Here is a 45,768-nt window from a genome sequence, read left to right on the forward strand (position 1 = left end):
CCCCAGCACCAACCAGGCACCAAAACCCCGGGGAGTCATCTCTTCGTCTTGCTGATGTTTCAAACTCTAGCAGGCCCGAACCCCGCCGTTTTCAGGGGGGTCACCTCACGGTCACCCGCGCTGAACCGGCCCGCGGTCGATCCTGCTTTGAAGTTCTCCACCGCCCGCAGCCTTTCGGCCCCGGACTCCGTCACCGCCCGGTCCGTTTCGTTTCCGGCCCGTTCCGCGCTGACGGAGAGAAACTTACAGGCCCCGGAAAACATCGTTGAAACCGCCCCCCCACCTGATGCTGAAACTGCAGGTCACGTCGGGCGATCACGGCATCACCCGGATGGAGGCTTGCGAATGGCCCGTCGGATGAGCCCGCCGGGGCGCCCCACCTTCGGGTGATCACCGAGCGTTCCGCGATCGATCGCGCCCGCGCGCCGGTAGCGTCGATCGTCGACCAAGAGGGCCGACCGACAGGACGGGGGTAAGCGGTGGACTCGACACCGATCTACACGGAGTTGCAGGAACAACTCATCGACCCGGAGGAGAACAACTGGAGTCTGAGCGCTCCCCCCGAGTTCGCCGCGGCGCTGGCCGAGAACGCCGAGCCCGCCGCGACCGAAGCCGAACCGGCGAAGCACCACAACTCCAAAGGCCGCGGCAAGAAGCGCAGGCACCGCGCCGACGACTGAGTCCGCGGCGAGCTCGCACACGCGCGCCCGCGCGAGAACGGACCGCGCGAACGAGCACGGGCCGGGAACGAACACTGGGAACAAGAAGAACCGCATCGCGGAAGACCCACGATGCGGTTCTTTGCGTCTTGCCGTCGGTTCGGCCTGCGAACCGGTCATGACGCCCGGCCGCTGCGGTACCGGGACCAGGAGCGGAAGTCAGTCCACCGCGGACGAGAATTGCGGCAACGACACCGCCGGGACCGCCGCGGTCTGCCCGTCGTCCTGCTGATCCTCGTCCCGCTGCCCGCGCTCATCGCGCTGCGGCAGGGAGGCAGCGGGGGATTCGACGACCTCGGTTTCCGGTTCCTCGGCTCCCGGCTCGGCGTCCTGCTGCTTGCTGAGCCGATCCTTGGTGCGTTGCGCGGCGCCCCGGATCTCTTCGGTGAGCGCGCGGTTCGCCTGGCGGGCCGCGCGTTCTTCGCGTTCGTGGCGTTTGCTCGGTGCGGCGCGTTCTTGTTCCCGCTCCTTGCCGGGCACCGTCGCCCGCTCGATGTAGCGAGCCAACAGCGTCCGCAACCGCCGCGCATGTTGCTCGCTCAGGTCGATTTCGTAGGTCACGCCGTCCAGCGCGAAAGTGACGGTCTGCTGGGCTGGCGACCCGTCAATGTCGTCGACGAGTTCGACCTGAATCCGCTCGGCCATGATCACCTGTCTCGGGAACGTGCCCCGTCTCGATCCGCGACACCTGCAGGCGAGACACCTGCGACCCTGACCAACGTTGTAGCACGCAGCATCGCTGTTGTCTCGCGGTCAACGATAGAACAGCACCACCGGCGGTTGAGAACCGCCGTGCGGGGGCACGTGGTCCTCGAGCCGTTCGACTCCCAGGAGCCGACAGCCACCCGGAGGACGGGCCGACGGGCGAACCACCCGAGGCCACGGTAGCCGATCGCCGCGAAATCGAGAAAGTAATATGCAGCACAAGCAGCCGAGTAGCGGATCCAGGTAGCGCAGCCGCGCACCCGGGACCGGGGTGGCACATTTTCGCAACAATCGTTTATTGTTCCCCCGCTCTTCGTCGTAAGCTCTTGCGCGAAGGCCAGGAAAAACGAACCGGGAATCGAGGGTTTACCAGTGGCGCAGAAGGTCACAGTGCAGCTCGTCGACGACGTCGACGGGTCGGAAGCGGAGTCGACGGTCGAGTTCAGCCTGGACGGCGTCGACTACACCATTGACCTGTCCGCCGACAACGCCGCCCAACTGCGGGACTCGCTGGCGTCGTACGTCTCCCACGCGCGCCGCACCGGCGGCCGGAAGCGGACGGGCGGCAAGGCGGGCAAGTCCCCCTCCGCCGCACCCACCGCGGCGGATCGGGAGCGCAACCAGGCCATTCGGGAATGGGCGCGGACGCAGGGGATGCAGGTGTCGGATCGGGGCCGGATTCCCTCGGAGATCGTGGAAGCCTACGACAAGGCCAAGTGAGGCACCCGGGATGTTGCGAGGGCCGCGGCGGACCGGAACATTTCGCCGCTAGCCGCGCGCGAACCTCGCAACATTCCGCCCGCTGCCGCGAACTCGCACCCGGGTTCTCGGCGGCCGCCGGGAATGGCCGAAACGAGCGGCTCGGCAGATCTCCCCGCAACCGGGTCCCGGCCGGGTTGGCCACGTAACATGCCGGGCATCCCGGAAAGGAGAGGCGAGCAGCGGTGGACTACGTGGTGACGGCCGAACTGGAACCGCCGGCGGCGGTCAAGGAACTCGACGCCTTGCAGCAGCAAGGTGTCGTCGCGCTGCTGGATCGCAGACTCGCGCTGGTGGAGGGCGTCACCGGTCCGGAAGAGACCGACATCGACGTGCTCGACTTCCGGATCTCCACCCAGCCGGACCGGGCGAACGTGGTGCTGGTGCTGGACGCCCCCTCGCTGGCCGCGGCGGAATGGGCGGGCGCGACGGTGCTCGACGAGCTGCTCGGCGAGATCGAGCAGCTGTCGTCGTGGACGGTGGCCGACTCGTCGGTGCGCATCACCGAGGACGAGTTCAACCAGAGCCTCGCAGGGGCCGACGAACTCACCGCGCCGGACAGCGCCTCCAGCGAGCTGCAGGCCGCGGTCGAGGAGGCGCTGGAGTCCTCCTCGGCGGAACCCGCTTGGGAGACCGAGCGCTGGCGGGACACCTTGCTGGAATGCGCCGGTCGGCTGCGCGCGTTCGGGGCCGAGGCGTTCACCCCGGAAAGCACCGGCGCTGCGGAAGACGCGGCCGCGGGAAAGGCCGAGCTGGCCGCGGGCGCGCTGATCCACGCGGTCCGAGTGGTCACCGACGAGATCTTCTACGACGAGCTGTCGCTGGCGATCAACAACGCCACCGTGGACGAAGCCGCCGGCCTGCTGGTGCTCGAAGAACTGCCGCCCTGCTACGACCAGCGTTACGACTCGACCTTCGCGCGCGCGTTCCTGCTCTCGTCCGCCGCGGTGTCCGAGCGGCTGGCCGCGACCGAATGGGTGCCGCCGCGCTGCGTCGCCGAGGCGCTGGCGCTGCGGCTGATCGTGCACGAGGCGCAAGTGCTGCTGGAAGCCGCGGAACTGCTGGAGTGGGCCGACAGCGCACCGATCTTCGCGAAGTTCACCGCGGCCGCGTTCACCAGCACCGCGCACGAAGAGCTCTACGACGTCGACGTGCAGCTCGACGACAGCGCCGAGGAGACGTTGACCGCGGACGTCGAAGCCGGGCTGCGCGAGCGCGGCCTGTCGTTCGACAAGTGGTTCAGCCCCGCGGCGGGCACCGGCGCGCTGCACCCCTACTTGCACTTCCTCTGAAACGCGAACCGCCCGCCGGACGCGGTGTTCCGGCGGGCGGTTCGCGGTCGGCTCAGCTCTGCTGGCGCACGGCGTGCGGTGGCACGGTGCAACCGATGAGGCTGGCGTCGTCGATGGTCTGCGGCTGGTACTTGCTGTTCGGCAGCGCGTCCAGCATCACGTTCGTCGGGTCGTCCACCGGATCGGCGCGGCCGAACAGGAACGACCACTCGTGCTCGTCGGAGCCGAAGTAGGTCACCGTCTCGAACACCGACCGGAACCGGTTGTAGGACCGGATCAGCGTCTCGTTGCGCCAGATCGTGGGGCAGCCCGCCTGGAACGCGACGACGCCGCCCGGTGCGAGCACGGTTTGGCAGCGTTGCAGGAATTCCAGGCCGTAGAGCCGGTTGTGCTGCCCGTCGGCGTCCTCGGCCTGCTCGTCCGGCAGATCCACCACGACGAGATCGTAGCCCTCCGGCGGGGCCTGGTCCAGAAAGCTCCAGCCGTCGGCGTAGTGCAGGGTGATCGGACCTTCGCCGCGTTCGAGCGCGGGCAGGTCCTGCGCGCGGTAGCCGTAGGGCAGGTGCTCGGCGCAGCGGCGGACGCACTCCTGGTCGATGTCCACGTGGTCGACCCGGGTGGCGCCCGCGGCGACCGCGAGCTCGCTGACCACGCCTTCGCTGGAACCGATGATCAGCACCTGGTCCAGCTTGCCTGCCAGCAGGAATCCGGGGACCACCATCGCCTCGTGGTAGACCAGCTGCGAGAACTCGGTGCTCTGCCGGTCGTCGTCGCAGAACAGCGAGGCGCCCTGCCCGGTGCGGCCGATCAGCACGTGCTGGTAGGCGGTGTCGCCCTCCCACAGCACTTCGTCGACCCGCCAGAGCCTGCGCATGTCGGCACCCAGGGGTTCGCTGACCCAGCGTTGCCCGTCGAGTTCGATCAACGGTGCTCCTCCTCGAAGATGTCGCCCGCGTTGGGGGATGTCGCCCGGTGGGGCGGAGAACGCGCCCGGCGGGACGAGTGTGGCAGAGCGCGCCGCGCAGGTGGGGTGTTCGGCCGCGGCGCGCCAGGATGTCGCGCGCGCCCGGCCCGGACCGCTGCGCGTGCCGGGCGCCGGCGCGCCGCATCGTATGTCCATTGTGGAGCGTTGCTCGCCGGCCCACGCTGCGGCGGGCCGGCGAGCACCGGTCACGACGCCAGTTCTTCCGGGTAGTCGCGGCCCCGGCGGATCGTGCGGGTGTTCACCGACTCCGGCCGCAGCGCCTCGGCGAGCAGTTCCACCGCGCGTTCGGGTTGCGCGGTGTGCCCGCAGGTGAACACGTCGATGAAGATCGAGCCCTCTTCGGGATAGGTGTGCAGCGAGGCATGGGATTCCGACAGCAATGCCAGCACCGTGACGCCTTGCGGTTCGAACCGTTTGGCGATCACTTCGCACACCGTGGCCTGCGAGCGGCTCAACGCACTGTGCAGCGTGTCCCTGAGGAACTGCTCGTCGTCGAGTAGCTGCTCGGCCACGCCTTCGAGCTCGGCGAGGACGTGCTGCCCGGTGAACAGACCGACGGGCTGCAGGGTTCCGGCATCAATCGACATCTATCGACCTCCCAACATTTCACAGATTTCGCCTGGTGAACGTGTTTCGGTAGCTACCGCTGCGGCCGGGCGGGGCCGCAGCGGTCAGGGTCGCTCGTGCCCGTCGATGCAATAAGTGGGCAGCGGCGGGAAACCGTTGAACCCGACCGAGGCGTAGCTGGCCGTGTAAGCGCCTGCGCTGAGCAGGTCCACGACATCACCGTCGCGCAGCGTGCGCGGCAGCTCGTAGTCCGCGCGCTGGTACAGCACGTCGTCGCCGTCGCAGGTCGGTCCGGCCAGCACGACCGGGCCGGCCGGGTCGCCGTCGCGGGCGGTGCGCAGCCGGTAGGTGATGGCTTCGCCCTCGGTCTCGGCGAGCCCGTTGTAGCGGCCGACGTCCAGGTAGACCCAGCGCCGATCGCTGCCGGTCTCCGCGGCGACCAGCACGACTTCGCTGCGCAGCACGCCGGCGTCACCGACCAGGAAGCGGCCGGGTTCGATCAGCAGTTCCGGGCGCTGCGCGCCGAATTCGCGGTCCAGCGCCTGTTCGATGCGCTCGGCGTAGTCGGCCAGCGGCGGAGCGGATTCGGTGTATTCGGCGGGAAGTCCGCCGCCGAGGTTGACCATCCGCAGCGCGACACCGCGCTGCGCGGCGCCGTCGAAGACTTCGCGGGCGGCGCGGATGCCGTGCTCCCACGCGGCCGCGTCGTGCTGCTGCGATCCGATGTGGAACGACACCCCGCAGGGGTCGAGGCCGAGTTCGGCGGCGCGGGCAAGCAGCCGCACCGCGGTTTCCGGCGGGCAACCGAACTTGCGGCCGAACGGGGTGCGAGATCCCTCGTTGTCCACGAACACGCGGCAGAACACCTGCGAGCCCGGCGCGGCTTCGGCGATCTTGGCGAGGTCGGCGTCGCTGTCGGTGGCGAACAGCCGCACGCCCTGCTCGTAGGCGCGGGCGATGTCGGCCCGCTTCTTGATGGTGTTGCCGTACGAGATCGATTCCGCGGCGGCGCCGTGCGCCAGGCACAGGTCGATCTCACCGGGGCTGGCCACGTCGAACGAGCTGCCCTGCTCGACCAGCGAGGAGACGACTTCGGCAGTGGGATTGGCCTTGACCGCGTAGCAGATCCGCGCGTCCGGCAGCGCCTCGCGCAGCTGCGCGTGGCGTTCGCGCACGACCGCCAGGTCCAGCACCAGGCACGGGGTCGGGAGTACCGCGCGGTCCAGGTGTCCCCGGATCCGTTCAGCTGAACGTGCCGCGCTTCCGGCGACGGTCTCGTCGCTCGGGCGGTCCGTCACACCGGTGGTGGCGGACAGGTCGGTCAATCCCGTTACCTCCGTGTTCCGCGTGGCCTCGCGTGGTTTCCGGGTCCGGTCGACGCAGCGGGGCGCTGCGTGCCGACCAAGCAGAGTACCGGTCCGAGCTGCGGATTACGAACCGTTCGGGTGACTTCCCCCGGTCGTCGGAGTGGATTGTGACCACTCCCACGACTCACCCGCGGCTCGCGGCGGCGTCTTCGGCCGCGAGCCCGAGCGCGAGGTGGAAGTCCACTCGGGTCGAGAAGTTCCCGAGGTCCCTGCCGGTGATCCGCTCCACCCGCCCGATCCGGTACCGCAGCGTGTTCACGTGGATGTGCAAGCTCCCGGCGCAACGCGACCAGGAGCCGCCGCATTCCAAGAACATCCGCAGCGTCCGGACGAGATCGGCGGCGTGCGCCGCGTCGTAGGCGAACAGCGGCCCGAGCACCCGCTCCCGGTAGGACGTTCGCAGCTCGGCGGGCACCGCGGCCAGCAGCGCGCGGTGCGTGGCGAGTTCGTCCGCGGGCACCACCGAGTTGCTCGGGGCGCGTTCGGCGAGCTGCAGCGCGTAGCCGGCTTCCTCCACTGCGGCGCGGAGGTTGCCCGGGTCGCGGACGTCGCTGATGCCCGCTTGCGCGCGCAGTGCGGGTTCGGCGTGCGCGAGCAGCTCGCGGAAGCGGTCCGGGAGTTCGGCCAGCCGCCGCTCGTCGGCGGCGAACACCGCGGCGGCGCCGTCGCGCAGCGGGGCGGTGACCGAGGCGAGTCCGGTGGCGGCGGCGAACTCGCGCAGCACGGCGATCGCGTCGGCCGAGTCCGGCTCGACCACCGGGTCCTGCCCGGTGGACAGCAGCACCACGCGTGCCGGCTCGCCTGCCGGGAGGCCGACGGTTTCCAGTCGCGCCACGACTTCCGCCGCGCTGGAGGTGCCGTCCAGCAAGCGGCGCAGCGCGGACTCCACCGACTGGCCCGCGATCTGCCGGGCCTGGTCGACCCGGGTGCGCACCAGCGCCGCGACGGTGGCGAGCTCGGCGGCCGCGGATGCGGCGGAGCGCACCACGACGAACCAGTGCGCGATCCGCGGGCCGCTCCCCTCGCCGACCGTGCGCACGGCGAACTGCTGCGTCGTGCGGCCGGTCAGGTAGTCGCGCACCAGCTCGTCCCGCTGCGGCAGCGGGGCCGAGCCCGCGACGATCCGGCCGGTGGCCGACAGCGCCCAGCAGTCCGCGCCGAGTTCCGCGGCGGCCCGGTCGAAGACCTGCTCGAGGTCGGCTCCGGCGGCCACGGCCGCGACCCAGTCCCGGCCGGGGGCGCGGTTCGCGGCCATCACCCGCTCGGACAGCGTGCCGAAGCTCAGCGCGAGCGGGACCTCCACCAGCGGCACGCCGCGCCTGCGGCAAGCCTCGACCAGGTCGGGCGGGGTGCTGCCGAGGCGAGCGGTGCCTGCGGCGAGCGCGGCCACGCCCGCATCGGCGATGGCGGCGGCGAAGCGCTCGGAGTCGTCCGGGCCGGTGCGCCACATCATGCCGGTGAGCACGAGTTCTCCGCCTGCGAGGTAGCGGCGCGGGTCCAGCAGGTCGGTGATGTAGACGCCGCGCAGCACCGGGTCGCCGGCCTCCGCGAGCGGGGACAGGCCGAGCTCCGGGTCGGCGAGCAGATCGCTGAGCAGCACCCCGACACTGTGCACCCGCGGCTCGCGCCAGGTGAACGGATCGGCCCTGAGCCGCTGAGCGAACCGCTCTCGCGCGGACGCCGACACGCCCGGGCGCCACCCGCTCGGCGCAAGCGCATCCGGAGTGAACGACCCGTTCGACCAACCTAGTGGGGCGAACGGGACTCTCACTCACTTCCGCAGCCCCAAGGCCGACACGCCCGGGCGCCACCCGGCCCGCGCAAGCCGTCCGCAGTGAACGACCCGCTCGACCGACCCAGTGGGCCGAACGGGAGCTGCACTCGCTTCCGGGGGCGGGGTGTTCGTAGGAAGGTACGAAGATCGGCGGGTTCGGGCGTCCCCTTTTCGGAGTTTTCACCGCTGGTCAACGCGTCGGCACCGGTTGTGTACTGGGGCTCGGAGAGACGGCCGATGCGGGAGGCGAACGTGGAATTCCTCCGTCCCGACTCGTGGCGCGAAGCCCTGCGGCTCAGGGCCGAGCGACCGGCGGCGACCGTGCTGGCGGGCGGCACGGACGTGATGGTCGAGGTGAACTTCGGGCACCGCTGCCCGGACGCGCTGCTGGACCTGACCGGCATCGGCGAGCTCGCCGACTGGTCGGAGTCGGCGGGGCGGCTGCGGATCGGCGCGGGCCTGCCCTACACCCGGCTGATCGACGAGCTCGGCGACCGGCTGCCGGGGCTGGCGATGGCCGCCCGCACCGTCGGTTCGCCGCAGATCCGCAACCGCGGCACGCTCGGCGGCAACCTCGGGTCGGGCTCACCGGCCGGGGACGGCCATCCACCGCTGCTGACCTCGGACGCGCTGGTCGAGGTGGAGTCGGTGCGCGGCAGTCGCACGATCCCGATCACGGAGTTCTTCACCGGCGTCAAGCGCACCGCGCTGGCCGAGGACGAGCTGATCGCCGCCGTGCACGTCTCCCCCGCTTCCGGCCCGCAGCAGTTCGCGAAGGTGGGCACCCGCAACGCGATGGTGATCGCGGTGTGCACGTTCGCGGTCTCGCTGCACCCAGAGTCGCAGCGGGTGGGCACCGGCGTCGGGTCGGCCGGGCCGACGCCGTTCCGCGCGACCGAGGCCGAGGACTTCCTCGCCGCGGAGCTGGACTGGGACGCCGGTGAACTCCCCGAGCGGACCGCGCAGCGCTTCGGCGAGCTCGTGTCCGCGGCGACCCGGCCGATCGATGACGTGCGCGGCACCGCCGACTACCGCAGGCACGCGGTCGGCGTGCTGGCGCGGCGCACGCTGCGCAGGGTTTGGCAGGACTACCGCACCGGGAGGTCGCAATGCGCCTGAAGCTCACCGTGAACGGCCGCCCGCACACGGCCGACGATGTGTGGGAAGGCGAAAGCCTGCTCTACGTGCTGCGCGAACGGCTGGGCCTCGCGGGCTCGAAGAACGCTTGCGAGCAGGGCGAATGCGGTTCGTGCACGGTGAGCCTGGACGGCGTCACCGCGTGCGCCTGCCTGGTCGCGGCCGGTCAGGCCCACGGCCGCGAGGTCCGCACGGTGGAAGGGCTCGCCGACGGCGAGCGGCTCGGCGAGGTGCAGCAGGCGTTCCTCGATGCCGGTGCCGTGCAGTGCGGGTTCTGCACGCCGGGGTTGCTGGTGCAGGCCGATGATCTGCTGTCGCACCGGGCTGCGCCGTCGGATGCGGAGATCCGGGAGGCGCTGGCGGGCAATCTCTGCCGCTGCACCGGCTACGAGAAGATCATGGATGCGGTGCGGCTGGCCGCCGAGCGGAAGGCCGCCCATGGCTGAGCGACCGCAACGACTGGTGCTGCACGGCGCAGCGGTGGCCACTGTGGACGGTCCGGAGCACGCGGAAGGGCACGTGGTGCTCGACGGCGACCGGATCGCCGCGGTCGGGCCGGGCGGCCCGGAACCCGGCGGCCGGCGGATGGACGTCAGCGGTTGCCTGATCACTCCGGGTCTGATCAACACCCACCACCACCTCTACCAGTGGGCGACCCGCGGGTACGCGGCGGATTCCACGCTGTTCGAGTGGCTGACCCGGCTGTACCCGGTGTGGGCCGGGCTGGACGAGGAGATCGTGCACGCGGCCGCCTCGGCAGGGCTGGCGCAGCTGGCGCTGTCCGGTGCGACAACGGTCGCCGACCACCACTACGTGTTCCCGGACGACGGCGGCGACGTGTTCGGCGCGGTGGTCTCGGCCGCCCGGCGGATCGGACTGCGGCTGCACGCGGTCCGCGGCTCGATGGACCGCGGCGAGTCCCACGGCGGCCTGCCGCCGGATTCCCTGGTCGAGGACATCGACAACGCGCTCGCCGGGACGGACGAGGCGATCGCCCGGTTCCACGATCCGGCTCCGGACGCGCAGATCCGGGTGGCGGCGGGGCCGTGCTCGCCGTTCACGGTGAGCACCGAGCTGATGCGCCGCAGCGCCGAGCTGGCGCGATCGCGCGGCGTGCGGCTGCACACCCACCTCGCGGAAACCGTCGATGAGCAGCGGCAATGCCTCGCCGAATTCGGCCGCACGCCCGCGGAGCACGCCGACGAGCTCGGCTGGATCGGGCCGGACGTGTGGCTCGCGCACACCGTGCACCTCGCCGACGAGGCTGTCGCGCGACTGGCCGAGACACGCACCGGCTCGGCGCACTGCCCGAGCTCGAACGGCCGCCTCGGCGCCGGTGTCGCACCGTTGCGCGCCATGCTCGACGCCGGGGTCCACGTGGGGCTGGGCGTGGACGGTGTCGCCTCCAACGAAGCAGGCGGTCTCGGCGAGGAGATGCGGCAAGCGCTGCTCACCGCCCGCGCGCAGCACGGGCCGCGCGCCCTGTCGGTCCGCGAGGCGCTGTGGACGGCGACGCTCGGTGGGGCGCATTGCCTTGGCAGGCAACAGGAAATCGGCTCGCTCACGCCGGGCAAGCTCGCCGACGTGGCGGTGTGGGAACTCGACGACCTGGGACACGCGGGCATCGCCGACCCGGTCGCCGCGCTGGTGCTCGGCCCGCTGCCAAGACTGCGGTTGCTGGTGCGCGGCGGACGGATCGTCGTGCGGGACGGACACCTGCTCCCGGTGTCCGAAGTGGACCTGACCCGGGAACTGCGCGGCGCCGCCGACCGGATCCGGGCGAACGCACAGGAGGTAGCCCGATGAGCGGCCCGACCCGCAGCCCGCAACACCTCGACACCGGGATCACCGGCGGAGTCGGGGAATCGCCGATCCGCCCGGACGGCACGCTGAAGGTGCGCGGCGAGTACGCCTACTCCTCCGACCTGTGGGCCGAGGACATGCTGTGGGGCGCCACGCTGCGCAGTCCGCACCCGCACGCCCGGATCCGCTCGGTCCACATCGGACCTGCGTTGCGGGTTCCCGGCGTGCACGCGGTGCTGACCGCCGAAGACGTGCCGGGCCCGAACCGGTACGGGCTGAAGGAGCAGGACCAGCCGGTGCTGGCCGAGGACGTCGTGCGGTACAAGGGCGAGGCCGTCGCGCTGGTCGCCGCCGACCACCCGGAGACGGCGCGCCGCGCGCTGGAGCGCATCGAGGTGGACTACGAGGTGCTCGACCCGGTCCTCGACGCCGAGCTGGTCGCGCACGACGACTCGCTGCCGAAGCTGCACGAGCACGGCAACGTGGTGCGCCACCAGGTGATCCGCAAGGGCGACCCGGCCGCGACCGCCGAGGTCGTGGTCTCCGGCGTCTACACCGTCGGGATGCAGGACCAGGCGTTCCTCGGTCCGGAGTCCGGGCTGGCGCTGCCCGCCGAGGACGGCGGGGTGGACCTGTACCTGGCCACGCAGGACCTGCACTCCGACCGCAAGCAGACCGCGGCCGCGCTGGACCTGCCGGAGGAGAAGGTGCGCATGACGTTGTCCGGCGTCGGCGGCGCGTTCGGCGGCAGGGAGGACCTGTCGATCCAGGTGCACGTGTGCCTGCTCGCCCTGCACACCGGGAAACCGGTGAAGATGGTCTACAACCGGGAGGAGTCGTTCCACGGCCACGTGCACCGGCACCCGGCGAAGATGTACTACGAGCACGGCGCCACCCGGGACGGGACGCTGGTCTACGTCAAGGCCCGGCAGTACTTCGACGGCGGCGCCTACGCGTCGAAAACCCCCGTGGTGGTGGGGAACGCGAGCACGCTCGGCGTCGGGCCGTATCGAGTGCCCAATGTGGACATCGAGTCCTGGGGCCTCTACACCAACAACCCGCCGTGCGGTGCGATGCGCGGGCTCGGCGCGGTGCAGCCCACTTTCGCCTACGAGTCCCAAATGGACAGACTGGCCGATGAGCTGGGCGTGGACCCTGCTGATCTGCGCATCCGCAACGCGATCGCGCAGGGCGACCAGATCCCGACCGGGCAGCGGCTGGACTACCCGGCGCCGGTGGCCGAGCTGCTGCAACGGCTCAAGACGATCCCGCTGCCCGAGCGGCCGCAGCACCGCGACATCCGCGACCTGCCGGGCGGGGTGTCCAACACGACGCACGGCGAAGGCGTGGTGCGCGGGATCGGTTACGGCGTCACGATCAAGAACATCTGCTACTCCGAAGGCGCCGACGACTACTCCACCGCGCGGGTGCGGCTCGCGGTCGTCGGCGGCGAGCCGCTCGCCGAGGTGCACACCGCGGCCGCCGAGGTCGGTCAGGGCCTGGTGACGGTGCAGCAGCAGATCGCGCGGACCGAGCTCGGCGTCGAACGGGTCGTGATCCACCCGAACGACACCTCCGTCGGCGCCGCCGGGTCGAGCTCGGCGTCGCGGCAGACCTACGTCACCGGCGGGGCCGTGCAGACCTCCTGCGCAGCGGTGCGGGGGCTCGTGCTGCAACGGGCGGCCGAACAGCACGGTCTCGAACCGGGCTCGCTGTCGCTGGCGGGCGGCAAGGTCGTCTCCGAACGGGCCGGGGTGCTCGCCGACCTCGCCGACGTGCTCGGCGACGAGGTGATCGAGCTGACCCGCGAATACCACCACCGGCCGACGTTGCCGATGGACGCCGACGGGGTCAGCGAGCTGGTGCAGGTGCAGCACGCCTTCTCGGCGCACCGCGCGATCGTCGACGTGGACACCGAACTCGGGCTGGTCAAGGTCGTGCGGCTGGACTGCGTGCAGGACGTCGGCAAGGCGGTGCACCCCGAAGCGATCATCGGGCAGGTCCAGGGCGGCTCCGCGCAGGGCCTCGGGCTCGCGGTGATGGAGGAGGTGCAGGTCAGCGGCGGGGAGATGCGCAACGCGTCGTTCACCGACTACCTGATCCCGACGATCCTTGACATGCCGCCGATGGAGATCGACATCATCGAGCGCGGCGACCCGCACGCGCCCTACGGCGTGCGCGGCGTGGGCGAGCCGCCGACGATCTCGACCACGCCGGCCGTGGTCGCCGCGATCCGCGCGGCCACCGGCCATCGGCTCACCCACGTGCCGGTGGCACCGCACCACCTCATCTGAGCGCGGGTCTTCGAACTTGGTCGCTCGGCGGAACCGCAGGCACCGCCGACCGGCCTGCGCAGGTGACGGAAGCGGCTGAGGCCGCTTGAGAAGAGCCAACACCAGAACCGGGACCGGCACTGAGCCGCCGACCCACTTCGCGCGCCCGTGCGCGTTTCACGAGAAACCGGGAGAGATCTGTGTCCACCGAAACCGATTCCGCGGCGAGCACCGACACCGGCTGGACGGCCGAAGCCGTGCGGATGGCCACCGGCAGCGTCGACGAAGGCGGCGGCCCGTTCGGCGCGCTGGTGCTGCGCGGCGGCCGGCGGATCGCGAGCGGCACCAACCTGGTCACCGCCGACCTGGACCCGACCGCGCACGGCGAGGTGACCGCGATCCGCCGCGCCTGCCGCGCGCTGGGCACCTTCAGCCTCGCCGGGTGCGTGCTGGTCAGCTCGTGCGAACCGTGCCCGATGTGCCTGGCCGCGGCGTTGTGGGCGCGGCTGGACCGGGTGCTCTACGCCGCCGACCGCGAGGACGCTGCGCACGCCGGGTTCGACGACCGCGCGTTCCACGACCTGTTCCGCGACCCGGGCAAGCCGTGGCCCACCGAGGTCCGCCAGATCGCCTTGGACGAGCGCAACGCGCCGTTCGACCGGTGGCTGGCCAAGCCCGACCGGGTCGAGTACTGACGCCTGCCGCGGATCCGCGCAGGCCGCCGACAGGTTCGACAAGCGGCGATCAGCCGGTGATCGGCGCCGCAGCTGCGCGAACCACCTTCCGCACGCTGCCACCGAGGTAGCAACTCCCGAACCCGAGCCCGGAACCACCGGGCCGCGCCGTCCTGCGCGAAAAACCCGAAGTCGCGAACGGAGGCTCAATGCTGCGCCAGAAGTCCGCCCCGATCGACCGCTACTTCCGCATCACCGAGCGCGGTTCCACCGTCGGCCGCGAGTTCCGCGGGGGCCTGACCACGTTCGTCGCGATGTCCTACATCGTGCTGCTCAACCCGCTGATCCTCGGCTCGGCCGCGGACCGCACCGGCGCGACGCTGAACACCACCCAGCTCACCACGGCCACCGCGTTGTGCGCGGGCGTGATGACCGTGCTGATGGGCGTGGTCGGCAACGCGCCGCTGGCGATGGCCGCCGGGCTCGGCGTCATCCCGGTGGTGGCGTTCACCATCGCGCCCGCGATGACCTGGCCGGAGGCGTTCGGGCTGGTGGTGCTCGCGGGCGCGGCGATCGTCGTGCTGGCCGTCAGCGGCCTGCGGGAGCGGATCATCCTGGCCATCCCGCCGCCGCTGAAGACCGCGCTCACCGTCGGCATCGGCCTCTACATCGCGCTGGTCGGACTGGTCAGCGCGGGGATCGTCACCCGCAAACCGGACTCGGCCGGAACCACCGTGCCGGTGCAGCTCGGCAGCGGCCCGGACGCGCACCTGGTGGGCTGGCCGAGCGCGCTGTTCTGCCTGACGCTGCTGCTGATGATCGTGCTGGTGGCCCGTCGGGTGCCCGGCGCGATCCTGCTGGCCATCGCAGTCGGCACGGTGGCCTCGATGCTGGTGCAGGCGGTGTTCGAGGTGCCCGCCGAGCAGTGGGGAGTGATCATCCCCGAGGTTCCCGGCTCGCTGGTGTCCGCGCCCGATCTCGGCACGTTCGGGCGAGTCGACCTGTTCGGCGGTTTCACCTCCGCCGGGGCGGTGGCCGGTGCGGCGTTCCTGTTCACCCTGGTGCTGTCCGGGTTCTTCGACGCGATGGGCACGATCACCAGCGTGAGCCGGGAAGCGGGACTGACCACCGGCGCCGACGGCTCGGTTCCCGCGATGGGGCGAATCCTGCTGGTCGACGGGTTCGGCGCGGTGGCGGGCGGAGTCACCGGCAGCGCACCCAACACCGTGTTCCTGGAATCGGCCGCCGGTGTCGGGGAAGGCGCCCGGACCGGGCTGGCCAGCGTGCTCACCGGACTGCTGTTCGTGGCCACGACCCTGTTCACGCCGCTGGCCGGAGTCGTTCCCGCGCAGGCGGCGGCTCCGGCGCTGGTGCTGGTCGGCGGCATGATGATGGCGCAGTGCAGGCACATCCCGTGGGACGACGCGAGCTACGTGCTGCCGGTGTTCCTCACCATCGCGGTCATCCCGTTCACCTACTCGATCACCAACGGCATCGGTGCGGGCCTGATCGCGTTCTGCGCGATCCGCGTGTGCACCGGCAGAGCCCGGGAACTCGGCGGGCTGCTGATCGGTCTGTCGGCGGTGTTCGCGCTGTACTTCGGGATCGAAGGCGTGGAGGGACTGCTGCGGCTGGGGTGATGAGCAATGGGGGATGAGTAATCTGCCGCCCATGCGAACAGCAGGTGTCGTGCTGGCAGCAGGCGCGGGCCGCCGGTTCGGCAAGCCGAAGGCGCTCGTCGAATACCGCGGCGCCCTGCTCGTCGACCGGGCCGCTCAGGTGCTCGCCGCAGGTGGTTGTGCACCCGTGCTGGTGGTGCTCGGCGCCGCGGCCGACGAAGTGCGAAGCCGCGCGCAGCTGCGGAACGTCTCGGTGGTCCCCAACCCGGAGTGGCCCAGCGGCATGGGCTCGTCGCTGCGCGCCGCGCTCACCGCGCTCGACGACGAGCCGGACGACGTCGCGGCCGCGGCGGTGCTGCCCGTGGACATGCCCGGAGTCACCGCCGAAGCCGTCCGCCGGGTCGTCGCGCACACCGCCGAGGACGCCCTCGCCGCTGCCGCGATCGAGCAACGACGCAGTCACCCGGTGTTACTGGGGCGTGCGCACTGGCGGGCAGCAGCGGAGCGCGCGATCGGCGACGCGGGTGCGCGCGGTTACCTGCGTGCGCACGACGTCACCCTGGTGAGCTGCGACGGCATCTCGGAAGGTTTCGATATCGACAGTCCCGAAGACCTCGCTGACGGCTAACCCGTAGAGTCGGCGGTCACGCTGAGGTGACTCGGCGGCCACGGCCGAGGCCGCGACGCCCGCAAGGCAGGCGCGCCACCCGGCCGATGCGCGGAGTCACCGTCCGCAACCGCGCGACGGGGAGGCAACATGGCAACGGGACACATAACCGCCAACTACGTGCCGGACGGCGACGACTGGTCCGTCACCGTCTCGGCCGACGGCAACACCCGAACCGCACGCGCACCCGGTCTCATCGCAGCCAGGGACCAGGCCGACCAGATCATCGAGCACCTCGCCCCGAACTCCAGCGGCCGCGTGGTGATCCACCTGCTCAACGGCGACGGATTCGCGTTCAGCACGGCCTACCTGCAGGCCCGGCACGGCCTCTCGGACGAGGCGACGCGGCAGGCCGCGGCCGCCGCCGACGCCTCCAGCAACGCGCCGCGGTGATCCGATGCGCGCACGCAGCCCGTCGCCCTCTCTAGGATGGATGCCGTGAACGCACCGACCAGCAGCCCGCCCGGGCGCGGGCGCCCCCGGGACGCGACCCGGGACGCAGCCCTGCGCACCGCCGCCATGGAGGTGCTGGCCGAAGTCGGCTACCGCGCGCTGACCATGGACGCGGTGGCCGCGCGGGCGCGCGCGGGCAAAGCCACCATCTACCGCCGCTGGGAATCCAAGCTCGACCTGGTCATCGACACCTGCACCGAGCTGGTGCAGCGCAACATCCCCGAACCGGACACCGGCAGCGTCGCGGGCGACCTCGGCGAATTCCTGCGCGCCTTCGCCACGTTCCTGACCGGCCCGGCGGGCAAGGCCGCCCAGGCGCTGGTCGGCGAACTGCCGCACGAGAGCGAACTCGCCGCCGCGTTCCGCGAGTCGTTCCTGCTCCCGCAGCGCAACGTGCTGCGGCTGATCATGGAACGGGGCACGGAGCGCGGCGAGATCGCCCCGGACGCCCCGGTCGACACGGTCGTCGAACTGGCCGGAGCGGGTCTGTTGCACCGCCTGATGCTCACCGGCGAACCACTGGACACGCGTTTCGTGGACCGGCTGCTCGGCGAGGCCCTGCTCCCCTTGTTGCGCAAGCAGCGCTGAACCGCGCACGGGCGAACCGCTAACCTCGCGAACGAGCTGAGGAGGTCGGTTTGTCGCGAGGGAACGTGGCGCAGCTGCACCGCTGGCCGGTGAAGTCACTGCGCGGAGAAGCCGTCGGCGCGGCGCGGTTCGCGGACGGCGGGATGGTCGGCGACCGGGCGCACGTGCTGCGCGACGAGCGGGAGAAGCGATCGGGCGCGGTGCTGACCGTGCGGCAGAACCCCGCGCTGCTGCACTGGAGCAGCGACTACGGCGCGGCCGCCGACCCGGCGCTGCCGCCGACGCTGCACGACGGAGCGGGCACCCACTGGAAGTGGGACGACCCCGAACTGCCCGCGGCGCTGACCGAATCCCTCGGCATCCCGCTGAGCCTGCACAGCGCCGCGGGCAACCAGGACCGCGGCCCGACCGTGCTGGTCACGCTGCAGTCCACGCTGGACGCGCTCACCGCGGAAATGGGCGACGAAGTGGATCTGCTGCGGTTCCGGCCGAACGTGCACCTGGACGCGGACATCGCACCGTTCGGCGAACTCGACTGGGAACCCGGCACCACCGTCACCGCGGGCGAAGTGACCTTGGAGATCACCGGGGAACGCGCCGGAGCGTGCGTGCGCTGCGCAGTGCCCAGCTGGGACGCGCGCGGACGAACGCGCTGGAAAGCGCTGCAAACCCGGCTGATCGACGAACACGACAACAAGTTCGGCACCATCATGCGCGTGGTGCGCGGCGGAACCGTGCACCGCGGAGCCGAAGTCGCGGTCATGCGCCCGGAGGGCCGGTGACCCGCCGGGCGCACCCCGCGGCAATCACCGGAAGATCTTGCGCACCACGATGACGGCGACCAACGCACCGACACCGATCGCGACGTACCGCACCCTCGGGTCGTTCAGCCGCTCCTGCACGCCGGCCTTGCCCTGTTCGACGAACCGCTTCGGATCCGCCTTCGTGCTCAACTCGTCCAGCGTCTCAGCCAGCGCGTCACGAGTCTTCTCGATTTCGCGCTGGATCGCGTCGGGATCACGGGCCACGCGGTCCTCCTCCAAGTACACCCTGCTGCGGACACCGTAGATCACACGCCCGCAGCGCACCCAGCGACCGTTCCCAGTGTCCCGACCGCCTCCCGGCACCGCCGGAGAACAGCCGAACCGCCCGGTCGGGGACACAACGGACATCACCACCCGTTAAGCTGGCACCCCATCGGGGCCGTAGCCCAATAGGCAGAGGCACTAGGTTTAGGTCCTAGGCAGTGTGAGTTCGACTCTCATCGGCCCCACGAGGCGGCGGATGCTGCTCACCGCCGCTGCGGATTCGCCGTGGCCCGTTGTATTAGTTGCGGGGGCCGAGCCCCCGCAGGCCCCACGGTGCGGTGGTTGCGCTGGGTCGGCTCCGCACCGGCTGGTCACGAACCAGCCGATCAACGAACCCAAAACCACGACACGCTTTGAGCGCAAAGCGGCGGATGCTGCTCACCGCGTCGGGAGGGTGTTCGCGGTGTGCAGCGGCGGCCACACTCATTTGCGAACGGCGAAAACGTCCTGGGGCGACGTCGGGTGACAGGCGGATCGCGCCCGACCTGAAGGAAGTTCGTGGCCGAATCCCGCGCGGCGGGGCGGTGAGCACGTCCGGGCAGCGCTTCCCGGGAGCTGATCGTCCTCGCGGCGATCCGAGTGCAGCGCCGGCTCTCGACGCGGGCGGTGGCTCAGAAGGGCTGGTGGGCCAGGGAGCGGGCGTAGTTGACGCGGGCGTTGAAGTCCATGGCGGCCGCTTGGGCGAACACCGGGATCTGCACCGTGTGCAGCAGACCCGGACCTTGCACGGTCACCTGGACCGAACCATCGGTGCGCTCTTCCTTCGCCAGCAGGAACAGCAGTCCGAGGAAGCAGAACAGGAAGAAGATCACCGCGCACACGATGGCCCACGCGGGAATCCCGCTGTTGGTCCGGGACATGTCGGTGAAGGTCCACGTCGTGCCGACGATCGGCGCGCGGCCGGACGGGGTGATCACCTCGTCCTGCGTGCAAGCGATGTCCCCGATGGTGACCAGGACCGGAGCTGAACTGGCGAACGGATCCACGGACGCGAGAGTACAAGTCGACGCCGCCCCGCGTGGGCATTTTCGGATCGAACCGGGGATGTCCCGGCGGAGAAACCCGCACGAAAACGTTGCGGCGGCGCGGAAAACTCAGCAATGGTTGCGAAATCAACCGGACGGAGGCCGCGCGAAACCCTGTCAGGGATCTCGGACATCGACTAAGATGATCTTGACCCCCGGGAGCTGCGCCCGGACGCAGCCGCACCGTCAGATGGGCCGAGATCAGCATGGACGACCCCGAGCGCACCCCCGGAAGCGAACCGTCGTCGCTACCGCCCGAGGTGGACACCTCGGTTCCCAGCGTGGCCCGCATCTACGACTACGCGGTCGGCGGCAAGGACAACTTCCGCGTCGACCGGGACGCCACGTACGCGATGCTGCAAGGCGTTCCGGACATCATCACCACGGCGCGGGACAACCGCGCCTTCCTCGGCCGCGGCGTGCGATACCTGGCGCGCGAGGCGGGAATCCGGCAGTTCATCGATTTCGGCAGCGGCCTGCCGACCCAGCTCAACGTGCACCAAGTGGCGCAGCAGGAGAACTCCGGCGGGCACGTCGTTTACGTGGACAACGACCCCGTCGTGCTCGCGCACGGGCGGGCGCTGCTCACCGACGATCAGCGCACGACGGTCATCCAGGCCGACATGGCCCGGCCCGCGGCGGTCCTCGAGCACGACGACACCAGGCGGCTCATCGATTTCGCGCACGAGCCGGTGGCGGTGCTGTACGTGTCGGTGCTGCACTGCCTGCCCGACGAAGCCGAGCCGCGGCAGGCGGTCGCGACCATGCTCGACGCGGTGCCGTCCGGGAGCTACCTGATGATGTCTCGCACCTGGTCAGCGACGACGCCGACGCCGCGGAATTCCTCACCCGGTTCATGAACGAGCAGACCACGTGGGGCCGGGTCCGCACCGAAGCCGAAGTCACCGCCCTGTTCGACGGGCTCGAGGTGGTTGATCCGGGACTGGTCAACATCACCCGCTGGCGGCCCAGCGAGCAAGAACCGGCCATGCACACCGACGCCCTGTTCGACTACGAGATCCCCGCCCGCCCCGAGCTGGAGAACAAGATCTGGGAATTCGGCGGCATCGCCCGCAAGCCCTGATGCCCCACAAGCCCTGATGCCCCGCAAGCCCTGATGCGCTGACCCACTCGCTGCGGTCATCGCGGATCGGTCGTGAACCAGCGGCGCCGACGCGGCTACGTACCTTCCGAACGACGAAGGAAGGACGTCGCATGTCGATCGGCACCGCGCAGCGAACCACGGCTGGTTTCGGCACCGTCGTCGCAACCGAGCTCTACCGCGCGCGCCACGGGCCACTGCTGTGGCTGATGCTGCTCAGCCCCGTCGCGCTGGCGCTGCCCATGCTGCTCGCGACGGCTCTCGGCGGTGACTGGGAGCAGTGGCAGGGGCTGGCGCTGATGGGCTGGGGCGGCCTGCTGCCCGCCGTCACCGCGCTGGCCGTCGGGCTCGACGTGCGCCAAGACCGGGACGCGTGGCTTTTCCTGCTCGCCGCGCCGGTTTCGCGGAACCACCTGGTGCTGGGCAAGGCCGCCGCGCTGGTGGTCGTCACCGCGCTCGGCAGCCTCGTGCTCGGCATCGCGTTGTGCGCCGGTGCGCTGCTCGCGGGCCTCGCGTTGCCCACCGGGCCGCTCACCGGAGTGCTCGCGATGTGGGTGGCGCTGTTCGGGATCGCGGGCCTGCTGCTGCTGCTGGCGATCAGCTTCGGTTTCCCGGTCACCGTCGGCGCCGGAGTCGTCGGGGTGTTCGCGGGGCTGCTCACCGCGGACAAGGCGTTCTGGTTCGTCAATCCCTTCGGCTGGCCGCTGCGCGCCATGCTCCCGTTCGGCAGGCGGCTGGTGGGCGTCGAGATCCCGGACAGCAGCCCGCTGGCCGCCACGGGGCCGGTTCTCACGGCGATGCTGCTGTCGCTCGCGCTGGCCGCCGCGACCACCGCAGCGGCCTGCGTCGTCCTGCGGCGCAAGGAGATCTGAATGCCGTCGCAGAACCGGCGCGGACGGCCACCCGCGCAATCCACCCCTACCGGCCGCAGATCCTCGGGAGGAACCGCCATGTCCATCGCTGCCCGGAACACCGCCGGGCTCGGCACCATCATCGGCACCGAGCTCTACCGCGCACGCCGGGGCTCCCTGGTGTGGCTGATGTCGCTGACGCCGCTGGTGATCGCGCTGCCCATGGTCGTCTCGACCGCGCTCGGCGCCGATTGGCCCGAGTACCGCGGTATGACGCTGACCGGCTGGGGAAGCCTGCTTCCCGCGTTCATCGCCCTGCTCGTCGGGATCGCCGTCACCCAGGACCGGGAGGCCTGGCTGTTCCTGCTCGCCGCACCGGTAGCGCGCAACGGCCTGGTGCTCGCCAAGATGGCCTCGCTGGCCGTGATCACCGCGGTGCCCAGCCTCATCCTCGGCCTCGCGTTGTGGATCGGCGGAATCAACAGCGGGGTCCCGGTTCCCGCGGACGCACTGGCGGGCGCCGCCGCGATGTGGGTGGCACTGCTGGGGATCGCCGGGCTGATGCTGCTGCTGACCCTCGCAGCCGGGATGGCGACCACCATCGCCGTCGGCGTCGTCGGCGCGTTGGCGGGGATGCTGACCGCGGACAAGGCCTTCTGGTTCCTCAACCCCTTCGGCTGGCCGCTGCGCGCGATGCTCCCGTTCGGCCAAGTGCGGGCGAACGGGGTCGCGCTGCCACCGGGGAGCCCGCTGGCCGACCTCGGGCCCGCGTTCGCCGCGATGCTGCTGTCGGTCGTGCTCGCCGCCGCTGCCACCGCGCTGTCCTGCATGGTCCTACGACGCAAGGAGATCTGATGAGCACCGCACTCGCCGCCGACGACATCGTGAAGAGCTACCGCAGCACCCCCGTGCTCCGCGGGGTCTCCTTGGACGTCCCCACCGGCTCGGTCACCGGCCTGATCGGACCCAACGGTGCCGGGAAGACCACGCTGCTGTCCATCATCGGCGGCCTGCGCCGCCAGGACAGCGGGAACGTGTCCGTCTGGGGCAGGCCGCGGCAGGCCGAGACCTTGCACGACGTGGGTTTCCTGCTCGACCACCCCGGCCTGTGGCCGTTCCTGACCGGCCGGGGGAACCTGCTGGTGCACGCACGGCTGCGCGGCGTCCCGGAGTCCAGAGTGGACACAGTGCTCCGCCAGGTGGACATGGCCGAGCACGCCGACCGCAAGGTCGGCAAGTACTCGCTGGGGATGCGCTGGCGGCTGGGAATCGCCATCGCGCTGGTCGGCGATCCGCGCGTGCTGGTGCTGGACGAACCGACGAACGGTCTCGACCCGGTCGGAATCCGGGACATGCGGGCGTTGCTGCGCTCGCTGGCCGACGAAGGGCGAGCCGTGCTGATCTCCAGCCACCAGCTCTACGAAGTGGCGCAGATCTGCGACCGCATCTCGGTGCTGGTCTCCGGCACCATGCGCTACCAGGGTCCGCTGCACGGCCTGGCCGACGACAACGACCTGGAGGCGGCGTTCTTCCGGCTGATCGACGGCGCCGCCAAGTAGGGCGCCGGGGAAGCCGCCCGCCGGTGCGGGAAGCGGGATCTCAGCCGCGGGGGCGCGCACCGCGCGGGCGGAGCGCGCTCCCGGTCGTGCCGGGCCGCCAAGCCTCCGCCAGGGCCCACACGTGCTGCACCGTCGCCGCCGCCCCATCCGCATCGGTTGCGGCGGGCGGCGGTGCGGTGACCAGCAAGCCGATGCCTTGCCGGATCGTTGCGGTCTCGCCCGCCCCGGCCACCAGCGCCGCCCGCAGCAGCACCGCCAGCGAGTGCGAGTCCTGCGCACGGGCCGCGTTCACCAACCGGGCTTCCAGCGCGAGCACGACCCGTTCCCGCAGCTCGCCGGCGAGTTCGGAGCTCAGCGCGATTCCGGTCACCTGGTCCGCGAAGTACTCGTCACCGGTGTGCAGCATCGAGGACCAGTCGAGTTCGACGGCACCGTTCGCCGGGATCGGCAGGACCTGCTCGGGGTCCTGCGGACAACGGCGCAGCGCCACGTCGGCCAACCGCCTGCCCAGCGCCGGTTCTCGCCCCTCGGCGGAGTGCAGCGACGTGCGCAGCGCGCTCAGCCGATCGAGCAACCGAGCACGGTGATCAGCCACGGGACGCCCTCCCGGAGGCGGCCATGACGGCCACCATGGTGGTGTGGAAGCAGGTGCCGAACAGGTACGCCGCCCGCTTATCACCGTCTACTTTGGACAACACAGCGGAGTCGTGCAGCGGGCTCGGCACCGCGCCGTCCGCTCGCTGCGCCGAGGCGATCCGCTGCCACCCGTGCTCGACGAGTCCGCGGCAGTGCACGCCGAGGATGTCCGCGCACAGCAGCAGCTCCCCCGCCAGATCCAGGTCGTCGCGCGCCAAGCACGCACCGAGCAGCACCGACACCGTGCGGCCCGCCTTCTCCCGATCCGCCAGGTCCGATCCGGACACCGGCCGGGAGCCGAAATCGGACAGGTAGAACAGCACGTGAGTCAGCGCGTACACCTCGTCGTCGGCGAAGGACAACGGCCCTTGCCGGGTGGTGAGCACGCTGTTCCGATGCGACTGATCCGTCCGGTACCCGCTGCGGTCGAAGCCGCCGAGGTCGAGGACGTAGCGCAGTTCGAGGCGGTTCAGCGCGGGCCGGTCGGCGGCGAACAGCTCACCGGTCCCGGTGTCCAGCACGGCTTGGACCAGCGAACGCGCGCGGGCCGGAGCGCGTCCTGCATCGGTGAGCAGGGCGACGAGATGCGCGTGGTAGGCGAAGGCCGGTCCGCCCCGGCTCAACTCGTCGTGAAATCCGGTTTCCGCGCAGACGGCCTCGGCCACCCGGTGCGCGGCCGTGCCGATCCGTTCCGCCCGTTCGGCGTGCGGGCCGCCGCGCAACAGGCGAACCAGGATCAACAGCTCCAGCAGCGGGGCGGCGCGGAACCTGCGGGGTGGCAGGAATCGTTCCCAGCGCGCGGGCTCGAACCACTCCAGATTGTTCTCCAGCCAGCGCAGCCCGTGCTCGGCCACTCGCTCCGCGGAGCCGGTCACCGCCCGCTCACCTGCCCACGCGCAGCCGGACCGCGACACCGGCCACCGCGCCGAACGCCAGCAGCAGCACCAGGTCGAAAAGCGGATTCGCCTGCCCACCACCCGGCACCTGCTCGCCGGCGGCGTTGAGCAGCACGTGCCGGACCAGGTCCACCGCGTAGCTCATCGGGTTCACCCCGACGACCGCGGTCAGCCAGCTGGGCAGCTGATCCGGCCGGAACACCGCGCCGGACAGGAACAGCATCGGGAACATCAGCAGCGCCACGCTCGATTGCAGCGTCTGCACCCGGCGGATCGCGGTCGCCAGGAACAACCCGATCGCGGAGAACACCATGCCGGCCACCGTGTAAGCCAGCGTCGCACCGAGGAATCCGCGCAGCGTCAGCGGAACCGACAACAACGGCGACAGCAGCAGCATGATCGCGCTCTGCACGCACACGATGATCCCCGTCGCGACCATCTTGCCCGCGGGCAGGCACACCTTCGGGGTCGGTGCGACCTGCATCTCGCGCAGCACCCCGAACTCCCGATCCCACGCGTAGCCGAGTCCCGAGTTGATCGCGACGGTGACGATCTGGATGGCTATCACCCCGGGGAAGACGTAAGCGCTGAACGGCAATCCCCCGTCCGGAGCGATCATGCTGTTGAAGCCGACGCCGAACACGACCACGACGAAGACCATCTGCATCGCCTGCGTCGCCAGCATTCCCGGGTTGCGCAATTGCCGGATCAGATCCCGCTGCGCGATCACACCGATCGACCGGAACGCGCCCACCGCCGCGCGCTCGCCCAACCCGCTGCTGCCGCTCGGACGCTCAAGCAAGTTCGTCATCGCCACCTCCCGGGCCTGCACCGCCGCTGCGGGTGGCGGACAGGTAGACGTCGTCCATCGTCGGGTGCACGGCGCGCACTTCCACGACGCCGGTTCCAGCGCACCCGACGATCTCGGCGATCGATTTCTCGGGTTCCGCGCAATCGACCCGGAGAGCACCGGAATCCGGCGAGACCCGCCAGCCCGCGGCCACCAGGTTCGCGCTAGCCACCGCATCGTCCTGGGTGCGCAGCAAAACGCTCGACCTGGCCAGACCGAGCTTGAGCTGATCGGCGGAACCCCGGCGGACGAGCCGCCCGTCGCTGATGATGACGATCTCGTCGGCGACTTCGGCCTCGTCCATGTAATGCGTGGAGAACAGGATGCTCACGCCCAGTTCGTCGCGCATCCGCCGCAGGTCGTCCCACACCTTCGCGCGCGCCTCCGGGTCCAGGCCGTTGGTCGGCTCGTCCAGCACCAGCAATCCCGGCCCGTGCAGCAACGACCGCGCGACCTCCACGCGACGCGCCAACCCCCCGGAGAGGTTCCGGACGGCGTCCGAACGCCGATCGGCGAGCCCGAACCTGTCCAGCACCGCATCGATCCGTTGCCGGGACTCCTTGCTCCGCATCCCGAACAGCCGGGCGTGGAACCAGAGGTTGCGGTACACCGACAGGTCCTTGTCCAGCGTGCGCTCCTGGAAGACCAGCCCGAGCTGGGCGCGGGCGGCGACGGCGTCGTGCCGGATGTCCCGTCCGAAGATCCGGATCGTCCCCGACTCGCAAGGCACCGCCGTGCTGACGGCTCCCAGCACGCTGGACTTGCCTGCCCCGTTGGGGCCCAGCAGCGCGGTGACCTGCCCGGCCGGGGACGAGTAGCTGAACTCGTCCACCGCGAGCACCGACGGGTAGCGCACCACCAGCCGGTCGATTTCCAGCGCGGCCACCGGGCCGGCGTCCGCACCGGTCCGGTCCATCACCGCAGTCCGAGGCACCACTGCCATACCGGTGCACCCCCTTCGTCGTCGTCCGGATGCGCTGCGGCGTGCAGCGCGGCGGCCACACCGGCGGCCCCTTCGAGCAATCCGGCCACGTCCACGGCCTTGTGCGTGCGTCCGTCGCTGCGTTGCCCGCCCGGGTAGCGCATCAGGTGCGGGAAGTGGAATTCCGCCCGATCATCGCCCAGTTCCAGCACCGAGCGCACCAACCGGGCCGTACCGGCGAGCAGCTCGGCGGAACCGGTATCCACCCCGACGCGGGTGCAGATCGCCAACAGGCCCGCGTATCCGTGGCAGATCGTCGGGCCGTCGACGGCCCACTCCGCCTCGTCCCGCCGCAGTGCCGCCTGCAACGCGGAGACCGCTTCGGCCGTCCACTCGGGCCGGTCCAGCGCGGTACCGGCCGCGTGCAACCCGATCGCGACGCCCGGTGCCCCGTAGCACCAGGCGGTGCGGGTGATCGGGCGGGTCAGCTCGCTCGGGCCCGCGATCTGCTGGGCCAGTCCGATCCGGCACGGCCAGTACGGACCTGCGTCATCGGTCAGCTTCCAGTGCAGCAGCCATTCGACCGTGCGGGTGATCGCAGCGCGGTGCCCCGGCACCTCGTAGCCGTACGACGCCGCCCGGGACAGCACCGCGAGCGGGCCGGGCGCACCGTGCGCCAGCCCGAGGTTGAAGTCGCCCTCGGGGTAGTCGGCACGATCGCGGTCGGTCGGTTGCGCCTCCGGCGGCACCCACCACCCCGGTACCTCGTGTCCCCGGACATGGATCGGTTCGGTGCAGCGGACCAGGTGCCGCAGCCCGGCATCGAGGGCTTCGCGCACCCGCGAACCGGACTCGGCCGGATCGCGCGCGGATTCCAGCAACACCCGAACCGAACCGGAAACCCCGTTGATCAGGTCGTACCCGGACCAATCCACCCCGGCGCCCTGCTGGGCCCGCAGGTGATCGACCTGCGCGAGCACCAGCTCGGCCAACCGGCCGGCCAGTTTCGCCCGCATCCGGGCGTAATGACCGCTGCCCGCCGCCGCGGCCTGCGCGGCCGCCAGCAACGCCGCCGGGCCGGCGAACAGCCCGCGGTGCGGCGTGCTCGGCAACGCCTCCGCCGCACGGGACAGGTGCTCGTGCGCGGTCGCGCGCCACCGGGTGTCCCGCCGTGCCAGTTCGCCGTAGAACGCGGCCACTCCCGGCCAGCCGTTGGACAACGTGACCGGCGCCCACATCACGTTCCCGTAGATCGGATCCCGGTTGTCGTCGCGGCCGGCGACCGCCGCTACCCGGTCCGGATCGGCGAGCTTGTCCGCGACCACCGCCACGGCCTCGTCCACCCGGTCCCGGTCCGCCGCCGCGATCGGTGCGGCCGACTCCGTCCGGACGTTCATCCGGTGAACCTCCTTCGGTTCGCGTTGTCCTGCACCGCTCCTCTGGCCAGCGCGATCACCTCTCGTTCGCGCGCGCTGTCACCGCCGAACAAGCGGTTGCAGTGCATGTGCAGGAGGCTGCCGAGGAAACGTCCTTCCCCGATCCGGCAGTCGCCGTCGACCCGCTGCCGGTCCATTTCCGCGCGCACCGATGTGACCAGCTCGTCGCGCCCTCGCAGGTGGCCGAGCACTTTGGCGCCGAACACCGCTGCCGCCAGCCCGGTGCTACCGCCTGCCGGATCGACCAGGCCCGCCCAGTACGCGGGTGAGCGGCGATACCGCTTCGGCAGGTCGCGGCGGGTCCCGGTGCGACCGAGCCAGAACTCCGCCGCACCGGCGCCCGGATCGGTCCCGGGCGGGCCGAACGCCTCGGCCAGTGCGGCGACCGAGATCGCGGCGAGGGTGTCCAGGTCGTAGGGGCATTCCGGATCCGCCGCCAGGCTCAGCAGTTCGATCGCGGCCGCGCTGTCGGCCTGGAAGAGCCGCTCGACGGCGGGCGCCAACCGGATCCCGCCGTAGCGCTCGTGCTCCGGGTCGTACTGGTCGATCCGGTGCGTGCGCAGCAGGCCCTCCTGCTGCCAGTCCAGCAACGTGCGACCGAGCTCGGGTACGACATCGGACCACAACCGGTGCGGTTCACCGTGCAACCGCAGCCGCAGGTGGTGCCCGTCCGGATCGGTGTAGCGCAGGAAGAACCACCGGTCCGCGCCGAGTTCGCGGGCCGTGTCGACGAGCGCGCCGAACCGGTTGCGCAGCAGGTCGTCCTGTCCCCGCGCGGTGCCGTATAGCTTCAGGTAGAGCCATTCGCCGCCCGGACCGTGCGCGCGCTCGCGCGGCTCCCGGTAGGCGGGAGTGGCCGCGCGGCGGGGCTCCGGGTCGCGTCGCCGCAGCGGCACCACCACTTCGCCGACGTGCCCGGCGAGTTCGCCGTGCAGCCAGCCCTCGTGCTCACCGGCCACCTCGTGCACGACCAGGTCCGGGTCCTTGCGCACCTCTTCCAGGAGCAGCTCGACGTGCCACGGGTCGTCCAGGTCCAAGCCCAGGCGTTGGTCGTTGCTCACGATCAGCACGTGGCGCGGCACGTCGTAGCGCGCGCGCCACCGCGCCACCGCCTCCGCGGGGTCGCGCCCGGCAGCCGCTTCGCGCACGTCGTCGAGCCGCCACACAGCGGGGGCCAGCACGAATCGGCCGAAGCGGATCCGCGGCACGAACGGTGAATCGGCCAACCGGCCCCACTTCCACGGTTCCCACAACCGCTGGCCTTCCAGGCCGATCTCCCACAGCAGCCGGGCGGCGTTCGGAGCCTGCGCCGGGGCGCTGACCATGTTCGCCAGCACCGGGGTCAGCTCCCGTCCGGTCGGCAGGTGCACCGCGCACAGCCGTTCCAGCGTCGCGCCGACACCGATGTCGCCGAGCCGGATCTCCGCGGCACTCGGCGAGTCGAACACGCCGACGCCGATCCGGTGCCCGGTGTCGGGCGCGGTGTGCGCCAAGTTCGCCGCTTTCCCGGAACGGGGCAGGAAAGCCAGGTCCGCGCGCAGCGCTCCGGCCACGTGCGTCGGCAACGCCGAGGACTCCTCGTGCAACCGCCGCTCGTGGTCCGCGTCGAGGGCACCGGCGAAGCGCATGAAGGTCGAGCCCGCGTGGTGCGAGCCGGGGCTCGGCGACAGCGACACCAGGAATTCGCCGTCCAGCAACCGCTCCGCGGAAGGGGCCGCGACCTGCACGGTCACCTCGCACGAATTCGGAACCTGCGCGGGCTCGGCCGCACCCCGGCACAGCGCGCGCATGGTCGAGGCGTCCACGACCACCTCGCGGTCGCCGCTGCGCAGCGCGTCCGCGAGCAGGCGGTGCAGGAGGCGGTCCCGGTCCCGGTCGGGTTCGGCCTCGGTCCGCGCATCCGGGACATCGCTGTTCGGCCAGGAATAGCCGGCGGGGGGCCCGAGGCCGACGTTGCCGTCCAGCAGGTCCAGCAGCGGAACCAGCCGATCCGTGCCGTAGCGCTCCAAGAACTGCGCGTGGTAGTCGCGCAACGCGTGCAAACCGATCTTCGGGGTGGAGGTCCGCCACATCAGCTCGGCGGCACCGGCCACCTCCGCGGCGACCGCTGCGGGCAGGGCGGTGCTCCCGGCGAGCCGGGCGTCCACGTGCAGCGGCGTGGGGTGCTGGTGGATGCGCTGCGCATCGGCGACGGTGTCCGCGAGCGCGGCCGCCCCGGACCCGGCCGGGATGCGGTCGTAGGCGGCGATGCGATCGGCGAGTTCGCGCAGTTCCAGGTGTCGCTGCGCCACCGGAGCGGCGTTCGCGGCGTCCAGCACTTCGCAGAGCCGGGTCAGCGGGTCCGAACCGTCCAACGCCGGGCGCAGCTCGGTCAGCAGCACTTCCTCCGCGATCAGCGAACTCAGCAGCCCGCGCACGCGCTCGCGGGCACGCTCGCCGAACTCCGCCACCAGCCGTTCGGTCAGCTGCCCGAGCCGAACGGGCTCGGCCCCGAGCTCCAACGCACGGCGCACCGGTGCGCTGTACCGCACCGACACCCGGGCACGGCTGTTACGCCCGGGAACCGCCCCGAAGGTCGATGCGCAGTCCAGCACCACCCGATCGCCGCGCACCACGAGCGCCGGATGCGCGTGCACGCGCAGCGCGGGCATCTCGACGGCACGGGTCTCCAGCTCCTGCACGACCCCGAGCAACCACTGCATGTCGACCTGAGTGCGGGTGCGCTGGCTGCCGCGCGCCGGTGTCCGGGGCAACCGCCCGGCATCGACGTCCGCCTCGAAATCACCGCAAGCCACGCCCGCGAACAAGCCGAACGGCGTCGGCCGGGTGCGCATCCGCAGGTCGTAGCGCAGCACCGCGAACGCGGCCCGCCGCAGCTGAGCCGGTTTGACCGCACCGCCGTCGCCCGCGGCCACTCGAAGCAGCAGTCCGCGCAGGCTGGGACTGGCCAGCGCCAGCGCTTCCATCAGGTGCTCGTCCTCGACCGCTCGCCGCAGCAGCCGCGAACACGCGGCCTGGGCACCGGCGTCGGTTTCCGCACCGGTCAGCTGCGGCCGGGTGGCACCGAGCGGGGCGCGGAGCAGGTAGAAATCCCAAGCGGCGAACAGGTCTTCCCGAAGCGGCTGGGCGTGCGCTGGATCGTCCATCCCGGACTCCTCGACTCGCGGGCGGAACCGCCGGGGCGGGCGGAACTCGCCCCGGCGGCATCCGGAATCAGCAGCAGTGGCTGCAGTTCGAGCCGCCGCCCTCGCTGGTGCACCCGGGGGTGCAGTACGAAACGCTGGTGACGGCGGGGTTGGCCATGGTGGCCTCGAAGCCGACCTCCAGGTCGAGGTCGAACAGGTCGACCTCGGCCTCGGCGACGGCCTGGTCCGTAGCAGCGGACATGGTTACCTCCGTGATGGATCGGTGGTGCCCGGCGGGCACCTTGATCGGATTCGGCTGCACTCCCGGCCGGTGCCGGCCCCAGACCCGGTTGCGTGCAGCCCGTTCAGATCAGCAACCGGATCTCGCCGCGGCAACCGATCCGGGCCGGAATGGCAGAACTGGCAGTGCCCGTGGCGGATCTGCGGCCGCCGTCCGCCGCCCGGAAGTTCGAAAACGGTGGATGTCGCCGTGAACCTTCGCGAATGCCGGTGCTACGTACCTTCACTGAGGGATTCTGGTCGCTCGAGACCGGAGGCGATGGGAAACAAGGTGACTGAGGCAGGCACGCACTCGGCCGGGCTGCTGGCGCGCGTCGCCGAAGGCGACGAGGAGGCGCTGGGCCTGCTCTACCGCGAGCACGCGGGTTCCATGCTGCGCTTGATCGGGCGGCTGACCACGAACCGGGCCGAAGCCGAGGAGATCTTGCAAGAAGCCTGGCTGGCGGTATGGCAGTCCGCGGCAGCCTTCCGGGGTGACAGCGCGCCCCGCGCCTGGCTGCTCGGCGTGGCCCGCAGGCAAGCGCACAACCGGCTGCGCCGCGCCGCGCTGAGCACGGCGGAGCTGGACGCGGCGGCTCAGGTGCCGCAGGCAGGCCCGGACGTGGAGGACCGGGTGCTCGCGGGCATGGAGTTCGAGCAGGTGCTCGCGCGGGTGCGGGACCTGCCCCGGCATCTGCGGGAGGTGCTGGACCTGGTGCTCGTGGAGCAGCTGTCCTACCGCGAGATCGCCGGAGTGCTCGACGTGCCGGTAGGCACCGTGAAAAGCCGGATGTCCCACATAAAACGGGAACTGGCGCAGGGCACGCACTGGGAGTCCAGCCATCGGCCACCGCAGGAAGGGAGCAGGCGATGAGTCACCTGGACGCCGACGAAGTCCTCGAGGCGGCTCGGCAGCAGGCCGCGGGCGGCCGGGTGCGCTCCGCGGACCACCTCCGCGAATGCGCGCGGTGCGCGGACGGCGTCGCTGCCATGGCGCGGTTGACCGCCGCGGGCGAAGTGCTGGCCGCGGAGGAGGATCGCGAGCTGGCGGTGCCCTCGTTCGAGCACGTGCGGGCCGCGTTGCCGGGGAACCAGGCCCGCACCGGCCCGCAGCGCGAACCGGCGCCGCGGGGCGCGCCCGAGCGGCGGGGGAAGCAGCTCCTGCGGTTGACGGCCGCGTTGGTATGGGCGCAGCTGGCGCTGCTGCCCCGCCTGCTGCTGCCCGCCAGCGCGTTCGCTTTCGCCGCTGCGGTCGTGCTCGCCACGGCGCTGCCGGAAAGCTCGGCCGGGCTCCGGGAACACGCCTTCGGCGCGGCCGTGGTGCTGATCGTGCTGGCCGGGGCGCTGACCACGTATTCGGGTGGGCGCGATCCGCGCACCGAGCTGCAATTCAGCCTGCCCATCGCACCCCCGACGGTGTTCGTCTGCCGGGTGGTGGGCGTGCTGGGTCTCGACGTGCTGCTCGCGGTGCTCGGTTCGGTCGCGGTGCACGTGTTCGGCGGGTCGCCGAGCCTGGCCGGTGTCCTGGCGAGCTGGTTCGGGCAGGCGTTGCTGACCGTGGGGGTCGCCCTCGTGTTCGCGGTCGCGCACGCGCCGGCGACCGGCACGTTGGCGGGCGTGCTGGTGTGGCTGCTCGGTTCGTCCAGCGGTCTGCCGGAAGCCGGTGGGCTGGGCGGAATCCTGCGCCCGGCGGTTTCGACGCTGTGGACCAGTTCGCCCGCGGTGGTCGCGCTGGCGCTGGCCCTGCTGGCGATCGCGGTGCTGGGGATGCGGTTCCCCCGGTTCGGGCCGCGCCGGGAGGGGAGCTGAACCATGGCCGTGAACCGCATCGAGCGGCGGCGCTACGTACCGGGTATGCGTTCGTTGTCGCGGTACGAAATGCGCCGCTGCGGTCCTGCGGTGCTCGCGGTGCCGCCGCTGGCGGGCATCACGGTGGGCATCGCGTCCTCGCTGGCCGGATGGCAGTCGTTGCTGCTCGGCGAGGTCCTGCCGGTTCTCGTCGCGCTTCCCGCCGCGGCGGTCGCGGATGGCGATCCGCTGCGCGAGCTGCACGAGACGCTGCCTCGTCGCTACGTGCGCACGGCTGCTTGCCGGCTGGGGATCGCGGCGGGTGCGGTGCTGACCGGTGTCGTGGCCGCTGCGGTGCTCTGCGCCGCGTTCGGCGGAGGCGCAAGCGTGCTCGGGCACGCGGCCGCCGCGTTGTGCTCCGCCGTGCTGCTCGTCGGCATCGGCGCGCTGGTGGGCGCAGCGTCCTCGTCCGCGGCGGCCGCATCGACCGCGATGATCGCGGTATGGCTCGGGCAGCTGCTGCTCGGTGACCGCATCCTCGGCGACGGCGCCGCGCGACTGCTGGTACCGGCCTGCGTCGGTTGCGCCGCGCTCGCGCTGGCGCTGCGCCGGTTCGACTCCGGCGCCGACGTGCTCGGCGCTGCCCGCAGCGGGGCCGGGTCATGACCGCGCCCGGAGTCCGGACGGTGCTCGCCACCGCGCGCTACGAGGCGCTGATCGCGCTGCGCACCAAGGCGCTGTGGTGGTCGCTGCTGCCCCTGACCGCACTGGCGCTGCTGCTCGCCGCCACGTCCGGTCGGGTGGTCGGCGCCAGCGACCCGGTTCGCCGGGTGGCCGAGACTTCGCTGGTGTTCAGCCTGCTGTGCACGCTGGGCATCGCGGTCGGCCTCGCCGGACGACTGGCCGGGCACCGCCGCAGCGGGCTGACCGATCTGCTCGACGCCACCGCCGCGGGCATCCCGGCGCGCGTGGCGGGCTCGCTGCTCGGTTCACTGCTGGTGGCACTGGTGCCACCGGTCTGCGGTTTCCTGCTGCTGGTCGTGGTGACCTCGATCAGCACGGGCGCCCCGGCGGCGGTCGGCGCCGGGCTGCTGGCGATCGTGGTGGTGCTGCTGCCGGCGAGCCTGATGCTGAGCAGCTTCGCCGCGATGCTGGGCGTGCTGCTGCCGGTTGCGGCCGCCCGCGTGCTCACGGCGGTGTTCTGGCTGTGGGCGACGGTGCTCAACCCGATGCTGCTGCCGGTACCGACCGCGACCGGCACGGTGCTTTCCCCGCTGGCGCGGTACCCCGCCGCAGCATGGCTGCACGCGTCACCCGCGTCCGCGACCTACGGCCTCAGCGGCGCGCTGCGCCCAGAAGTGCACAGCGCCACAGCCACGGCGCAAGTGCTGTGCACGCTCGCCGCGAGCGCGGTTTTCCTCGCGGTCGCGGCGATCCGGCTGAACGCACGTACCCGAGTTCCGAACCGGAGGGCACGATGGATGTCTCGCTCAGCGCAGTGACCAAGGTCTACCGGGGTGGCGCTCGCGTGCTCGACGGGCTCGACCTCGAGATCGGCGAAGGAATGCTCGGCCTGCTCGGCGCGAACGGGGCGGGCAAGACCACGTTGATGCGGTTGCTGACCACGGTGCTCAAACCGACCAGCGGCCGCATCGCGGTCGGCGGCCACGATCTGTCCACCCGTTCCGGGGTGCACGCGGTCAAGCGCATGTTGGGCTACCTGCCGCAGGAACTTTCGCTGTACCCGGAGCTGACCGGTGCCGAGTTCCTGGACTACGTCGCGCTGCTCAAGGGCATCGGCGACCGGGCCGAACGCCGGCGCCAGACCGACGACCTGCTCGAGCAGGTGGGAATGCGGCAGCACGCGAAGCAGCGCATCGGCGACTACTCCGGCGGGATGAAGCGCCGGATCGGCATCGCGCAGGCACTGCTGGGCGATCCCGAGCTGCTCGTCGTCGACGAGCCGACCGCCGGACTCGATCCGCAGGAACGGATGCGCTTCCGCGCGCTGCTGGCGGGGCTGTCCGGCGTCCGCATCGTGATCCTGTCCACGCACATCCTCGACGACGTGGCGCAGAGCTGCCCGAACGTCGCGGTGCTCGGCGACGGCAAGGTCGCCTACCACGGCAGCACGGCCGGGCTGACCTCCGCGGCGTCCGGCCGCACCTACCTGGTGCCACCGGGACGGCCGGTTCCACCGGATTCGACGGTCGTCAACGCCGTCGCCGGCCCCGAAGGCACCGAATACCGCGTGATCAGCGAGAACCCCGTTCCGGGGGCGCGGCAGGTGGAACCGTCGCTCGAGGACGGCTACGCGGCATTGGTGCGCAACAGTTCCGACAAGATGGCGGTGAATTGATGAGGACGTTGACGAAGCTGGTCCTGCTGGGATCCGCGGCGCTGGCCCTGACCGGGTGCGGTGGCGGTGGCCAGGGCACCGCGGAGGCGGGTGCACCGGTGCCGATGCCGCCCGCCCGCAACGGCGAGCAGCCGATCAGCGCGGCGAACATGGGGCACTTGTGGCCGCTGACCGTGCCCGGCGGTGTGCTCACCTGCGTCGGCGACAACGAGGCCGTGTTCACCGATCCCGGTGGCCGCTCCTACGCGCTCAACGAGCGCGCCGAGCGGCACCACCCCAGCATCGAGCCGCTGCGCGCCCAGGGCGAGGGCAGCGAGAAGATCAGCCTCGGCGCGTTGCGCAGCAAGACCCTGAAACTTTGTCCCGAGCAGCGGTGAGGCGGCCGGTTCCGCGCTGCGCCGCTCGTCAGCCCGCACGCCGGCTGGTGGCCAGCAACGAGCGGAGTTCGGCGCGGCTGGAAACTTGCAGTTTGTCGTAGAGCATCCGGATCCGCCGGTACAGCGTCCGCTCGGAGCAGAAGAACCGCCGGGCTATCGCGGAAACGGTCTCCTCGCTGCAGAGCATGTTCTTGAGCCGGTCCAGCTCTTCGTCGTCCATCGTGGGCTCGCCCGCGAATCCGGCCGCGCGCTCGTACGGCGCCATCAGCGCGTTGCTCACCCGGGTGTCCGCATCGGCACGCGAATTCCCCGCGTTGATGGCGGTGGCGCGCACGGCCTCGAGCTGGGCACCGACCGGGATCGCGAGGTTCAACACCGAGGATGCCCCGTGTTTGATGGCGGAGTACGTCTGGTGCCCGTTGTAGTCGTGCACCACCGCGACCACGGGTGAAAGCCAATGCCCGCAGTCCCGCAGATTCGAAATGCAGGCGGCCTGGTCTTCGCTGGTGGCGGGCAGAAACACCGGATTCCCGTTGTCCGCCAGCGCCTCCACTCCGGACGCCTCGAAGAACTCCACGGCGAAGCCGAACTCGGGCAACGGCAAGGTGCCCACCATCCCGGATACCAGCGCCTTCAGGTGCGCGTGCACCCGAGCGGTAAGACATCCGGGAAGGTGCTGCGCACAGGCCTGCGGCCGGCGCTTGGCCGGTCCGTCGGCGGGCAAGTGCGTGATCGCGCGCGCGTCGAATCCGTTCGCCGGGCGCGGACAATCGAGCTCATTCGTTCTCCCCACAGCGACACCCCAGTCGAGCACAAGAAATCATGGCCAGGCGCAGCCGCGGCAAGGTCCCCAGTATGCCGAAGCGCGCCTTCCGAATAACCCCAGGTGGTACTGAACGCCGTCACCTTAGCACAGCAAGATCCATCACGGCTCGCTGATCGGACGGCCGTTTTCGGCGCATGCGCTCGAACCCTCGGTTGCGAAACCGTGCACCCGATCCTTCGGATCTGCACCTCCGGCTGCACCGCGCCGCAATGCGCGCGGAACTGCCAAGAACTGCCATCCGGGTGTCGACCGGCTTTCCCGCAGCCGGTCCGATGCGAGTCTGGCCACCGGTTTGTCCACAGCGGTGCAAGGAGAGGAAGCGACGATGGACTTCGCCACCGCCCGGACGCTGGTGCGCGCCGCGACGCTGGGAATCGACGACCTGGAGCGGGCGATCGCAGCAGCGGGTGCCTGCCCGGCCGTCGACTTCCTGCTCGACGAAATCCGCCCGCGGCTGCGGCTGTCCGAGCTTTCCGAGTTCGACCAGGACACGATCGTGCGGCTGTGCCTGCAAGCGGGCGCGGAGACGGTGCACCGGGACTTGGTCGTGCGGCGGAACGGATCCGGCTGGGCGTTCGGTCCGTCCGGCGAACATCCGGTTGCGGCGGCCGCGGTCATCACCCAGGACCTCGCCGAAGCGCTCCGCGGAACCGTCTCGCCCTCCGGTGCGAGCGCGGCGACCCGTTCCGTGCAATGGCGGGACGCGGACGACTTCACCGCGTTCCACTCCCCACCGGCCGCGTTCCGCGTGGTGCAGCGCTTGCTCGCGGCAATGGAGCGTCGCGACGACCGGGACCTGAGCGCGCTGGCCGCGCACCACGGCTCGGACAAGTGGGGGCTGCACAACTACACCCCGCACTACCAGCGGCACTTCGAGCCGTTGCGGGACGAGCCGATCGTCTTGCTGGAGATCGGGGTGGGCGGCTACCAGGACCCGACCGGCGGGGGCGCATCACTGCGCATGTGGCGGGATTTCTTCCCGCGGGCGCTGGTGTACGGATTGGACGTCGTCGACAAGAGCGCACACGACGAGGGACGCATCCGGACGCTGCTGGCGGATCAGGCGGATCCCGGGTCGCTGAGCCGCGCGGTGGAGCCGATCGGCCGCCCGGACATCATCATCGACGACGGCAGCCACATCAACAAGCACGTGCTCAGCACGTTCCGCGCGCTGTTCCCGCTGCTGCGGCCGGGCGGCAAGTACGTGATCGAGGACCTGCAGACGGCGTACTGGCCGAGCTTCGGCGGTAGCGAGCAGTCCACCTGCGATCCGCACACCACCATCGGGCTGCTGAAGGACCTGGTGGACGGTCTCAACCACCAGGAGCTGACCGAGCGCAATCCCCGCAGCAGCAGCACGACCGACACCCAGATCGCCGGGGTGCACTTCCACCACAACCTGGCGGTGCTGGACAAAGGGCTCAACCTGGAGCCGGGCGCGCCGTCCTGGCTGGCCCGGACCCAGCCGGAGTCCTGATGGCCGCGCGCATCGCCGTCATCTGCCCGGCGTTCAACCGCTCCGCGGCCATCCTGCCGACGGTGGAAAGCGTGCTGGCGCAGACGGTGCAGGACTGGGAACTGCTCGTCGTCTCGGACGGCAGCACCGACGACACCGACGAGGTCGTCCGGGCGGTGCGCGATCCGCGGGTGCGACTGCTCCGGGTGGCGAACCACGGCTGCCCGGGCGGGCCGCGCAACGCGGGTCTCGCGGCCACGTCGGCTCCGTACGTGGCTTATCTTGACCACGACGACGTGTGGCTCCCGAACCACCTCGAAGTCCTGCTCGGAATGCTCCAAGCCGGTGCGCCGCTGGCCGGGACCGGATGTGTGCGGGTGGGTCCGTCCGGACGGGTGCGGCACCGCTCCGGAGTGCTGGATTCCGTCTGGCACCCGGAACTGCAGGTTCTCAACGCGATGTACGAACCGTCCCGCGTGGGCCACGTGCGCCCACTGGTCGCCGAGGCGGGCGGCTGGAGCACGGCCGCGGCCGGGTTCGAGGACTGGGACTTGTGGACGCGGCTCGCCGAGCGGGGCGTGGACTTCGCGGTAGCAGCGGACCGGACTTCGGTGCTGACGCTGGAGGACGGCAGCAGGCGGCACCTGTTCAGCCCCCGGCACAGCATCGGGCTGGCCAAGACCGGCGCGGAACGGGACGCGGACCGGGTGCGCGACCTGCTCGCCGGTGAGCACGGCCGCGCCCGGGCCGAAGCGGCGTACCTCGCCGACACGGAAGCTTGGTACGTCGACCTCTGGGATTCGGCGCGCTGCGTCCGGCCGCCCGAAGTGCGGCGGGTCGACGTGCTCGAAGCGGTGCGCGCGAAGCTCGCTTCCGGCGAGGCCGGTTCGTTCCTGCACGGCTTGGTCACCGTCCCGCACGCGGGCGGGTTCGTGCTCGCACTGCCCACGGCGGTGCTGAATCCGCAGCACCGCGGCCGGATCCGGGAGCTGCTGGCCCGCCGCTGCCCCGCGCAGCTGCGGTTGCTGCGCGAACTGCGCGCCCAGGCATCGACCGGTGCGCTCTGAACGACGTTCCGCCCGGCCGAGCGCACACCTGCGGAGCACGCCGAAGCGGGCTCCGCGGCAGTCCTGCCAACAGCCTGCCAACGGCCGCGCGAACCGGTGTGCCGGGTGATCCGCGGTGCCAGGCTCGGATCGCGATCGGGTCGACCGCCCGACGTTCCCGCAACGATTCCCGAGGAGGGGATTTCCGTGACGGCTCTTCGCCGCATGTTCATCGCCGGCGTCACCGCTTGCGCGCTCGGCGGCCTGGTCGTGCCGACCGCCGTTGCCGCGACCGGCACCGCGCAACCGGCGCCGGCCACCGAGATCGGGGTCCGCAAGACCTGGCACGCGACCGTGCAGTGCCACATCGTGCGCATCAGCGACAACCACGTCATCGGTTACGACCGAGCCGACGGCGTGGGCAACACCAAGGACAAAGCCATCACCGACGCTGAGCGCAACGTCCCGGTGCCGCAGGGACACTACAAGCGCCACTGCGATCCCAAGCGGATCTGGTAACTTCCAGCAGCTTCGTTCCGCTCCTCCGCTGATCAGGTTGGTGTGCGATGTCCGAGGAAAGTGGAATCTGGGAAATCCGGCTCGGCATTTACGCCACCGAGCAGCAGGCCGAAGAAGTCAAGGAGCGCATCACCAGGCTGTTGTGCCCGGATCCCGACCACGCTCCGCCGTGCCCGATCCCGTGGTCGGTACGGCTGATGCCGGAGGATGCGGACAGCTACCCGGCGCTCGCCGAGCAAGCTCGCATCGAAGGCCACGACCAGGGGTGAGCGGCCCGGTGGACCGCAGCGACGGCCGCGGATGCGGGCCGCATCGGGGTTCGCACCCCGGTGCGCCCGCCCGCCGGGCCTGGTGAGCTGGGCCGATACCATGGTTTCGTGAGTACAGCGGTGGACGAGAATCACGAGGACCTGCCGGAGCAGATGCGCATCCGGCGGGAGAAGCTGGAACGCCTGCGGGACAACGGCGTCGACCCCTACCCGGTCGGTTACCCGCGCAGCACCTCGATCGGTCCGATCCGCGAGAAACACGACGGTCTCGAAGCCGACCAGGGCACCGGTGAAGTCGTCTCGGTGACCGGCCGGGTCATGCTCTACCGCACCGGCGGCAAGCTGTGCTTCGCCACGATCCGCGACGACACCGGTTCGATCCAGATCATGCTGGCGCTGGACAAGGTCGGCGCGGACGAGTTGGAAGCCTGGAAGGCCGACATCGACCTCGGCGACCACGTCGGCATCACCGGCGAAGTGATCACTTCCAAGCGCGGCGAGCTCTCGATCATGGCGGAGAGCTGGACGCTGACCTCGAAGTGCCTGCGCCCGCTGCCGGAGAAGCACAAGGGCTTGACGGATCCCGAGGCGCGGGTGCGGCAGCGCTACGTCGACCTGCTGGTCAACCCGGAAGCGCGGCAGCTGGCCCAGCAGCGTTCGCGCGCCGTGCAGGCGTTGCGCTCGGTGCTGCTGGAGCGCGACTTCCTCGAAGTCGAGACGCCGATGTTGCAGCAGGTGCACGGCGGCGCCACGGCGGAGCCGTTCACCACCCACATCAACGCATACGACCTCGACCTGTACCTGCGGATCGCGCCGGAGCTGTTCCTCAAGCGGCTGGTGGTCGGCGGGATCGAGAAGGTCTTCGAGATCAACCGCAACTTCCGCAACGAAGGCGCGGACTCCACGCACAACCCCGAGTTCACGATGCTGGAGTTCTACGAGTCCTACGGCGACTACGACACCGTCGCCGAACTGACCACCCAGCTCTACCGGCACGCCGCGAAGGCCGTGTTCGGCGACCACGTGGTGCGCCACCCCGAGCACGGGGACGTCGACCTCGGCGGCGAATGGCCGTCGATCACGCTGTTCGGCTCGGTCTCCGAGGCCCTCGGCGCGGAGATCACCCCGCGCACCCCGGTGGAGCAGCTGCGCAAGCACGCCGACGAGCGCGGGATCGGCTGGGACCCGTCGTGGGGGCCGGGCAAGCTCGTGGAGGCGCTGTTCGAGGATCTGGTGGAGCACACCCTGATCCAGCCGACCTTCGTGCGCGACTTCCCGCTGGAGACGAGCCCGTTGACCCGGCAGCACCGGGACGACCCGCTGCTGACCGAGAAGTGGGACCTGATCGGGTTCGGCATGGAGCTCGGCACCGGCTACTCCGAGCTGGTCGACCCGGTCGAGCAGCGCAACCGGCTCACCGAGCAGTCGCTGCTGGCCGCGGGCGGTGACCCGGAGGCGATGCAGCTCGACGAGGACTTCCTGCGCGCCCTCGAGTACGGGATGCCGCCCACCGGCGGAGTCGGCATCGGCGTCGACCGGATGCTGATGGCGTTCACCGGCAGGGGAATCCGGGACACGATCCTGTTCCCGATGGTCAAACCGGTCTGACCCGCGCGAAGCGACCAGCCCCGGCGCGCACGGCGCCGGGGCTGTTGCGCGCTCAGCGCTGTTCGGATGCCGCCGGTGCGGCCGCCTCCGGCTGCTGCTCCCGAGCGTCCACCAGGCTCAGCCCGGTGATCTTGTACGACAGGCCGCGCTGCCCGGCGGTGCTGAACAGGCAGATCAACGACACCAGCCCGAACAGCTGGCCGAGGAAGCCGAACGGGGACTCCCCGCCCATGCCGATCAGCAGCAGGTAGCCGCCGACACCGGCGAGGCTGCGCACCAGGCTCACCGACGGCCGAGGCTTGGCACCGTCCGCGGTGACCGCCCGCAGCTGCACGATGCGCTGGCCGACGCTGCTCGCGCCGCCCGCCAGCGGCAGCACGATCACCAGCAGCAGCCACGGCAGCCAGCTCCCGAGCACCTCGACGAGGCCGGCGCCCGGGATCTCCCTGGTGGGCGGCATGTTCCCGCCGAACAGCTGGCCGTTGACGGCCATCAGCACGACGATCCCGGCCGTGGCGCACAGCGTGCTGCTCAGCTTGATGATCGCCAGATCGCACACCGATGCCAGCAGCCGCCGGGACCAGGTGATCGGCCGCGGCTGTCCCGGCGGGGTGGTGAGCCGCTGCCCCGGCACCGCGCGCAGCGCAGGGGCCGCCCACGCACCTGCCAGCGCCCCGGCCGTGTTCATGATCAGGTCGTCCACGTCGAACAGCCGGTAGGCGCAGGGGTACAGGAACCAGATCCCGGTTCCCTGCGTCGCCTCGATGAGCAACGAGACGCCGAACCCGACCGCGGTGGTGATCAGCACCGACCGCCCGAACAGGTAGCGGACGAACATGCCCAACGGCACGAACAGGCCCACGTTCAGCGCGATCTGCGTCAGCGCCGGATTGCTCAGCACCGAGAGCACACCGCTGCCGGTGGCTTCCTTGCGCATGTCGTTGAGGAAGTTGAACGGGATCCACTGCGGACCGCCCGCCCCCTCGGTGGCGCAGAAGTCCGGCGTCAACTGCGGAAACGGCAGCAGCACGTAAGCCACCAGGGAAACGCCGTAGACCACCGCGGCCAGCGCCAGCGCCAAGTGGCCAGCGCCGAGCTGGCCGCGCCTGCGATATTGCCGAGCCACGTACGGCACGAACAGCACCACGGCCAGCGCGATGCCTGTCACGATCCCGATCAAAGCGGGCAGCAGCCGCTCGCTCACCATCGTCCTTCCGGTAGGTGCAGGAGGTTTTCGTCAGCCCAAGTTGCCTATCAGGGCACCGAGGACCAGCAGGCCGCAGATGATGGCGTTCGCCACCCGGTGATCGAGGAAGATCGCCACGAACTCCCGGATCGTGGCGCTCGGCCAGAAGTAGCGGGCTGTCGGCGAGCCCACCACGTCCCCGTTCACCGACTCCTTGCGGGCGATCCGCGCGGCGCGCATCACGTGGTAGTTGTTCGTCACCACCAGGCAGCGGTGCTCCGGCACGCGCTGCTGCATGAGCGCCTTGCTGAACCGGAGGTTCTGCTCGGTGCTGCGCGAAGCGTCCTCGACCAGCAGCCGGTCGGCGGGAGCTCCGCGCTCGAGCAGGTAGTCCGCCATCGCGCGGCCTTCCGCGATCTCCTCGCCCGGCCCCTGACCACCGGAAGTGATCAGCACCGGGTCGTAGCCCTTCGCGCGCTGCTGGTGGAACACCCCCAGGCCCTTGTCCAGCCGGGAACCCAGCAGCGGCGGCACCCGCCGCCCGCCGATCAGGCCGGAACCCAGCACCACGATGAAGTCGGCCTGCTTGCGCGGCGGGAACAGCCCGTAGAAGAACGAGTACAGCAGGAAGCACACGAACTGCAGCGACACGAAGCCGAGCACGGATGCGACGGCGCTCATCACGGCCACCAGCGGAGGCCACTCGGTCAGGTTGGCGAGGCTGCGCAGCACCAGGTAGCCGAGGATCCCGATCCCGGCGAACAACGAAAGCAGGTTGCCCAAGCTGCGGCCTTCGCGGCGCAGCATCGTCACCCCGTTGAAGATCAGGAACACCGCCAGCACCAGCGGCATCGCCACGAACGCGAGCGCGAACCCCACCGCGAACAGGACCGCGGCCTGCGGCGAGAGCATCGCCAGCAGCGCCCCCGCGCCGACGATCGTCGCCAGGATCGCGAAGAACAACCAGAGTCCGTTGCGCACGCGGCGCCGATCGCGCAGAACGCTCAGTCCGAACAGCAGGTACAGGACTGCGGCGGGAGCTAGGACGAGGGGCGACAAAGCAGTCACGGCTGGAGATCTTAGCCGTGGCACCTCACCCGGCGGTGCCAGGCAGGGAAATCCCCCACTCGCGGGCCGTACTAAGTGGACGGTCGTCAGCCGGGCGCGGGCGGCTGCGGGATTTCGCGGCCGCAGTCCGCTCCGACGCAGCCCTGCGTCCGGTCGAGCTGCCGGTCCAGGAATTCGCGCACCTGCGCGTAGCGCGCATCGTTGTGCCGCGAATTCAGCTCGTACGGGTCGATGGCCAGGTCGTAGAGCTCGTGCGCACCGCTGACGTAGCGGATGTAGAGGTAGCGGTCGGTGCGGATTCCCTCGTACGCGGCGGACAGCACTTGCCCGTGCTCGTCGCGGGGCTTGGCCGGTCGTGGTGCGGTCGCGGCGTCCTGGTCGAGATCGCCCGCGCCCGCGGCGCGCCCGGCCTGCACGTCGTCGGCGGGTGCGTGTTGCCGCACGCCTGGACGAACGGGTTCCGGCAGGGCGCCTGCCGCGGCCTCGTGCAGGATGGGCCGGCCGGTTTGCCTGCGCGGGTCCTGCGCGAACGGCAGCAGCGAACGCCCGTCCAGCGCCAGGCCTGGACTGGTGCCGCCGAGGTCGGCGATCGTCGCGGTCAGGTCCGGATTGCTGGTCAGCTCGGCGGAATGCGCGCCACGCGCGAGGCCCGGACCGCTGATCATCATGGGCACGTGCGCGGAAGCCTCGTGCGGCAGGAACTTCCCGGTCGGGATCTGGTGCTGGCCGAAGAAGAACCCGTTGTCCGAGGCGAAGATCAGGTAGGTGTTCTCGAGCACGCCCTGCTCGCGCAGCGTGTCGATGAGCTTGCGCACCGCCTCGTCGACGGCCAGCAGGGATTCCAGCCGGTTGCGGTAGCTGTCGGTGATCCCGGTGGTCTCGTGCGCCGCGATCTGCGGATAGTCCTTGATGAACTTCGGCTTGTCGCTCATGTCGGTCTCGTTGAACGACGGGTCCGCGGGCAGCGGCACGTCCGCGAAAGCCCCGGCGTGGCGCTGCGCGGGACGGGGGCCGGGCGCGATCCGGAACAGGTCACCGTTGTCCGGTGCACCCGGCGTGATCTCGCCGTGCGGTGCCAGGAAAGCCATGCTGAGGAAGAACGGGCTGCCCGCCTGCGACTGCCTGCGGATGAAGTCGGCGCCTTTGTCCCGGTACACGTCGGTTTGGTAGTGCTGCGGATCTTCGTGCCAGTAGTCGCCGTAGGTGCGCAGCGCGCCGTTCTCGTTCAACCGGTACCCGTACATCTTGTAGGTGCTAGGGTCGACCGAACCGCGCCATTCGTCCCAGCCGGGCGGCACGTGCGTCGGGTCGTCCTCGCCGTAGCCGTTGGGGTACTTCCCGATGTGCGAAGTGGTGTAGCCGGCGCGTTGCAGCCACACCGGCAGCGTCTCGGCCTCGTTGAGCTTGTCGTAGCCGCCGAGCGGGTCGGCGTTGTGCCGCACGCCGTTGTTGTGCGCGAACTGTCCACTGAGGAACGTCGAGCGGGAGGGGCAGCACAGCGGGTACGAGGCGTAGTAGCGGTCGAACGTCACGCCCTGGGTGTCGAAGTACCGCTGGGTCTGCGGCATGAACCGCATGCTCTCCAGCCACTGGTCGTCGGTCATCACCATGACCACGTTCGGTTTCCGCGGCACCGGGCTCGCCTGCGGGGGGACCGACTGCGGCTGGCCCGTGCACGCCGCCGCCACGAACGCCAGGACCAGCAGCAACACCGGCCGTCTCCGTCGCGGGGCGCGGCGAGCGGCAGCCATCGGGACCATGACTCAGTTTGGTCCCCGGCACGCACAAAGTGTCAAGATCCGCCCCTCGCACGGAGGAACGGTTGCAGTGGCATTTCGCGAGCTCTTTTGATCTTTATCTTCTCAGCGGCGAAGCCGCTGACCGGCGACCACGCACGCAACCGGACCACCGGCGGGTTCTCAGCGGCTTCCTCGCGAGGACAGCGATTTCGCCGCGTATGGGCATACGTCAGAAATCGATCCCGCAGCGAGGAAGCCGCTGAGGTTCCGCTACCTGTATTGCCCTGTGAGGTTGTGAATGCGTTGGGCTGGTGTGTGGCCGTTGAGGGAGGTGTGGGCGCGGTGGTGGTTGTAGGTGTGTAGCCAGGGGTCGAAG

47 protein-coding genes, 1 tRNA gene and 1 pseudogene are annotated in these 45,768 nt (G+C 70.8%); 30 read left to right on the forward strand and 19 right to left on the reverse strand.

Annotated elements, in window-relative coordinates:
• Positions 1-479: 479 nt before the first annotated feature.
• Positions 480-680 carry a hypothetical protein gene (locus tag INP57_RS28340; RefSeq protein ID WP_200073439.1) on the forward strand — a complete coding sequence of 67 codons (201 nt, stop codon included), beginning with the start codon at positions 480-482 and terminating at the stop codon, positions 678-680.
• Positions 681-878: 198 nt separating this feature from the next.
• Here INP57_RS28340 and INP57_RS28345 read toward each other — a convergent pair whose 3' ends face one another.
• Entirely contained in the window at positions 879-1,364 is a 486-nt protein-coding gene (locus tag INP57_RS28345; protein ID WP_200073440.1) for a histone-like nucleoid-structuring protein Lsr2, read from the reverse strand.
• A gap of 432 nt (positions 1,365-1,796) precedes the next feature.
• Here INP57_RS28345 and INP57_RS28350 point away from each other — a divergent pair, with 432 nt between their 5' ends.
• Positions 1,797-2,144 (forward strand): histone-like nucleoid-structuring protein Lsr2, encoded by a 348-nt coding sequence (locus tag INP57_RS28350; RefSeq protein ID WP_200073441.1) that lies wholly within the window; start codon positions 1,797-1,799, stop codon positions 2,142-2,144.
• 224 nt (positions 2,145-2,368) lie between these two features.
• Positions 2,369-3,475: a hypothetical protein gene (locus INP57_RS28355; protein ID WP_200073442.1), complete on the forward strand. Its 1,107-nt coding sequence runs from the start codon at positions 2,369-2,371 to the stop codon at positions 3,473-3,475.
• A gap of 52 nt (positions 3,476-3,527) precedes the next feature.
• On the opposite strand, the gene INP57_RS28360 is transcribed toward INP57_RS28355, so the two are convergent.
• The 4 genes from INP57_RS28360 to INP57_RS28375 form a co-directional block, all read right to left on the reverse strand.
• Positions 3,528-4,400, reverse strand: coding sequence for a spermidine synthase (locus INP57_RS28360; protein ID WP_233628579.1), 873 nt, complete (start codon positions 4,398-4,400; stop codon positions 3,528-3,530).
• A gap of 245 nt (positions 4,401-4,645) precedes the next feature.
• On the reverse strand, positions 4,646-5,047 hold the full coding sequence (speD, locus tag INP57_RS28365; RefSeq protein ID WP_200073443.1) for an adenosylmethionine decarboxylase: 402 nt from the start codon (positions 5,045-5,047) through the stop codon (positions 4,646-4,648).
• An 84-nt stretch (positions 5,048-5,131) separates the two neighbouring features.
• Positions 5,132-6,352 (reverse strand): type III PLP-dependent enzyme, encoded by a 1,221-nt coding sequence (locus INP57_RS28370; RefSeq protein ID WP_200073444.1) that lies wholly within the window; start codon positions 6,350-6,352, stop codon positions 5,132-5,134.
• Between the two features lie 166 nt (positions 6,353-6,518).
• A complete protein-coding gene (locus INP57_RS28375) occupies positions 6,519-7,994 on the reverse strand; it encodes a helix-turn-helix domain-containing protein (RefSeq protein ID WP_200073445.1) in 1,476 nt (491 codons plus the stop codon).
• A gap of 426 nt (positions 7,995-8,420) precedes the next feature.
• Here INP57_RS28375 and INP57_RS28380 point away from each other — a divergent pair, with 426 nt between their 5' ends.
• The 10 genes from INP57_RS28380 (at position 8,421) to INP57_RS28425 (ending at position 18,164) form a co-directional block, all read left to right on the forward strand.
• Positions 8,421-9,287 (forward strand): FAD binding domain-containing protein, encoded by an 867-nt coding sequence (locus INP57_RS28380; protein ID WP_200073480.1) that lies wholly within the window; start codon positions 8,421-8,423, stop codon positions 9,285-9,287.
• On the forward strand, positions 9,278-9,751 hold the full coding sequence (locus INP57_RS28385) for a (2Fe-2S)-binding protein (protein ID WP_200073446.1): 474 nt from the start codon (positions 9,278-9,280) through the stop codon (positions 9,749-9,751). The genes INP57_RS28380 and INP57_RS28385 overlap by 10 nt, the downstream gene beginning before the upstream one ends.
• A complete protein-coding gene (locus INP57_RS28390) occupies positions 9,744-11,111 on the forward strand; it encodes an 8-oxoguanine deaminase (protein ID WP_200073447.1) in 1,368 nt (455 codons plus the stop codon). The genes INP57_RS28385 and INP57_RS28390 overlap by 8 nt, the downstream gene beginning before the upstream one ends.
• Complete coding sequence (gene pucD / locus INP57_RS28395) at positions 11,108-13,402, forward strand: xanthine dehydrogenase subunit D (RefSeq protein ID WP_200073448.1); 2,295 nt, start codon at positions 11,108-11,110, stop codon at positions 13,400-13,402. Before INP57_RS28390 ends, pucD begins: the two co-directional genes overlap by 4 nt.
• 179 nt (positions 13,403-13,581) lie before the next feature.
• Positions 13,582-14,076 (forward strand): nucleoside deaminase, encoded by a 495-nt coding sequence (locus tag INP57_RS28400; RefSeq protein WP_307850327.1) that lies wholly within the window; start codon positions 13,582-13,584, stop codon positions 14,074-14,076.
• 188 nt (positions 14,077-14,264) lie between these two features.
• Complete coding sequence (locus INP57_RS28405) at positions 14,265-15,695, forward strand: NCS2 family permease (RefSeq protein ID WP_200073449.1); 1,431 nt, start codon at positions 14,265-14,267, stop codon at positions 15,693-15,695.
• 31 nt (positions 15,696-15,726) lie between these two features.
• Positions 15,727-16,302, forward strand: coding sequence for a nucleotidyltransferase family protein (locus INP57_RS28410; RefSeq protein WP_200073450.1), 576 nt, complete (start codon positions 15,727-15,729; stop codon positions 16,300-16,302).
• 129 nt (positions 16,303-16,431) lie between these two features.
• A complete protein-coding gene (locus INP57_RS28415; RefSeq protein WP_200073451.1) occupies positions 16,432-16,734 on the forward strand; it encodes a hypothetical protein in 303 nt (100 codons plus the stop codon).
• Between the two features lie 36 nt (positions 16,735-16,770).
• Positions 16,771-17,382, forward strand: a complete 612-nt coding sequence (locus INP57_RS28420) for a TetR/AcrR family transcriptional regulator (RefSeq protein WP_200073452.1) — start codon at positions 16,771-16,773, stop codon at positions 17,380-17,382.
• Between the two features lie 50 nt (positions 17,383-17,432).
• Positions 17,433-18,164, forward strand: coding sequence for an MOSC domain-containing protein (locus INP57_RS28425; protein WP_200073453.1), 732 nt, complete (start codon positions 17,433-17,435; stop codon positions 18,162-18,164).
• Between the two features lie 24 nt (positions 18,165-18,188).
• On the opposite strand, the gene INP57_RS28430 is transcribed toward INP57_RS28425, so the two are convergent.
• A complete protein-coding gene (locus INP57_RS28430) occupies positions 18,189-18,410 on the reverse strand; it encodes a DUF3618 domain-containing protein (RefSeq protein ID WP_200073454.1) in 222 nt (73 codons plus the stop codon).
• Positions 18,411-18,581: 171 nt separating this feature from the next.
• Between INP57_RS28430 and INP57_RS28435 the strand changes: the two genes are divergently transcribed.
• A tRNA-Leu gene (locus INP57_RS28435) sits at positions 18,582-18,655 on the forward strand.
• A 426-nt stretch (positions 18,656-19,081) separates the two neighbouring features.
• Here INP57_RS28435 and INP57_RS28440 read toward each other — a convergent pair.
• Positions 19,082-19,456 (reverse strand): hypothetical protein, encoded by a 375-nt coding sequence (locus tag INP57_RS28440; protein ID WP_200073455.1) that lies wholly within the window; start codon positions 19,454-19,456, stop codon positions 19,082-19,084.
• A 245-nt stretch (positions 19,457-19,701) separates the two neighbouring features.
• Here INP57_RS28440 and INP57_RS28445 point away from each other — a divergent pair, with 245 nt between their 5' ends.
• The 5 genes from INP57_RS28445 to INP57_RS28460 all read left to right on the forward strand — a co-directional run bounded on the left by INP57_RS28445 (position 19,702) and on the right by INP57_RS28460 (position 23,007).
• Complete coding sequence (locus INP57_RS28445) at positions 19,702-20,355, forward strand: SAM-dependent methyltransferase (protein WP_255520986.1); 654 nt, start codon at positions 19,702-19,704, stop codon at positions 20,353-20,355.
• On the forward strand, positions 20,352-20,579 hold the full coding sequence (locus INP57_RS30170; protein ID WP_255520987.1) for an SAM-dependent methyltransferase: 228 nt from the start codon (positions 20,352-20,354) through the stop codon (positions 20,577-20,579). Before INP57_RS28445 ends, INP57_RS30170 begins: the two co-directional genes overlap by 4 nt.
• Before the next feature lie 131 nt (positions 20,580-20,710).
• The gene (locus INP57_RS28450; protein ID WP_200073456.1) at positions 20,711-21,469 is read left to right on the forward strand and encodes an ABC transporter permease; all 759 of its coding nucleotides are present in this window, start codon (positions 20,711-20,713) and stop codon (positions 21,467-21,469) included.
• Between the two features lie 78 nt (positions 21,470-21,547).
• Positions 21,548-22,303, forward strand: a complete 756-nt coding sequence (locus INP57_RS28455; protein WP_200073457.1) for a lantibiotic immunity ABC transporter MutE/EpiE family permease subunit — start codon at positions 21,548-21,550, stop codon at positions 22,301-22,303.
• On the forward strand, positions 22,303-23,007 hold the full coding sequence (locus INP57_RS28460) for an ABC transporter ATP-binding protein (RefSeq protein ID WP_200073458.1): 705 nt from the start codon (positions 22,303-22,305) through the stop codon (positions 23,005-23,007). The genes INP57_RS28455 and INP57_RS28460 overlap by 1 nt, the downstream gene beginning before the upstream one ends.
• Positions 23,008-23,047: 40 nt before the next feature.
• Here the strand turns inward: INP57_RS28460 and INP57_RS28465 are convergent, their stop codons facing one another.
• The 7 genes from INP57_RS28465 to INP57_RS28495 form a co-directional block, all read right to left on the reverse strand.
• Complete coding sequence (locus INP57_RS28465; protein WP_200073459.1) at positions 23,048-23,602, reverse strand: hypothetical protein; 555 nt, start codon at positions 23,600-23,602, stop codon at positions 23,048-23,050.
• Positions 23,595-24,518, reverse strand: coding sequence for a DUF6895 family protein (locus INP57_RS28470; protein ID WP_200073460.1), 924 nt, complete (start codon positions 24,516-24,518; stop codon positions 23,595-23,597). The genes INP57_RS28465 and INP57_RS28470 overlap by 8 nt, the downstream gene beginning before the upstream one ends.
• 7 nt (positions 24,519-24,525) lie before the next feature.
• Positions 24,526-25,350: an ABC transporter permease gene (locus INP57_RS28475; protein WP_200073461.1), complete on the reverse strand. Its 825-nt coding sequence runs from the start codon at positions 25,348-25,350 to the stop codon at positions 24,526-24,528.
• The gene (locus tag INP57_RS28480) at positions 25,334-26,332 is read right to left on the reverse strand and encodes an ABC transporter ATP-binding protein (RefSeq protein WP_200073462.1); all 999 of its coding nucleotides are present in this window, start codon (positions 26,330-26,332) and stop codon (positions 25,334-25,336) included. The genes INP57_RS28475 and INP57_RS28480 overlap by 17 nt, the downstream gene beginning before the upstream one ends.
• Positions 26,305-27,708, reverse strand: a complete 1,404-nt coding sequence (locus INP57_RS28485) for a lanthionine synthetase C family protein (RefSeq protein ID WP_200073463.1) — start codon at positions 27,706-27,708, stop codon at positions 26,305-26,307. Before INP57_RS28485 ends, INP57_RS28480 begins: the two co-directional genes overlap by 28 nt.
• The gene (locus INP57_RS28490) at positions 27,705-30,893 is read right to left on the reverse strand and encodes a lantibiotic dehydratase (RefSeq protein ID WP_200073464.1); all 3,189 of its coding nucleotides are present in this window, start codon (positions 30,891-30,893) and stop codon (positions 27,705-27,707) included. The genes INP57_RS28485 and INP57_RS28490 overlap by 4 nt, the downstream gene beginning before the upstream one ends.
• 67 nt (positions 30,894-30,960) lie before the next feature.
• A complete protein-coding gene (locus INP57_RS28495) occupies positions 30,961-31,134 on the reverse strand; it encodes a gallidermin family lantibiotic (RefSeq protein WP_200073465.1) in 174 nt (57 codons plus the stop codon).
• A gap of 309 nt (positions 31,135-31,443) precedes the next feature.
• On the opposite strand from INP57_RS28495, the gene INP57_RS28500 reads away from it, so the two are divergent.
• Genes INP57_RS28500 through INP57_RS28525 form a run of 6 tightly spaced genes read left to right on the forward strand, consistent with a single transcriptional unit; the run spans position 31,444 to position 35,675 of the window.
• Entirely contained in the window at positions 31,444-32,025 is a 582-nt protein-coding gene (locus INP57_RS28500; protein WP_200073466.1) for an RNA polymerase sigma factor, read from the forward strand.
• Positions 32,022-32,960 (forward strand): hypothetical protein, encoded by a 939-nt coding sequence (locus INP57_RS28505; RefSeq protein ID WP_200073467.1) that lies wholly within the window; start codon positions 32,022-32,024, stop codon positions 32,958-32,960. Before INP57_RS28500 ends, INP57_RS28505 begins: the two co-directional genes overlap by 4 nt.
• A 3-nt stretch (positions 32,961-32,963) precedes the next feature.
• Positions 32,964-33,605, forward strand: coding sequence for a hypothetical protein (locus INP57_RS28510; RefSeq protein ID WP_200073468.1), 642 nt, complete (start codon positions 32,964-32,966; stop codon positions 33,603-33,605).
• Positions 33,602-34,441 carry a hypothetical protein gene (locus INP57_RS28515; protein ID WP_200073469.1) on the forward strand — a complete coding sequence of 280 codons (840 nt, stop codon included), beginning with the start codon at positions 33,602-33,604 and terminating at the stop codon, positions 34,439-34,441. Before INP57_RS28510 ends, INP57_RS28515 begins: the two co-directional genes overlap by 4 nt.
• Positions 34,417-35,298, forward strand: a complete 882-nt coding sequence (locus INP57_RS28520; RefSeq protein ID WP_200073470.1) for an ABC transporter ATP-binding protein — start codon at positions 34,417-34,419, stop codon at positions 35,296-35,298. The genes INP57_RS28515 and INP57_RS28520 overlap by 25 nt, the downstream gene beginning before the upstream one ends.
• Positions 35,298-35,675 carry a YebY family protein gene (locus INP57_RS28525; protein ID WP_200073471.1) on the forward strand — a complete coding sequence of 126 codons (378 nt, stop codon included), beginning with the start codon at positions 35,298-35,300 and terminating at the stop codon, positions 35,673-35,675. Before INP57_RS28520 ends, INP57_RS28525 begins: the two co-directional genes overlap by 1 nt.
• Before the next feature lie 28 nt (positions 35,676-35,703).
• Here the strand turns inward: INP57_RS28525 and INP57_RS28530 are convergent, their stop codons facing one another.
• Positions 35,704-36,324, reverse strand: a complete 621-nt coding sequence (locus INP57_RS28530; RefSeq protein ID WP_200073472.1) for a helix-turn-helix transcriptional regulator — start codon at positions 36,322-36,324, stop codon at positions 35,704-35,706.
• A gap of 502 nt (positions 36,325-36,826) precedes the next feature.
• On the opposite strand from INP57_RS28530, the gene INP57_RS28535 reads away from it, so the two are divergent.
• The 5 genes from INP57_RS28535 (at position 36,827) to lysX (ending at position 41,399) form a co-directional block, all read left to right on the forward strand.
• Positions 36,827-37,978 (forward strand): class I SAM-dependent methyltransferase, encoded by a 1,152-nt coding sequence (locus INP57_RS28535; protein ID WP_200073473.1) that lies wholly within the window; start codon positions 36,827-36,829, stop codon positions 37,976-37,978.
• Positions 37,978-39,024: a glycosyltransferase family 2 protein gene (locus INP57_RS28540; protein WP_200073474.1), complete on the forward strand. Its 1,047-nt coding sequence runs from the start codon at positions 37,978-37,980 to the stop codon at positions 39,022-39,024. Before INP57_RS28535 ends, INP57_RS28540 begins: the two co-directional genes overlap by 1 nt.
• A gap of 186 nt (positions 39,025-39,210) precedes the next feature.
• Entirely contained in the window at positions 39,211-39,522 is a 312-nt protein-coding gene (locus tag INP57_RS28545; protein WP_200073475.1) for a hypothetical protein, read from the forward strand.
• 47 nt (positions 39,523-39,569) lie between these two features.
• The gene (locus INP57_RS28550) at positions 39,570-39,791 is read left to right on the forward strand and encodes a hypothetical protein (protein WP_200073476.1); all 222 of its coding nucleotides are present in this window, start codon (positions 39,570-39,572) and stop codon (positions 39,789-39,791) included.
• 108 nt (positions 39,792-39,899) lie between these two features.
• The gene (gene lysX, locus INP57_RS28555) at positions 39,900-41,399 is read left to right on the forward strand and encodes a bifunctional lysylphosphatidylglycerol synthetase/lysine--tRNA ligase LysX (protein ID WP_200073477.1); all 1,500 of its coding nucleotides are present in this window, start codon (positions 39,900-39,902) and stop codon (positions 41,397-41,399) included.
• A 52-nt stretch (positions 41,400-41,451) separates the two neighbouring features.
• Here lysX and INP57_RS28560 read toward each other — a convergent pair whose 3' ends face one another.
• From INP57_RS28560 to INP57_RS28575, 4 genes and pseudogenes are all read right to left on the reverse strand, one after another.
• A complete protein-coding gene (locus INP57_RS28560) occupies positions 41,452-42,603 on the reverse strand; it encodes a VanZ family protein (RefSeq protein ID WP_307850328.1) in 1,152 nt (383 codons plus the stop codon).
• Between the two features lie 33 nt (positions 42,604-42,636).
• Positions 42,637-43,653: an ElyC/SanA/YdcF family protein gene (locus INP57_RS28565; RefSeq protein ID WP_307850329.1), complete on the reverse strand. Its 1,017-nt coding sequence runs from the start codon at positions 43,651-43,653 to the stop codon at positions 42,637-42,639.
• Positions 43,654-43,739: 86 nt separating this feature from the next.
• The gene (locus INP57_RS28570; RefSeq protein WP_200073478.1) at positions 43,740-45,365 is read right to left on the reverse strand and encodes a sulfatase family protein; all 1,626 of its coding nucleotides are present in this window, start codon (positions 45,363-45,365) and stop codon (positions 43,740-43,742) included.
• Positions 45,366-45,662: 297 nt separating this feature from the next.
• Positions 45,663-45,768: pseudogene (locus INP57_RS28575) on the reverse strand (IS481 family transposase); the annotation flags it as partial.

It is taken from the genome of Saccharopolyspora galaxeae, assembly GCF_016526145.1.
Classification (GTDB): domain Bacteria; phylum Actinomycetota; class Actinomycetes; order Mycobacteriales; family Pseudonocardiaceae; genus Saccharopolyspora_C; species Saccharopolyspora_C galaxeae.

Excerpts from the sequence above, each read along its gene's own strand:
- INP57_RS28505 (WP_200073467.1), top strand. The coding sequence starts at position 32,022 with ATGAGTCACCTGGACGCCGACGAAGTCCTCGAGGCGGCTCGGCAGCAG.
- INP57_RS28525 (WP_200073471.1), top strand. The coding sequence starts at position 35,298 with ATGAGGACGTTGACGAAGCTGGTCCTGCTGGGATCCGCGGCGCTGGCC.
- INP57_RS28520 (WP_200073470.1), top strand. The coding sequence starts at position 34,417 with ATGGATGTCTCGCTCAGCGCAGTGACCAAGGTCTACCGGGGTGGCGCT.
- INP57_RS28450 (WP_200073456.1), top strand. The coding sequence starts at position 20,711 with ATGTCGATCGGCACCGCGCAGCGAACCACGGCTGGTTTCGGCACCGTC.
- speD (WP_200073443.1), bottom strand. The coding sequence starts at position 5,047 with ATGTCGATTGATGCCGGAACCCTGCAGCCCGTCGGTCTGTTCACCGGG.
- INP57_RS28540 (WP_200073474.1), top strand. The coding sequence starts at position 37,978 with ATGGCCGCGCGCATCGCCGTCATCTGCCCGGCGTTCAACCGCTCCGCG.
- INP57_RS28385 (WP_200073446.1), top strand. The coding sequence starts at position 9,278 with ATGCGCCTGAAGCTCACCGTGAACGGCCGCCCGCACACGGCCGACGAT.
- INP57_RS28535 (WP_200073473.1), top strand. The coding sequence starts at position 36,827 with ATGGACTTCGCCACCGCCCGGACGCTGGTGCGCGCCGCGACGCTGGGA.
- INP57_RS28405 (WP_200073449.1), top strand. The coding sequence starts at position 14,265 with ATGCTGCGCCAGAAGTCCGCCCCGATCGACCGCTACTTCCGCATCACC.
- INP57_RS28485 (WP_200073463.1), bottom strand. The coding sequence starts at position 27,708 with ATGAACGTCCGGACGGAGTCGGCCGCACCGATCGCGGCGGCGGACCGG.
- INP57_RS28390 (WP_200073447.1), top strand. The coding sequence starts at position 9,744 with ATGGCTGAGCGACCGCAACGACTGGTGCTGCACGGCGCAGCGGTGGCC.
- INP57_RS28490 (WP_200073464.1), bottom strand. The coding sequence starts at position 30,893 with ATGGACGATCCAGCGCACGCCCAGCCGCTTCGGGAAGACCTGTTCGCC.
- INP57_RS28515 (WP_200073469.1), top strand. The coding sequence starts at position 33,602 with ATGACCGCGCCCGGAGTCCGGACGGTGCTCGCCACCGCGCGCTACGAG.
- INP57_RS28460 (WP_200073458.1), top strand. The coding sequence starts at position 22,303 with ATGAGCACCGCACTCGCCGCCGACGACATCGTGAAGAGCTACCGCAGC.
- pucD (WP_200073448.1), top strand. The coding sequence starts at position 11,108 with ATGAGCGGCCCGACCCGCAGCCCGCAACACCTCGACACCGGGATCACC.
- INP57_RS28445 (WP_255520986.1), top strand. The coding sequence starts at position 19,702 with ATGGACGACCCCGAGCGCACCCCCGGAAGCGAACCGTCGTCGCTACCG.
- INP57_RS28550 (WP_200073476.1), top strand. The coding sequence starts at position 39,570 with ATGTCCGAGGAAAGTGGAATCTGGGAAATCCGGCTCGGCATTTACGCC.
- INP57_RS28345 (WP_200073440.1), bottom strand. The coding sequence starts at position 1,364 with ATGGCCGAGCGGATTCAGGTCGAACTCGTCGACGACATTGACGGGTCG.
- INP57_RS28455 (WP_200073457.1), top strand. The coding sequence starts at position 21,548 with ATGTCCATCGCTGCCCGGAACACCGCCGGGCTCGGCACCATCATCGGC.
- INP57_RS28480 (WP_200073462.1), bottom strand. The coding sequence starts at position 26,332 with ATGGCAGTGGTGCCTCGGACTGCGGTGATGGACCGGACCGGTGCGGAC.
- INP57_RS28475 (WP_200073461.1), bottom strand. The coding sequence starts at position 25,350 with ATGACGAACTTGCTTGAGCGTCCGAGCGGCAGCAGCGGGTTGGGCGAG.
- INP57_RS28495 (WP_200073465.1), bottom strand. The coding sequence starts at position 31,134 with ATGTCCGCTGCTACGGACCAGGCCGTCGCCGAGGCCGAGGTCGACCTG.
- INP57_RS30170 (WP_255520987.1), top strand. The coding sequence starts at position 20,352 with ATGAACGAGCAGACCACGTGGGGCCGGGTCCGCACCGAAGCCGAAGTC.
- INP57_RS28410 (WP_200073450.1), top strand. The coding sequence starts at position 15,727 with ATGCGAACAGCAGGTGTCGTGCTGGCAGCAGGCGCGGGCCGCCGGTTC.
- INP57_RS28420 (WP_200073452.1), top strand. The coding sequence starts at position 16,771 with ATGGATGCCGTGAACGCACCGACCAGCAGCCCGCCCGGGCGCGGGCGC.
- INP57_RS28510 (WP_200073468.1), top strand. The coding sequence starts at position 32,964 with ATGGCCGTGAACCGCATCGAGCGGCGGCGCTACGTACCGGGTATGCGT.
- INP57_RS28415 (WP_200073451.1), top strand. The coding sequence starts at position 16,432 with ATGGCAACGGGACACATAACCGCCAACTACGTGCCGGACGGCGACGAC.